Origin of the sequence: Streptomyces mirabilis (assembly GCF_039503195.1) — a bacterium.
In the GTDB taxonomy this organism is placed as follows: domain Bacteria; phylum Actinomycetota; class Actinomycetes; order Streptomycetales; family Streptomycetaceae; genus Streptomyces; species Streptomyces mirabilis_D.
This window is the reverse complement of sequence record NZ_JBCJKP010000001.1, coordinates 3538881-3595526: the sequence shown is the minus strand read 5'-3', so window position 1 is coordinate 3595526 and position 56646 is coordinate 3538881. Positions and strand designations below refer to the sequence as shown.

Annotated in this window: 49 protein-coding genes and 3 pseudogenes (1 of these 52 cut by a window edge); 22 read left to right on the top strand and 30 right to left on the bottom strand. The window is 70.7% G+C overall.

The window, feature by feature from the left end:
- Window positions 1-986, bottom strand: the 5' portion of a protein-coding gene (locus AAFF41_RS16945; RefSeq protein WP_343326303.1) for a MerR family transcriptional regulator. The gene continues 91 nt to the left of window position 1, outside the view; the window shows 986 of its 1077 coding nt (coding positions 1-986); the start codon lies at window positions 984-986; the stop codon falls past the left edge of the window.
- A gap of 152 nt (window positions 987-1138) precedes the next feature.
- On the opposite strand from AAFF41_RS16945, the gene AAFF41_RS16940 reads away from it, so the two are divergent.
- Window positions 1139-2053, top strand: coding sequence for an ATP-grasp domain-containing protein (locus tag AAFF41_RS16940; protein WP_343324159.1), 915 nt, complete (start codon window positions 1139-1141; stop codon window positions 2051-2053).
- Here AAFF41_RS16940 and AAFF41_RS16935 read toward each other — a convergent pair.
- The 10 genes from AAFF41_RS16935 to pgfA all read right to left on the bottom strand — a co-directional run bounded on the left by AAFF41_RS16935 (window position 2034) and on the right by pgfA (window position 14543).
- Window positions 2034-2639, bottom strand: a complete 606-nt coding sequence (locus AAFF41_RS16935) for a hypothetical protein (RefSeq protein ID WP_343324158.1) — start codon at window positions 2637-2639, stop codon at window positions 2034-2036. The two genes, AAFF41_RS16940 and AAFF41_RS16935, sit on opposite strands and share 20 nt — an antisense overlap.
- Entirely contained in the window at window positions 2608-3480 is an 873-nt protein-coding gene (locus AAFF41_RS16930) for an FkbM family methyltransferase (RefSeq protein ID WP_343324157.1), read from the bottom strand. The genes AAFF41_RS16935 and AAFF41_RS16930 overlap by 32 nt, the downstream gene beginning before the upstream one ends.
- Window positions 3477-3728, bottom strand: a complete 252-nt coding sequence (locus AAFF41_RS16925; RefSeq protein ID WP_319743992.1) for a Trm112 family protein — start codon at window positions 3726-3728, stop codon at window positions 3477-3479. Before AAFF41_RS16925 ends, AAFF41_RS16930 begins: the two co-directional genes overlap by 4 nt.
- Window positions 3725-4630, bottom strand: a complete 906-nt coding sequence (locus AAFF41_RS16920) for a hypothetical protein (protein ID WP_319744521.1) — start codon at window positions 4628-4630, stop codon at window positions 3725-3727. Before AAFF41_RS16920 ends, AAFF41_RS16925 begins: the two co-directional genes overlap by 4 nt.
- 15 nt (window positions 4631-4645) lie before the next feature.
- Window positions 4646-5416: a class I SAM-dependent methyltransferase gene (locus AAFF41_RS16915; RefSeq protein ID WP_319743990.1), complete on the bottom strand. Its 771-nt coding sequence runs from the start codon at window positions 5414-5416 to the stop codon at window positions 4646-4648.
- Complete coding sequence (locus AAFF41_RS16910) at window positions 5413-6819, bottom strand: condensation protein (RefSeq protein WP_343324156.1); 1407 nt, start codon at window positions 6817-6819, stop codon at window positions 5413-5415. The genes AAFF41_RS16915 and AAFF41_RS16910 overlap by 4 nt, the downstream gene beginning before the upstream one ends.
- Window positions 6816-11357, bottom strand: a complete 4542-nt coding sequence (locus AAFF41_RS16905; protein WP_343326302.1) for an alpha-(1->3)-arabinofuranosyltransferase domain-containing protein — start codon at window positions 11355-11357, stop codon at window positions 6816-6818. Before AAFF41_RS16905 ends, AAFF41_RS16910 begins: the two co-directional genes overlap by 4 nt.
- On the bottom strand, window positions 11354-12133 hold the full coding sequence (locus AAFF41_RS16900; protein ID WP_319743986.1) for a class I SAM-dependent methyltransferase: 780 nt from the start codon (window positions 12131-12133) through the stop codon (window positions 11354-11356). Before AAFF41_RS16900 ends, AAFF41_RS16905 begins: the two co-directional genes overlap by 4 nt.
- Before the next feature lie 5 nt (window positions 12134-12138).
- A complete protein-coding gene (locus tag AAFF41_RS16895) occupies window positions 12139-13290 on the bottom strand; it encodes a glycosyltransferase family 4 protein (protein WP_343324155.1) in 1152 nt (383 codons plus the stop codon).
- A 275-nt stretch (window positions 13291-13565) separates the two neighbouring features.
- On the bottom strand, window positions 13566-14543 hold the full coding sequence (gene pgfA / locus AAFF41_RS16890) for a cell envelope lipid trafficking protein PgfA (RefSeq protein ID WP_319743984.1): 978 nt from the start codon (window positions 14541-14543) through the stop codon (window positions 13566-13568).
- Window positions 14544-14835: 292 nt separating this feature from the next.
- On the opposite strand from pgfA, the gene AAFF41_RS16885 reads away from it, so the two are divergent.
- The 9 genes from AAFF41_RS16885 (at window position 14836) to arfA (ending at window position 24092) form a co-directional block, all read left to right on the top strand.
- Window positions 14836-14988: a hypothetical protein gene (locus AAFF41_RS16885; protein WP_167552120.1), complete on the top strand. Its 153-nt coding sequence runs from the start codon at window positions 14836-14838 to the stop codon at window positions 14986-14988.
- Between the two features lie 35 nt (window positions 14989-15023).
- Window positions 15024-16268: a PucR-like N-terminal domain-containing protein gene (locus tag AAFF41_RS16880; RefSeq protein ID WP_075026883.1), complete on the top strand. Its 1245-nt coding sequence runs from the start codon at window positions 15024-15026 to the stop codon at window positions 16266-16268.
- Between the two features lie 161 nt (window positions 16269-16429).
- Window positions 16430-17206, top strand: coding sequence for an IclR family transcriptional regulator (locus AAFF41_RS16875; protein WP_343324154.1), 777 nt, complete (start codon window positions 16430-16432; stop codon window positions 17204-17206).
- Window positions 17203-18078: an SMP-30/gluconolactonase/LRE family protein gene (locus AAFF41_RS16870; RefSeq protein ID WP_319743980.1), complete on the top strand. Its 876-nt coding sequence runs from the start codon at window positions 17203-17205 to the stop codon at window positions 18076-18078. The genes AAFF41_RS16875 and AAFF41_RS16870 overlap by 4 nt, the downstream gene beginning before the upstream one ends.
- Before the next feature lie 191 nt (window positions 18079-18269).
- Window positions 18270-19658 (top strand): extracellular solute-binding protein, encoded by a 1389-nt coding sequence (locus AAFF41_RS16865; RefSeq protein WP_319743978.1) that lies wholly within the window; start codon window positions 18270-18272, stop codon window positions 19656-19658.
- Window positions 19655-20605, top strand: a complete 951-nt coding sequence (locus tag AAFF41_RS16860) for a carbohydrate ABC transporter permease (RefSeq protein WP_319743976.1) — start codon at window positions 19655-19657, stop codon at window positions 20603-20605. Before AAFF41_RS16865 ends, AAFF41_RS16860 begins: the two co-directional genes overlap by 4 nt.
- Window positions 20602-21459, top strand: coding sequence for a carbohydrate ABC transporter permease (locus tag AAFF41_RS16855; protein WP_054233582.1), 858 nt, complete (start codon window positions 20602-20604; stop codon window positions 21457-21459). Before AAFF41_RS16860 ends, AAFF41_RS16855 begins: the two co-directional genes overlap by 4 nt.
- 39 nt (window positions 21460-21498) lie before the next feature.
- Window positions 21499-22467: an arabinan endo-1,5-alpha-L-arabinosidase gene (locus tag AAFF41_RS16850; protein WP_319743974.1), complete on the top strand. Its 969-nt coding sequence runs from the start codon at window positions 21499-21501 to the stop codon at window positions 22465-22467.
- Window positions 22468-22586: 119 nt separating this feature from the next.
- A complete protein-coding gene (gene arfA / locus AAFF41_RS16845) occupies window positions 22587-24092 on the top strand; it encodes an arabinosylfuranosidase ArfA (RefSeq protein WP_343324153.1) in 1506 nt (501 codons plus the stop codon).
- Here the strand turns inward: arfA and AAFF41_RS16840 are convergent.
- On the bottom strand, window positions 24085-27075 hold the full coding sequence (locus AAFF41_RS16840) for a beta-galactosidase (RefSeq protein ID WP_319743970.1): 2991 nt from the start codon (window positions 27073-27075) through the stop codon (window positions 24085-24087). The genes arfA and AAFF41_RS16840 overlap by 8 nt on opposite strands.
- 170 nt (window positions 27076-27245) lie before the next feature.
- On the bottom strand, window positions 27246-27653 hold the full coding sequence (locus AAFF41_RS16835) for a DUF4232 domain-containing protein (RefSeq protein WP_319743968.1): 408 nt from the start codon (window positions 27651-27653) through the stop codon (window positions 27246-27248).
- Between AAFF41_RS16835 and AAFF41_RS16830 the strand changes: the two genes are divergently transcribed.
- Entirely contained in the window at window positions 27652-27873 is a 222-nt protein-coding gene (locus AAFF41_RS16830; protein WP_319743966.1) for a hypothetical protein, read from the top strand. The two genes, AAFF41_RS16835 and AAFF41_RS16830, sit on opposite strands and share 2 nt — an antisense overlap.
- A gap of 287 nt (window positions 27874-28160) precedes the next feature.
- On the opposite strand, the gene AAFF41_RS16825 is transcribed toward AAFF41_RS16830, so the two are convergent.
- Entirely contained in the window at window positions 28161-29228 is a 1068-nt protein-coding gene (locus AAFF41_RS16825) for an alpha-hydroxy acid oxidase (protein ID WP_217565766.1), read from the bottom strand.
- A 109-nt stretch (window positions 29229-29337) separates the two neighbouring features.
- On the opposite strand from AAFF41_RS16825, the gene AAFF41_RS16820 reads away from it, so the two are divergent.
- Together AAFF41_RS16820 and AAFF41_RS16815 are read left to right on the top strand one after the other, a co-directional pair.
- Window positions 29338-29850: a DinB family protein gene (locus AAFF41_RS16820; RefSeq protein WP_190168715.1), complete on the top strand. Its 513-nt coding sequence runs from the start codon at window positions 29338-29340 to the stop codon at window positions 29848-29850.
- A gap of 4 nt (window positions 29851-29854) precedes the next feature.
- The gene (locus AAFF41_RS16815; protein ID WP_319743965.1) at window positions 29855-30247 is read left to right on the top strand and encodes a VOC family protein; all 393 of its coding nucleotides are present in this window, start codon (window positions 29855-29857) and stop codon (window positions 30245-30247) included.
- Between the two features lie 42 nt (window positions 30248-30289).
- Here AAFF41_RS16815 and AAFF41_RS16810 read toward each other — a convergent pair whose 3' ends face one another.
- The gene (locus AAFF41_RS16810; protein WP_319743963.1) at window positions 30290-30706 is read right to left on the bottom strand and encodes a nuclear transport factor 2 family protein; all 417 of its coding nucleotides are present in this window, start codon (window positions 30704-30706) and stop codon (window positions 30290-30292) included.
- A 43-nt stretch (window positions 30707-30749) separates the two neighbouring features.
- Between AAFF41_RS16810 and AAFF41_RS16805 the strand changes: the two are divergent.
- Window positions 30750-30971: pseudogene (locus tag AAFF41_RS16805) on the top strand (alpha/beta hydrolase); the annotation flags it as partial.
- A gap of 29 nt (window positions 30972-31000) precedes the next feature.
- A complete protein-coding gene (locus AAFF41_RS16800; protein WP_343324152.1) occupies window positions 31001-31774 on the top strand; it encodes an RNA polymerase sigma factor in 774 nt (257 codons plus the stop codon).
- 30 nt (window positions 31775-31804) lie between these two features.
- On the opposite strand, the gene AAFF41_RS16795 is transcribed toward AAFF41_RS16800, so the two are convergent.
- From AAFF41_RS16795 to AAFF41_RS16785, 3 genes and pseudogenes are all read right to left on the bottom strand, one after another.
- Entirely contained in the window at window positions 31805-32545 is a 741-nt protein-coding gene (locus AAFF41_RS16795) for a DUF2637 domain-containing protein (RefSeq protein WP_319743958.1), read from the bottom strand.
- 27 nt (window positions 32546-32572) lie between these two features.
- Complete coding sequence (locus AAFF41_RS16790) at window positions 32573-32728, bottom strand: hypothetical protein (RefSeq protein WP_159055304.1); 156 nt, start codon at window positions 32726-32728, stop codon at window positions 32573-32575.
- 109 nt (window positions 32729-32837) lie between these two features.
- Window positions 32838-33212, bottom strand: a pseudogene (locus tag AAFF41_RS16785) (Scr1 family TA system antitoxin-like transcriptional regulator); the annotation flags it as partial.
- A 214-nt stretch (window positions 33213-33426) separates the two neighbouring features.
- Between AAFF41_RS16785 and AAFF41_RS16780 the strand changes: the two are divergent.
- Window positions 33427-33804, top strand: a pseudogene (locus tag AAFF41_RS16780) (ATP-binding protein); the annotation flags it as partial.
- On the opposite strand, the gene AAFF41_RS16775 reads toward AAFF41_RS16780, so the two are convergent.
- On the bottom strand, window positions 33713-34981 hold the full coding sequence (locus tag AAFF41_RS16775; RefSeq protein WP_319743953.1) for an ABC transporter substrate-binding protein: 1269 nt from the start codon (window positions 34979-34981) through the stop codon (window positions 33713-33715). The pseudogene AAFF41_RS16780 and the gene AAFF41_RS16775 sit on opposite strands and share 92 nt — an antisense overlap.
- A gap of 149 nt (window positions 34982-35130) precedes the next feature.
- On the opposite strand from AAFF41_RS16775, the gene AAFF41_RS16770 reads away from it, so the two are divergent.
- A complete protein-coding gene (locus AAFF41_RS16770; RefSeq protein ID WP_319743951.1) occupies window positions 35131-36036 on the top strand; it encodes an NmrA family NAD(P)-binding protein in 906 nt (301 codons plus the stop codon).
- 44 nt (window positions 36037-36080) lie between these two features.
- Here the strand turns inward: AAFF41_RS16770 and AAFF41_RS16765 are convergent, their stop codons facing one another.
- The 8 genes from AAFF41_RS16765 to AAFF41_RS16730 form a co-directional block, all read right to left on the bottom strand.
- Window positions 36081-37922, bottom strand: a complete 1842-nt coding sequence (locus AAFF41_RS16765; protein WP_343324150.1) for a pyridoxal phosphate-dependent aminotransferase — start codon at window positions 37920-37922, stop codon at window positions 36081-36083.
- A 180-nt stretch (window positions 37923-38102) separates the two neighbouring features.
- Entirely contained in the window at window positions 38103-39251 is a 1149-nt protein-coding gene (locus tag AAFF41_RS16760) for an aldose epimerase family protein (protein ID WP_097284557.1), read from the bottom strand.
- Between the two features lie 209 nt (window positions 39252-39460).
- A complete protein-coding gene (gene mmsB, locus AAFF41_RS16755; protein ID WP_343324149.1) occupies window positions 39461-40705 on the bottom strand; it encodes a multiple monosaccharide ABC transporter permease in 1245 nt (414 codons plus the stop codon).
- Window positions 40702-42252 (bottom strand): multiple monosaccharide ABC transporter ATP-binding protein, encoded by a 1551-nt coding sequence (mmsA, locus tag AAFF41_RS16750; protein ID WP_319744517.1) that lies wholly within the window; start codon window positions 42250-42252, stop codon window positions 40702-40704. The genes mmsB and mmsA overlap by 4 nt, the downstream gene beginning before the upstream one ends.
- A 32-nt stretch (window positions 42253-42284) precedes the next feature.
- Window positions 42285-43397 carry a multiple monosaccharide ABC transporter substrate-binding protein gene (gene chvE, locus AAFF41_RS16745; protein ID WP_351515909.1) on the bottom strand — a complete coding sequence of 371 codons (1113 nt, stop codon included), beginning with the start codon at window positions 43395-43397 and terminating at the stop codon, window positions 42285-42287.
- Between the two features lie 141 nt (window positions 43398-43538).
- On the bottom strand, window positions 43539-44507 hold the full coding sequence (locus AAFF41_RS16740; protein ID WP_054233605.1) for a hypothetical protein: 969 nt from the start codon (window positions 44505-44507) through the stop codon (window positions 43539-43541).
- Between the two features lie 216 nt (window positions 44508-44723).
- Window positions 44724-45728 carry a zinc-dependent alcohol dehydrogenase gene (locus AAFF41_RS16735; RefSeq protein WP_343324148.1) on the bottom strand — a complete coding sequence of 335 codons (1005 nt, stop codon included), beginning with the start codon at window positions 45726-45728 and terminating at the stop codon, window positions 44724-44726.
- On the bottom strand, window positions 45725-46882 hold the full coding sequence (locus AAFF41_RS16730) for a mandelate racemase/muconate lactonizing enzyme family protein (protein WP_054233607.1): 1158 nt from the start codon (window positions 46880-46882) through the stop codon (window positions 45725-45727). Before AAFF41_RS16730 ends, AAFF41_RS16735 begins: the two co-directional genes overlap by 4 nt.
- Before the next feature lie 266 nt (window positions 46883-47148).
- Between AAFF41_RS16730 and AAFF41_RS51590 the strand changes: the two genes are divergently transcribed.
- Complete coding sequence (locus AAFF41_RS51590) at window positions 47149-47970, top strand: SCO2400 family protein (protein ID WP_425526131.1); 822 nt, start codon at window positions 47149-47151, stop codon at window positions 47968-47970.
- Between the two features lie 72 nt (window positions 47971-48042).
- On the opposite strand, the gene AAFF41_RS16715 is transcribed toward AAFF41_RS51590, so the two are convergent.
- On the bottom strand, window positions 48043-48477 hold the full coding sequence (locus tag AAFF41_RS16715; protein WP_343324147.1) for a MarR family winged helix-turn-helix transcriptional regulator: 435 nt from the start codon (window positions 48475-48477) through the stop codon (window positions 48043-48045).
- Between the two features lie 124 nt (window positions 48478-48601).
- On the opposite strand from AAFF41_RS16715, the gene AAFF41_RS16710 reads away from it, so the two are divergent.
- Window positions 48602-49621 (top strand): NADP-dependent oxidoreductase, encoded by a 1020-nt coding sequence (locus AAFF41_RS16710; RefSeq protein ID WP_319743937.1) that lies wholly within the window; start codon window positions 48602-48604, stop codon window positions 49619-49621.
- A gap of 113 nt (window positions 49622-49734) precedes the next feature.
- Entirely contained in the window at window positions 49735-50154 is a 420-nt protein-coding gene (locus AAFF41_RS16705) for an organic hydroperoxide resistance protein (protein ID WP_319743934.1), read from the top strand.
- A gap of 85 nt (window positions 50155-50239) precedes the next feature.
- Here the strand turns inward: AAFF41_RS16705 and AAFF41_RS16700 are convergent, their stop codons facing one another.
- Window positions 50240-52813: a M14 family zinc carboxypeptidase gene (locus tag AAFF41_RS16700; protein WP_319743932.1), complete on the bottom strand. Its 2574-nt coding sequence runs from the start codon at window positions 52811-52813 to the stop codon at window positions 50240-50242.
- Between the two features lie 269 nt (window positions 52814-53082).
- Between AAFF41_RS16700 and AAFF41_RS16695 the strand changes: the two genes are divergently transcribed.
- Together AAFF41_RS16695 and AAFF41_RS16690 are read left to right on the top strand one after the other, a co-directional pair.
- Window positions 53083-53955 (top strand): hypothetical protein, encoded by an 873-nt coding sequence (locus AAFF41_RS16695; RefSeq protein WP_343324146.1) that lies wholly within the window; start codon window positions 53083-53085, stop codon window positions 53953-53955.
- Window positions 53956-54421: 466 nt separating this feature from the next.
- Window positions 54422-55237: an EI24 domain-containing protein gene (locus tag AAFF41_RS16690; RefSeq protein ID WP_319743928.1), complete on the top strand. Its 816-nt coding sequence runs from the start codon at window positions 54422-54424 to the stop codon at window positions 55235-55237.
- 39 nt (window positions 55238-55276) lie between these two features.
- On the opposite strand, the gene AAFF41_RS16685 is transcribed toward AAFF41_RS16690, so the two are convergent.
- The gene (locus AAFF41_RS16685; protein WP_343324145.1) at window positions 55277-56530 is read right to left on the bottom strand and encodes a pyroglutamyl-peptidase I; all 1254 of its coding nucleotides are present in this window, start codon (window positions 56528-56530) and stop codon (window positions 55277-55279) included.
- Window positions 56531-56646 lie beyond the last annotated feature (116 nt).

The window sequence follows — 56646 nt, the reverse complement described above, 5'->3', positions numbered from 1 at the left end:
ACGAGGGACCGTACCGCCGCGTCGGGAGCCGGGGCCGAGCCCAGTAGCCGCCGGAGCTCCTCGTCCGCGACGACGGTGGAGAGCCCGTCCGAGCAGAGCAGGTAGCGATCGCCGGGCAGGGCGTCGCACAACCGCAGATCGGGTACGACGGAGTCGGCGCCGCCGGTGAGTGCCTGCAGGAGCAGGGCACGTTGGGGATGGGCGACGGCCTCCTCCGGCGTGAGCCGGCCCTCGTCGATCATCGACTGGACCATGGTGTGGTCGTGCGTGATCCGGAACAGCTCGCCGTCGCGCAGCAGATAGGCGCGGGAGTCGCCGATGTGGACCAGTCCGAGCTGGGATCCTGTCCACACCATGGCGGTGAGGGTGGTGCCGTCGTCCTTGCCCGGTGCGGCGTCCTGGACGGCCCGCGCGGCCCCCCGCACCGCGTCCTCCAGCAGGTTGAGGACGCTCCCGCCCGGAAGGGGTTCGCCGTCCAGGGACTTCAGCGCCTCCACGGCCGCCGTACTGGCGGGCGCGCCGTTCGTGCCGAAGCCGTCGGCCACGGCGAGGACGCGGGCGCCCGCGTGGGCCGTGTCCTGGTTGGCGGGGCGGACCAGACCGGTGTCGGAGAGCGCGGAGTAGCGGAGTTCGAGCATGGCGGTGTCCTTCCTCGGTGTGTACGAGAGGTGGTTCACGAGGAACGCCACGAGTTCGCGTCGACCGGCGGTCTGGGCCTCGACCCGTGCCCAGTAGGAGCGGATCTCCTGGGCGGCGGACGCGTCGTCCAGTGCGCACACCCGCCGGATCCGGGCCAGCGGCATCCCGATCCGGCGCAGCCACGCCACCAGCCGTGCCTGCTCCAGTTGCGCGACGGCGTAGTACCGGTACCCGGTCTCCGGGTCGACCCGGGCGGGCCGCAGCAGCTCCAGTTCGTCGTAGAGCCGCAGCGCCTTCGGCGACAGCCGGCACGCGTTTGCGAACGCCCCGATCGTCAGCATCTCCATGGGCCCACCCGTGGTCGTGTCGTGCCCCGTCATCCGTACCTCGTTCCTCGTTCCGCCACCGATGCTGCGGCTTCACCGAAGGTGAAGGTCAAATGGGTTGCCGGAGTTGCCTCAGCGGTTGTTAGCCTCCCCGGGGATCAGCCGTTACGAGGATGGAGTCCGTCGTGGCCCGCACCGCCGCCCGCGCACGTATCGCGCTCGCCACCTACCGGCCCGAGGAGCGCGCGGAGAGCCTGGACCGGGATCTGCCCGTGCTGAGGGCGGCTCTGGAGGGCGCCGGGGCGGAGGCCGTCGTCGCGTACTGGGACGATCCGGACATCGACTGGGCGGCCTTCGACCTCGTGGTGATCCGCTCCACCTGGGACTACAGCTGGCGGGTGGCGGAGTTCGTGGCGTGGGCCGAGCGCTGCGGGAAGCAGACGCGGCTCGCGAACCCGGCGGCGGTGGTGCGGTGGAACACCGACAAGCGGTACATCGGCGATCTCGCGGAGGCGGGGGTGCCCACCGTGCCGACCCGGTACCTCGCGCCGGGTGCGCCCGCGGAGTTCCCCGACGACCGCGAGTACGTCGTGAAGCCCACCTCCGGAGCGGGTGCGCGGCTCGCCGCCCGGTACCGGCCCGAGGAGCGGGAGACGGCCCTGCGACAGCTGGAGCGGATGCACGGCAAGGGGCTGACCGCCATGGTCCAGCCCTATCTGACCAGCATCGACACCGCGGGTGAACGCGCCCTCCAGTACTACGGCGGGCGCCTCCTGCACGCCAGCCGCAAGGGCGCCGTCCTCGCGCCCGGCACGGCCTACGACGCGGACAAGGTCGCGCACCCCCGCCTGGAGCCCTGGCAGCCGACCTCGGCCGAACTCGCCGTCGCGGAGCGCGCGTTGGCGGCCGTGCCGCGCAGGACGGACGGTTCGGAGCTGCTCTACGCCCGTGTCGACCTCGTCGACGGCGACGACGGGAACCCGTGTGTCATGGAGCTGGAGCTCGTCGAGCCGAACCTGTTTCTGTGGCTGCACCCCGAGTCGGTGCCCGTGGTCGCGGAGGCCGTCGTCAAGGCCGCTCTCCGCTGACGGCGACGCGCTGCAGCAACCCCCACGTGAACTCCGCCGCGCACTCCCGCGGCACTCCGGACGCGTCCGGGGCCGTGAACGCCAGGCCCCAGCGGGTCGGGGCCGTGCCCTCCAGGGGGCGGGCGGGGGCGAAGGCGCGGGCGACCTCGTCGACCGTGCAGGACCAGGGGCTGAGGTCGTCGAGGGTCTCCAGCCGGGGATTCGGCGCGCCGGGGGCGCGGACCAGCCACTCGTTCCAGGCGACGCCGTTCGGGGCGACGAGGACCTCGAAGCGGAGGTCGGGCCAGAGGGGGACGGTCCAGAGCAGGGCCTCGCAGGACAGGTCGCCGATCTGTCGAGGGGTGACGGACTCGGGGGCGCCGAGGATCGAGCGGTAGCGAGACGTCGCCGCCCGGGAGCGCGGGGCGTGCAGCATCGCCTGCCAGCGGCGGTTCGCCTCCCGCATGTCGGCGATGGAGACGCCCAGCTCGTGGCGGGCGTCCTCGACGAGGTCGGGGTTGTGGTCGGCCATGCGGCGCAGCAGGACCAGTTGGAAGTCGAGCGGGGTGAAGGGGCTAGCGGGTCGCTTGGCGGGCATGGGGTCCATGGTCGCGCATCGGGAGGGGGCCCGGTCGGCGGCCGTCCGGGAGGAACAGGACCGAGTTGACGTAACGGGGGCCGCGCGGGGGCAGGACGCGGCGCAGCAGGCCCCGGGCGGCCACGTGGGAGGTGCGTGCCTGGTGGGCCTCCAGGGGGAAGGACGTCAGGGGCAACCAGGTGGTCGCGGGCAGGACCCAGCCCGTGTAGCCGCGCTCGGCGAGATGGTCGACCACCGGGGCGATCGGCTGGATTCGGGACTCCAGTTCGATGAAGAGGGCCGGGCGGTCGCGGGTCAGGAGGGCCTTCGCGCCCCGCAGGACCGCGAGTTCGTTGCCGTCCACGTCGATCTTGACGAAGTCGACGTCGTGGAGGCCCAGGCTGTCGAGGGTCACGCAGGGAACCTCCAGCGCGCGGGCGTGTACGTCCCGGCGGACCAGGGACGACACGCCGCGGTCGCCCGCGTCGTCCGGCGGGAACCAGAGCCGCGCGGTGCCCGGACGGTCGGAGGCGGCGGCGCGGACCACGCGGACGTTGGAGGGGGCGGTCGCGGAGAGGAGTGCGGCCAGGTGGGGGACCGGTTCGACGGTCACCACGCGGTGGGCCAGGCCTGAAAGACGGTGGGTCCAGGGGCCGTACCAGCCGCCCACGTCCACCGCCGTGCCGCAGTCCGGCGGGCAGAGGTCCGCGAGGCGGCCCAGTTCGGGTTCGAAGCGCGGGTAGACCAGCCGGGCGGTCGCCGCGACGAGGCGGGTGGGGAGGTGGGGAGCGAGCCGGGCGGCCCAGGTCCTCCTCGTCCTCGTCGCTCTCGTAGTCCTTGTCGTCCTCCTAGTCCTCGTCGTCCTCGTCACGGGACCATCCGCTTGAGGAGTTCCTCGTGCTCGTCCTCCGTGACCTGCTCCCCGGAGGACGGCAGCAACTGCGGGATGCCGTCCACGATCGGGTAGCGGCGGCGCAGGCGCGGGTTGTACAACGCCTCCCCGGCGCTCGGCTCCGCCCCGGAGTCCGGCGCCTCGTCGTCGCCCAGGGGCAGCAGGTGCAGCGGGCCCTTGTCCAGCGGGCAGGCCAGGATCTTCAACAGCGGGTCGTCGGGGTTCATGGTGGCGTCAGCTCCTTGGCCACGATGGGGGGTTGGGGTGCCGCGTCGTGCTTGGGCATGACCAGCAGCACGGACACCGCGAGGGCGGTGCCCGCCAGGCGCAGCGTCAGCCGCACCGGGTCGTGCGGCAGTGCCTCGCCGAACGCGAGCGTGCCGAGCACCGCCGTGAACAGGCTGGTCACCGTCGTGCAGACCGGCACGATCAGCGAGGCCCGGCAGCGCTGCAGCGCCGCCTGGGACATGACCAGGCCGAACGCGCCGGTGAAGAGCAGGAGATAGGGGTACGGGGAGCGGAGCACGTGGATCACCGCCCCCGCCAGGTCACTGGTCGTCAGATAGCTCGACACGCCCTTGATGGCCAGCGAGCTCACCCCGTACAGCAGGCCCACCGCCACGCCGTACTCGACGCCCGCCGTCGGCATCCGGTGCCGGTGTCGCGCGCGGCGCTCGGCGGCCCCGTACAGCCACAGGCCCGCCGCCAGCGAGGGCAGACAGACGGTCAGGATCAGCGGCGCGGGCGCACCGCGGCTGACCCGGTCCGCGCCCTCGCGCAGGGAGAGGACCACCATCAGCAGGGCAAGCAGGATCGCGCCGAGCGCGTACCGCTCGCGGCCCGACGTCTCCTCGCCGAGCAGCCGGGCGGAGAGCAGCACCAGCAGCACGAGCCCGGAGACGAAGATGCCCTGGGCGGCGGCGATCGGCAGGGTGCGGTAGACGGCGAGCTGGGCGCCGAAACCGGAGGCCAGCGCCAGGGAACCGCCGATCCACAGCGGGCTGCCGAGCACCAGCCGCAGCAGCCGGGCGGGGCGGCGGACGTCGACCTCGGGCAGTGCGGCGAGCGCGCGCTTCTCCAGGACGAATCCGGTGCTGTACAGGACGTTCGCCAGCAGGGCCGCGGCCACTCCCCACCACATGGGCTACGTCCTTCGGGCGTGCAGGAGCAGGATGGAGGAGAGGGCAGGCGCCGCGCAGGCCAGCCGGTCCAGGGGGCGCAGCGGACGCGGTACGCCGTGGAAGGGCGCCCCGCTCAGCCGTACGACCTCGAAGCCCGCCGCGGTCACGAACTCCCGCAGCGCGCGGGCCGTGTAGAGCCGCAGATGGCCCACGACCTCCCGCCCCGGGCGGCCGTGGATGGCGCGCAGGCTCACCTCCGAGAAGACGGGCTGGACACCGGCGAGCAGCAGGGCGCGGTTGTACCAGGCGGCGAGGTTCGGGGTGGAGAGCATCAGGTGGCCGCCGGGACGCAGGACCCTGCGGATCTCGTCCAGGGCACCGTCCGGGTCCACGAGGTGCTCGATCACCTCGCTGAACAGGACGGCGTCGGCCGCGGCGTCGGCGAACGGCAGCCCGCCGTCGGTGAGTTCGCCGCGGATCGCGTACGGCAGCCGGGCGTGGGCGCGTCTGAGGGCGTCCTGCGACCAGTCGACGCCGACAAGACGGTGTCCGGCGAGCAGGGGTGCCGCGGTCGCGGCGGCGGTGCCGTCGCCGCAGCCGATGTCCAGCACGGTCCGCGCGCCGGCCGTGGCGGGGCCGAGCGCGGCGGCCAGTAACCGGGCCTGGCGCAGGCTGCGGGGGGTGCCGGAGGCGACGGGGACGCTCGGATCCTCGTAGAAGTCGCGAAGTCCCCGACGGGCGGGGGACGTTGCCGTCACCGAGGCAGTGGTCGGGGTCGAGGTCGTGGGCGTCATCGGCTGCCGTCCTCCTCCGTCGCGTGCAGATAGTGCTCGAAGAGGTCGCGGAGGTGGGCGCCGTCGCCGTGGCTGAGCAGGGTGCGCGACCAGCGCAGGGCGACGTGGAGGCGGCTCGCGGTGGAGGCCGTGGTGACGGTCAGGCCGCGGGGTGTCCGGGCGGGCGCCGAGAACCACACCGCGTGCGCGCGGCCCGCCTCCGCGCCGAAGTCCAGCGCGTACGGGATGCGGCCGATGTTGCTCAGCAGTGTGGTCGACGTCCAGGGGCCCGCCGCGCAGCGCAGGCCCCGGGTGAGGGCGGCACGCCAGGCGACCGGGACCACGGGGGCGGTCAGGAGGGCCGCTCCGTGGCCGAGTTGGGGCCGGGGCAGCGACTTGAGCGCGCGGGTGCGTTCCGCCGTGCGGCGCAGCAGCTCGTCCATCCGCCCGGCATCCAACTCATCGACGGTGAAGGGTACTTCGACGAGTCGTGTCCCGTTGCCGATGGGCATGTCCGTGCCGCGGGGGCGGTCGTCGACCGGCATCGTGATGCGCAGGGGGCGCGGGCGGGCGCCGTGTTCCCTGTTCCAGTGCGTGATCATCAGGGCGGTGGCCGCCATGAGCTGGTCGTTCACGGTGTACGGGGAGCCCTTGGGGCGGTGCGGGACGCCGAGTTCGGTGACGAGGAGGCCGTTTCCGGGCGAGGGCTCCGGGGTGCCGCGGGCCACGCGGGCGGGCGGGGTCCAGGTGGACGGGGTGTCGACCTGGACGGTCTTCGCCGCCGCCTCGGGCGGTCGTACGGGGGGTGCGGTGGGGGAGTTGTCCTTGCCGCCGTACAGCTCCGCGGCGGTGGCGAGGACGCGGAGGCAGGCGGGGCCGTCGAGGGCGGTGTGGTTGACGGTGAGGAAGAGGACGGTGCCCTTGGGGCGGGGGCCGGTGTGGGCACGTGGCGCGGCGCTTCGACGGGGCGCCGTGCCCACCGCGTCCGTCGCCTCGCTGCCGACCGGCGGCCCCGCGCCGTCGACCACCTCCAGGCGGATGGGCGGCGAGGCGGTCAGCGGCGGGGCGGTCAGCAGGGCGCGGGTCCGTGCGTGCTGGAGGGCGCCTGGGCCCGGTGGCGGGAAGGAGACGACCTCCACGTCCGGATCGGGGGTGAGTTCCCACTCGTAGCGGCGGCGGTACCAGGGGCCCGCGGCCTCGCGCATCAGGATGCGGGGGTGACGGTGCAGGGCCTCGGTGAACGCCGTGGTGAGGCGGGCGGGGTCCAGCCGGCCGGGGAGGTGGACCTCGATGTGGACGGTCTCGGGTTCCTCCTCCTGGAGACAGTGCCGGGAGACCTCGTCCACGACGGGGAACGGCACGCGGGCGGGGGGCCGGGACGGTCCGTCGGTACCGTCCCGTGCCGGGTGCTCCAGCGCGGTCATCGGGGTTCGCCCCTTCCCGTGTCGTCGTCCGCCGGGTTCCCCGCCTTGCGGAAGGCGATCCGTGCGGTGGGCGGATCGGCCTCGCTCGCATCCGCCTCGCTCGCATCCGCCTCGCTCGCATCCGCCTCGCCCGCACGCGTGTCACCCGCGCCCGCCTCGTGCGGGGCGGAACCCGGGCCGCGTGCGGAGATGGTCGGGCTGGAGGCACGGTCGGGCCCGGGGGCCGGTGTGAGGGGCTCGGCTCCGGTCGGCTCGGACGACCCGGGTTCGCCGTCCGGTGCCTCCCCGACCGTTGTGGCTCCCGTAGCCGGTGCCGCCCCGGCGCCGCCGTTCTTGCCGCGGCGGCGTCGGGGGAGTGGTGCCGTCGGGGCCTGGGAACCGGGGACCGGGACCGGGCCGGACGCCCGGGGTGCCGGCCGGGTCCCGGGCTCCTGGACGCTCACCAGGCCCGCGAACAACCCGATCAACGCCAGCGACTGCGCCGCGGGCCCGAACGCGCCCTCGCCCGCGCCCGGTGGCGACCCGGCGCCCGTGGCGGCGGCGATCCCCGCCCCGGCGAGCGCGAGGAACGCGATCGGCACGAGGAGCGCGTGCCGTTTCCGGGCGAGCAGCGCCAGCGCGGGGACCAGCAGCGCGAACGGTCCCGCGATGACCACGCCCACCAGGGTGAGCGCCACCGTGCCGAGCCAGAGCCCGGCGTCCGGCGCCGTCGGCTGCGGCGCGTCGGGGTTGGCCTCGCGGCGGCGCCACAGCACGAGGCCCGCGAGAGCCGCCACGCCGACCCCGCCGCCGATCAGCCCGGCCTCGTACGTCGTCGAGGGCTCGTACGACACCTTGACCGTGCCGCCCGCGCCGGCCGGGATCCGCCAGCCCTGCTGCCAGCCGTCGAGCCGTACGGGCGTCAGTTTCCTGCCGCCCAGCGTGGCCTGCCAGCCGTCGTTGTAGTTCTCGTACGTCGTGAGGTACGAGGCGGCGCCGGAGCCGACCTTCACCTCGCGGCGGTCGCCCAGCCAGTCCACGATCCGCAGGGAGCGTCCGGCACCCGCGACGGCCTCGACGGTCCCGCGGGTGAGGGTGACGTCCGTGACCGCGAGGGGCCCTGCGTCACCCGCCTCGACCCGGTGCGAGCCGGATCCGAGGTCCAACGCGGGGCTAGAGGAACCCTCTTGGCACAGCGTCAGCTGGATCGGCCGCCGTTCGGTGAGATCCCCCACGGTGCCCTTCGCGCTCGTCGCGTACAGCTTCCCGTCGACCGCGAGCGTCGGCCCCTTCCCGCAGGCGAGCGAGAACTCCTGTGTCTCCACGGCCTGCGTGGTGCGGTACTCGGCGAGGGCCGGGAGGTACACCTCCGTCAGCCCGACCGGCAGTTGCAGATCGGCGCCCGCGACCGGGTTGTGGAGGGTCAGCGGCGCGGTCTCGGTGACGGTGATGTCGAGGTGGTTCGTGGTGATCGGGTCGAAGCGGGCCCAGCCGTTCTCGTCGACGTCGGCCACGGTGTCCCCGTCCGGGGAGCGGATCTCGATCTTCGTCGGGCGGGTGGAGAGGCCTCCGGCCGCGGCCAGGACCATGGACGAGACGGGCTTCTTGTCGGGCCAGCTCAGATGGATCGTCGGCCTGTCCCCGGCGATCCACGCCGTGGTCAGGTTGCCGTCCGTGAGATTGCGCGCGTCGAGGCCGGGGCCGAGGTCCGTCGTGGAGTCGGCCGTCGCGACGATGCGGTTCGGCTGGTGGGGCGAGACGTCGTACAGCAGCTTGTCGAGTGCGTCGCCGGTGATCGCGACGGCGCTCGCCCGCACCTCGTACGATCCCGCCGTCGAGGTGGAGAAGGTGCGGTGCAGGCCCGCCTCCGTGCCCGTGGGGGCGAGACCGGTGGGGTCGGTGGTGCGGTGCAGGGAGACGATCTCGGCGGCGGCGTCCGAGCCGGCGGCGTCGGTCGGCAGCTTCAGGAGGCGGGTGACCTGGACGTTCGGGAGGGCGATCTCGGAGAAGCCCGCGCCGGTCAGGCCGGCGCGCTGCGCGGTGGAGCCGACGATCGTCAGCTTCATCCAACTCGTGGATCCGACGGGCGCCTTGACGGACTGGGTCATGCCGTCGGGTTCGAGATAACTGGTGGCCGAGCCCTTCTCCGTCTCCACCCGGACCCGGGTCGCCGCGGACCGCATGCCGTCCTGCGGCAGCGGGGTGACCTTGAAGGACTTCGGCATGTCCAGGGACCCCTCGAAGCGGATCCGCAGCCACTGCCCGTTCGCGGAACCGGACGCGCCCTCCGTCCACGCGGTGTCGGGGTTGCCGTCGAAGGCGTTCACGGGGTCGTACTGGGGGAGGTGGAAGAGCCAGTTGCCGGTGGAGGAGGCGGTCACCGAGCGGGCGCCGCGCAGCTCGGCCACCGTCTGGTGCTGGATGCCCTTGGTCGGCAGGATCTGGTGCGGCTTCTTGCCGGCGTCCTGGGCGCTGTCACTGTCGTTGCGCTGGTCGGGCGTGTACGTGTACGAGGTGTTGGAGTTGACCAGGCCGAAGCGGGTGTCGGCGCGCCGCAGCCCGTCGCCGAGCACCTGGACCGCCGCGGTGCCGAGGCCGGGATGGTTGTCGCCGGTCAGGACGGCGGGACGGCCGCGCATCGAGGGGTCGGCGGCCAGCGGCAGCAGCGCTTCGGGGCCGCCGGAGACGACGGCGGTGTCCGCGATGGCGCTCAGCCCCGCCTGCCCGGGGCGCGTTGCGCCGTTGCTCGCCGGTTCGTAGATCTCGACGGCGCGCTCGCGCGGGTAGAGGCCCTCGACCTGGAGCGGGGCGTGGTGGGCGATCCGGCCGCCGGTCACGACCGGCCCGAAGCCGGTGACCCGCTGGTAGCCCGACTGTTCCAGGGTCCGCTTCACGGTCTGGGTCGGGACGTAACCGACCTGGTCCGGGTCGAGGTCGTTGCGGACGACGACGTAGTACACCCCGGCGCGGCTCAGGTAGTCCCCGAGGCCGGGGACGTCGCTGCCGGTCATGAGCGCCTCCTCGACGGCGTCCATGGCACGCCGGTTGCCGGGGGTGCCGAAGGGGACGTAGTCCCGCTCGGCCCAGCGGGAGTCGGCGAGCACGTCGAGGGGTTCGTCGATGGGGGAGCCCCAGGTGTAGAGGCCGTGCGCGGTGGCGGGGACGACGAGGGCACGGGAGTCGGGGGAGTACTTCTTCAGCCAGTCGGCGGTGGTCTGCCAGTACTTGGGGAGCTGCTGGAAGGAACCCGGGTTGAGGATCGACCCGTTGAGGTACGGCCAGGCGAGGCCGGGCAGGATCAGCACGGCCGCGACGAGGGGAGCGTAGCGGCGACCGCGTACGGGACGGGCTCCGCGTGGCTCGGCGGCGACCCCGACGAGATGCGCGAGGCCGAACACCAGCGCCAGGGCGAGGCCCGTCTGGAACTTGTAGATGTTGCGGAAGGGGACCAGCCAGCCGTTCAGCCAGTCCTGGACGACGCCGTGGAAGGGCGCGCCGAACGCGCCGCCGTACCCCGCGAGGGTGAGGAGCGCGACCGACAGCACGGTCAGGACCAGCCAGCGGCGCTCGGGCATGTCACGTCTGGCGAGCCCGGCGAGCCCCAGCCCCGCCGCGAGCGCCGAGCAGACGATCACGATCACCGAGGCGGCGACGGTCCAGCCGGCCGGCAGCCAGGCCTCGCCGAAGTGGAGGTACGCGACCCAGTTCCCGGCGCCGCGCAGGGACTCCGTGGCCGACATGGTGGCGGTCGTGGTCCCCGAGGTCTCCACGTACGGGAGGAAGTTCTCGCCGTAGACGCCGAGCATCAGCAGCGGGATCACCCACCAGGCCGTCGCCAGGATCACGCCCGGTACCCACCAGGTGATCAGTCTGCGCTGTCGGGGTCCACGTGGACGGGACAGCAGATACAGCCCTACGGGGAGCAGCGAGGCGAGGGTCGCCGCCGCGTTCACACCGCCCATGAAGGGGACGACGAGCGCCGAGCGGAGGGCGGCGACGCGGGCGCTGTAGCGCTCGTCGGTGAGGGGGAGCAGGACCCAGGGGAGGAGGGCGCCGGGGAGCGCGGCGGCGGACGTCGAGCCGACGACGATCGTGAAGACCGGCCAGAGCGCGTACGCGACGGCGGCGAGCAGCCGGGAGGAACCGTTCCCGATCCGCAGCCGTTCGGCCAGCCGCAGGGCGCCCCAGAAGGCGACGGACACGACGATCGACAGCCACAGCCGTTCCGCCAGCCACACCGGGAGGTGGATCAGCTTGCACAGGCCGTAGAACGGCAGCATCGGCCAGACGTAACCCACGTACTGGTCCTGGATGCCGCCGAAGCCGCCCCGGTCGTGCCACAACTGACCCAGGTCGGACAGGAACTGCCACGGGTCCAGGGCGACACCGAGCTTGGTGTCGAACGTCATGCGTCCGGGGTGCACGGCCAGGAACAGCACGAACACCACGGCCCAGAACCCCAGCAGCCAGCGCCTGGACCGTGGCCCGTGCGGGGGGCCGGACGTGGTCGAGACGGGGCGGACGGCCGCCGGGGGAGGAGCCTGGACCGTGGTCGTCATGGTGGACACCGCCGGAGGATGAGGAGGAGGTTCCAGGTGGCGAACTCCCGCAGCCCCGGCGCCCTGGTGACGGCGGAGGCGAGGATGGGCCAGTAGCGGGAACGCGCCGAGACGACCGTGACGTCGTCGCGGGCGCGCACCTGCCGCAGGGTGGGGCCGATGTGCACGGCGAACAGGTTCTCGCCGAGGGTGTGCTTGGCGGGCTTTCCGGTACGGCGGTGATAGCGGGCCCGCGCCCGCTCCGCGCCGAGGTAGTGCCAGGGCGCCCACTCGTGACCGCCCCAGGGGGAGAGCCAGTTGGTGAACGAGACGTAGATCAGCCCGTCGGGCCGGGTGACACGCACCAGTTCGCTCAGGAACGTCTGCGGATCGGCCACGTGCTCGAGGACGTTGGAGGAGAAGGTGACGTCGGCGACCCCGTCCGCGAGCGGCAGCAGATACCCGTCCGCGACGACCGCCGAGCCGTCGGGCTTCGCCCCCAACTCCCTCAGGTCCGGCTCGAAGAGATACGCGTGCGCCCCACGCCGCCGGAACTCCGCGGTGAAGTACCCGCCGCCGCCCCCGACGTCCACGACGGTACGTCCCTCGACGCCGCCGTACGCCTCGACCTGATCGGCGGCGTCACGGGCCAGCAACGAGTAGCAGCCCTCGGGATCGTCCTGCTCCCGCATGAAGGCCCGAAACAGCGCGACCGAACGCCGGAAGGAGGGGTCCTTCCAGACGGGAGGTGCGCTCTTGGTGCGGGCTCGGCGGGGTATTTCGGGGTCGCCGTCCATGGGCGTCACCTCCGCCAGGTGGTGGCCGCCTCCGTGGCCACCGCCCTGAACTGGCGCACCGTGTTGGTCCAGCGGTACTGGGCCGCGCGGTCGCGGGCGGACTTGCCCATGAGGGTGCGGCGGTGGGTGGACAGGGCAAGGGTGCACCAGGCCGCCGCGAAGGAGGACTCACCGCGCGCCAGCACACCCGTCTCGCCGTCGACCACGGAGTCGCGCAGCCCGGGCACGTCGAAGGCGATCGCCGGGGTCTCGCGCGCCGCCGCCTCCGTGACCACCAGCCCCCAGCCCTCCACGGCGGAGGGATGCAGCAGCAGCCACGCGGCGCACAGCAGTCGGTGCTTCTCGGCCTCCGAGACACGTCCGGCGAACTCCACACCGACGCCTGCAAGTTGGTGGAGTCTCTCCCGCTCGGGACCGTCGCCGACGATCACCAGCCGGCCGCCGGTGACCGGGCGGACCCGTTCCCACAGCCGCAGCAGCAGATCGATCCGCTTGTACTCGACCAGCCGTCCCATCGCCACGAACAGCGGCTCCGGCGAGCGCTCGGCGCGTGGGCCCGGCTCCTCGACCCCGTTGTGCACGACCCGGATGCGCTCCCGCTGCACCCCGATCGCGCGCAGCGCGTGGGCCGTCGACGGCGAGACGGCGACCAGCAGATTGCCGCGCTGCGCGCCCGCCAGTGCCCAGTGTTCGAGTCTTCGGCCGATCCGGGCGGCGGGCGCCAGCGGGCCGCCGAACCGCATCCGCCACAGGTCCGTGTGGACGTGGTTGACCAGGCACAGGGTGGGGCCGTGGTGCCAGAGCGGTGCCAGGTACGGCATGCCGTTGCAGACCTCGACCAGCAGGTCGCAGCCGCCGACCTGACGGTGGAAGGCGGAGCGGGCGCGCAGGAAGTGGCCCAGGTCGCCGCCCGCCGAGACGACCCGGTAGTCGTGGTAGGCGGCGGGCCCGCCGCACACCAGGGTGACCTGGTGGCCGAGCGAGGTCAGTCCCTCGGCGAGCCGGTCGACGAGGATCTCGGATCCGCCCGCGGACCGGTTTCCCAGGTCCCGGTGGGCGAGGAAGACGATGCGGCGCGGCTGTGGGGGAAGCGCCGGGAGGGACTGCGCGTCGCGCGGGACCGCGGCGCGCAGCGGGGAGGGCACGTGCTGGGGCATGGGTGCTCCAACTCGTCTCAGGGTGCGGAACTCAGCGTGGGGGGTGGGGCGTAGGGAGGGTCGGTCGCTTCGAGGGTGAAGCCGTCGATCCGGGAGGGTGAATTCGCCGATCTGATGGAGGGTGAATCTGCCGATCTGTGGGGGATGTGGGTGCCGGCTGTATCGGGAGTGTGGGCGGGCTGTGCTCGGGTGGGGGTGGATAGTTTTCGCCCGGCGCTGGGAAGCTGCTACTCACCGGGGTGACAAATTCCGGGCTTTGTGGAGCTGACGGCCCATCACATCATGAGTGGTGAAGGGGAGTTATCGGGCGAACCCGGATCCCGTCGCCCTCGTACCACCAAAACGCCCCCCGCGGCGGCGAGGACGAACCCGAGCACACCGGCACCTGTCGGCAACGTCTGCCCCAGCAGGAGCAGTTGACCGCTCTCCTTCTTCGCCTGCTTCACCTGGTCCTTCTGGGTGGCCGTGGTGAAGGCCAGCTTGTCGGCGTCCAGGAGCAGCGTCGAGTCGTACGTGGACCCCGGGGCGCGCAGCGTCCTGCGCGGACCGACCTGGGCGTAGAGCACCCGGCCGGTGCGCTGGTCGACGACCAGCTCGATGCCGTGGTTGGAGTACCACTCCTCGGCCAGCACCTGGGGGCGGCCGGGCTGGTCGACGATGCTGCCGGGCACCAGCCGGGTGCCGATCTTCGTCGGGGGGACCGTGCCGGTGAAGCGGTAACCCGTGTAGCCCTGGATCTTCTTGGTGCCCCGGTAGGCCAGCGTGATGGGTGCGCCCAGGGAGTTGTCCCACCAGCGGTACGCGTGTTTCTGCACGTCGAAGGGGAACTTGAGGTAGGCGTCGCCCTCGAAGCGCGGGTTCTCCTGGCAGCAGTGGACCGGCTGGTTGGTCTTCCGGTCGGTGACCCAGCGGTTCGGGAAGAACTCCAGCGCGTCGTACGGGTCGGCCGCGGGCAGCGACTTGTCCGTGTCGACCGTCGTCGTCACGTCCCAGACGGCGCGCCCGCTGTGCTCACTGTCGGCGACATCGCCTCTGACCTGCTGGGTGATGGTGATCCGCTTGTCGAACAGGGTCTGGATCTGGGCGGTGTCGAAATAGGCGCCCGTGCCGGTGTAGACGGCGGTCGTGTCGATGTCGACGGGGTTCACGGCGGCTCGCGGTTCCACGTACCACGCGAGCATCGGGGCCAGTACGAGCAGAAACGTGCCGAGGCCGAGCAGGACCAGTGCGAAGGGCGAGGGTTTCCGGCGCATCCGGGCACTCCAGGGGCGTGAGGAGGCTCGACGCACGAGTGATCACGGCTCACGGCTGATCACGGCCGGTCACGAGTGATGCGGGTGATACGGGGGGAACGCGGTGATACGGGTGCGTCGACACCAGGAGGGAAAGTGCACGTGCGGTATGGGCCGGGAACCGTACGGGCACCCTTGACGGGGTGTCAATGCATTGTCGAGACTGAGGACGTGCCGGACGGGACCGGCGAAACGGGCTGCGCGGATCACGGAACGGGTGGGGACGACCTCCGACAGAGAGGCTCACCCTGCGATGTCCAGACTGTTGGCCGCCGTACTCACCGTCGCTGCCGCCGCCGCGCTCGCCGTGGGTGCCGCACTCGGCATCGTCGCGCTGCTCGACGCGACCCCCGATCAGCCGAACACCCCCCTGATCACGTACGAACATGCCGACCAGGAGCACTGACCGTGCCGCGGAGCGCGCCGGAGGCGGCCCGGAAGGTGCAGGCCGGCCACGGGACCGTCGCCATACGCTCGGCCTGGCATGACGTCCCCCGTGCCCAGGTGCGGCAGTTCGCGGCGATCGCCCTCGCCGAGGCGCCGGATCTCGCCGAGGAGATCCTCCGGGAGATCCGCCACGAGTACCCGAACCTGCCCCTCGTCCTCGACGACTCCGGTGAGCCGATGGCCCTCGTAGGCATCCGCCGGGCCATCGAGGTCTTCGTGCAGCACCTGGAGACGGCGGAGGGCAGACCCCGCGTCCACCCCGAGGTCTTCCAGGAGTTCGGCCGCGGCGAGGGACTGCACGGCCGCAGCCTCGACTCACTGCAGGCGATCTACCGGCTGGGCGTCCGCCTCGCCTGGCGCCGGTTCGCGGAGATCGGGCAGCGGGTCGAGATCCCGCCACCGGCGATGTACGAGCTCGTCGACGCGGGATACGAGTACCTGGACGGTCTGGTGGACCAGTCCGTACGGGGTTACGCCGAGGCCGCGGCCCGGCAGGCGGGGGAGCGCCTCCGCCTCCAGCGCCGTCTGATGGAGCTGCTGCTCGCCGAGCACCACCACCGGGGCGACCCGGCCGAGGCGCTCGTCGAGCGGGCCGCGCGGATCGGCTGGCCGCTGCCGGACAAGGTCGCCGTCGGGGTGCTGCTGCGGCCGGCGCGGGAGGCCGTGGCGCCCGCCGTCGGGCAGGGGGTGCTGCTCGACATGGAGTACGAGCAGCCGCGGATGGTGGTTCCCGAGCCGGACGCCGCCGGGCGGCCGGAGCTGCTGCACCGGGCGCTGACCGGGTGGTCCGGGGCGATCGGACCGCCGGTGCCGCTGGCCGACGCGGCGAAGTCGCTGCGCTGGGCGGATGCGGCGGTACGACTGATGGAGCGGCGGCTGCTGCCCGCCGGGGAGGTGCTGCATTGCACCGAGCACACCGAGGCCCTGGTGCTCCTCCAGCCCGAGGAGCTGATCGACGACCTCGCCCTGCGCTGCCTGGCGCCGCTCGCGCACTGCGGGCCGACGCACGGGCGGCGTCTCGCGGAGACCTTGCTGGCATGGCTGGAGACGCGCGGCGGCGCGCCGGAGGTGGCCGCGCGGCTCGGTGTCCACCCCCAGACCGTGCGCTACCGCCTCCGCCAGATCAGGGAGCTGTGGGGTGACGAGATCGACGATCCGGACCGGCGGTTCGAGCTGGAGCTGGTCCTCCGCGCGCAGCGTCTCCGCGGTGAACTGGGTGATCCCCACCCCCGCCGCTGACCTCCCGTCGCGCGCGGCCGGCTCTGCCCGCACGCCGGTGCACTGTCACCCCCTGCACCTCACAGATACCCACCCATTGCCCGTGCAAGAGCACTATGAGTAGCCTGTGTTCGTCATGCCGATCGGCTGTTGAAATTTCGAACATAGGGAGGGGGCCGGTTGTGGGACGCCTCGTACCTGCCGTGACCCGAGCTCTCGACATACTCGAGCTCTTCCTCGACGGGGACGGGACGCTCTCCGCCCCCGACATCGTGCGCAAGCTCCGGCTTCCCCGGACGACGGTGCACGAGCTGGTCACCACGCTCGCCGCCCGCTCGTACATCGTGCAGGTTCCCGGCCAGCCGGGACGCTACCGCCTCGGGGTGCGCCCGTACCAGCTCGGGAGCAGGTACGCCGAGCAGCTGGACCTCGCCGCCGAGGGCCAGCAGGTCGCCCGGTCCGTCGCCGAGACCTGCGACGAGACCGTCCACGTGGCGATCCTGGAGGGCACGGACGTCATCTACATCGCGAAGGTCGACTCCACGCACGCCGTGCGCATGGTGTCCGCGGCGGGCCGGCGGCTGCCCGCCCACTGCACCTCCGTCGGCAAGATGCTGCTCGCCTCGCTCCCCGACGTCGAGCTGACCTCGCGTATCCCGGACAACGCGGACCTGGTCGCGATGACGCCGAACAGCATCACCGAGCCGGGCGCCCTGCGCGAGGCCCTCGCCGAGATCCGCCGCCGCGGCGTCGCCGTGGAGAGCCGTGAGTCGAACCCGGACGTCAGCTGTGTCGCCGCCCCGGTGCGCGACCGTACGGGCCAGGTCGTCGCCGCCCTCTCCATCTCCGTACCGATGATCCGCTGGAGCGACGAGCGCCGCCTGGAGCTGGAGCAGCTCGCCGCGAAGGGCGCCGTCGAGCTGTCCGAGCGGCTCGGCCACCGGAGCGTGGGGGGATGACCGGGGCGAGCGGCACCACGGGCGGCACGGCCTTCGACGTCGCGATCCGCGCCGAGGCGGCCCTCGGTGAGGGCCCGACCTGGGATCCGGACGCGCAGCGGCTCATCTGGGTGGACATCCTCGGTTCCCGGGTCCACACGTACGACCCCGTCTCCGGGCGCCGCACGGTCATGGTCACCGAGCAGCACGTGGGCGCCGCCAAGCCCCGCGCGGGCGGCGGCCTCGTCGTCAATCTCCGGGACGGCGTGGCGACGTACGGCGGCGCCGAGGGTTTCCGGTGGCTGCACCGCGACCCCGTCCCCGGCCGCCGCGCGAACGACGCCGCGGTCGCCCCGGACGGCTCGCTGCTCTTCGGCACCATGCGGTACGACGAGGCCCCGGGCGGTGGCACCCTGTCCCGGATCACCGCGGACGGCACGGTCACCCCGCTCCTCGACGACGTCGCCGTCAGCAACGGAACGGGCTGGAGCTCGGACGGCCGGCTGATGTACTACGTCGACTCCCCGACCCGCCGCGTCGACGTCTTCGATGTGGGTGACGGTCGACTCCCCCTCAACAGGCGTCCGTTGGCCGTGATCGAAGAGGGCGCGGGCTGGCCCGACGGGCTCACCGTCGACGCCGAGGGTTGCGTCTGGGTGGCCCTCTGGGACGGCGGAGCGGTCCGCCGCTACACACCGGACGGCGAGCTGGACCGGGTCGTGGAACTCCCCGTCCCGCGCCCCACCGCCTGCGCCTTCGGCGGCGCGGACCTGACCGACCTGTACATCACCACGGCGTGTACGGGCCTGGAGGCGCCGCATCCGCTCTCCGGCTCGGTGCTGGTCGTCCCCGGCGCGGGGAAGGGCCTGCCGCAGCCGCCGTTCGCCGGCTGACGGTTTTCCCCTCGCAGGTCCCCGTCTTTCTCCTCGTAGGTCCCCGTCCGGTTGTCTCGACCACCGGACGGGGACCTTCGATTTTTGTGCAAACCATTGACGAGAAAGCGCTTCCTATCTACGGTCCCGTTCGAAGTTACGAGCGATCAACGAAATTTCGAACAGTGAATCTCGAACAGTGAGGGCAGGGCATGGGACGACCTGACCTGAACGACGGGTATCCGAACCGTGGAAACCTGAACCGCAGGAACGTTTTGGCGGCGCTCGGCGGCCTGACCGTCGCCGGCAGCCTCGGCTTCGCCGCGCTCGGCACCGGCGCGGACGCGCTCGCCTCCAGCGCGCGCACCCGGGTCCGTTACTGGAACCTCTTTCAGGGCGGCGACGGCACCAACCAGGTCGCGATGGTGGACGCCTTCCGCAAGGAACATCCGGACATCGCGGTCAAGGACTCCACCCTGACCTGGGGCGGCCCCTACTACACCAAGCTCGCCATGGCCGCGGCCGGCAACCGCGCACCGGACCTCGCCGTCATGCACCAGGGCCGCGTCCCCGGGTTCGCGCCCGGCCGCCTTCTGGACCCCTGGGACATCGACCTTCTGGCCAAGTACGGCGTGCGGGAGACCGACTTCAACCCCGTGCTGTGGAAGCGCGGCGTCGTCGGCGGCAAGCTCTACGCGCTGCCCCTGGACATCCACGTCCAGCTCTGCTTCTACCGCAAGGACGTCTGCAAGAAGGCCGGGCTCCTCGACGCCGACGGCCGGCTGCCGGCCGCCGGCTCCACCGACGAGTGGTTCGGCATCCTCAAGGCGGCCAAGAAGCAGCTGAAGAACGGGCAGCAGACCCTCGGCCTGCACGCCAGCGACCAGAACTTCGCCTGGTGGTTCTTCGTCGCCTTCTACCAGCAGCTCGGCGGTGGCTACTTCAACGACGACCAGACCGACGTCACCTTCGACACCGACAAGGCCACCGAGGTCCTGGAGTTCTTCCGCAAGCACGTGACCGACGGCTACGTCACCGTCGGCGAGGCCGACGGCGAGGCCTTCCTCGCCGGGTCACCGTTCACCTGGGAGGGCAACTGGTCGGTGCCGTACTTCAACGGCGAGAAGCTCGACTTCGGCGCCCAGCCGCTGCCCCCGGTGTTCGGGAAACCGGCCACCCACGCCGAGTCGCACTCCTTCATCCTGCCCCACCAGTCCGGCCGCGGCGGCGCCGCCGACGAGGGCGCCTACCGGCTCGCCGCCTACATGGTCACCCACGCCACCACCTGGGCCATCGGCGGCCACGTCCCCGCCTATCTGCCCACCTTCAAGGACCCCGCGTACCTCAAGCTCAGCCCGCAGAACGAGTACTCCAGGCCCGCCATGGAGCACCCGGCCACCGAACCGCACATCTGGTTCGCCGGCTCCACCGGCGTCCTCGCGCAGCGCGTCGGCCCCATCGTCGCCTCCTCCAACCTCGGCTCCGCGAAGCCGGCCGCGGCCGCCCGCCGTATGAAGTCCACCCTGGGGCAACTGCTCGCCATGAAGAACCCCATGGACGGCAGGACGGCCGCCCAGGAGCTGAAGGGAGCAGGCGCATGAGCAGCGCCACGAGCACGGTCGCCGCCGCCACCCTGCGCCCCCGCGCGACCACCGCCGCCGACTCCGCCCGCGTCCGCTGGGGCCGTCGCTTCCAGCACGGCGGCTGGTTCGTCGCCCCGTTCTTCGTCCTGTACGGGCTCTTCGTGCTGCTGCCGGTCGTCCGCGGCCTCTACCTCAGTCTCACCGACGCCAACATCTCCGGCGACCACACCAATTTCGTCGGCCTCGACAACTACCGCGAGGCCTTCAAGGACGACCTGGTGTGGAACTCGCTGTGGCACAGCGTCCAGTTCACCCTGTACGTCGTTCCGTGCATCGTCGTCGTGGCCCTGCTGATGGCGCTGATCGCCCACCACACCGTGCACTTCAAGTGGCTGTGGCGGCTGTGCTTCTTCGCGCCGTTCCTGCTGCCCTCGGCCGTCATCGGCAACCTGTGGTGGTGGCTGTTCCAGCCCACCAACGGCATGGTCAACCACGTCCTCGGCCTCACCACCCCCTGGCTCACCCAGAAGTCCACGGCCCTGCTCGCCGTCGTCGTCGCGACCCTGTGGTGGACGGTCGGGTTCTCCTTCCTGCTCTTCCTCGCCGCTCTCCAGAACATCCCCCAACACCTCTACGAGGCAGCGGAGTTGGACGGGGCCAACGCCTTCCAACGCATGCTCCACATCACCGTGCCGAACCTGCGCAACATCACCGGCCTCGTCATCGCGCTGCAGATCCTGGCCTCGCTCCAGGTCTTCGACCAGGCGGTGGTCATGTACCAGTTCGGCCCGGGGCCGGAGGAATCGACCCGCACCTTCGTCCAGTACACCCTCGAACAGGGCTTCACCAGCTACCGCGTGGGCTACGCCTCCGCGATCTCCTTCGTCCTGTTCCTCATCATCGCGGCCGTCGCCCTCGGGCGGATGTGGCTGCTCCGCAGCCGAGAGGAGGGCATCTCCCGATGACCACGCCGTCTCCCACCCTCCGTAAACCCCGCAGCACCTGGACGCCCGCGCAGATCGCCCTGACGGTCGTCGCCCTCGCCCTGTCGGTGATCTGGATGGCGCCGCTGGCGTGGGCCCTGTCCACGTCGCTCAAGACCCCGGCGGAATCGGTGGCCTCGCCGCACTGGATCCCCAAGGACTTCACCCTCGACTCCTGGCGGAAGGTCTTCGAGGCCGGCAACATCCCCAACTGGTTCGTCAACTCGCTGGTCGTGTCGGTCTGCGTCACCTTCATCGTGCTGCTGGTCGCCTCCCTCGCCGGATACGGCTTCGCCCGCACCGAGTTCCGCGGCAAGTCCGTCCTGATGGCCGTGACGATGGCGGGCCTGATGTTCTCCCCGGCGATCCTCGGCGTCCCGCTCTTCACCACCGTGCAGTCGCTCGGCATGGTCGACACCTACTGGGGCATGATCCTGCCGCAGTGCGCCCCCGCCGCGATGGTCTACATCCTCTACAAGTTCTTCCAGTCGCTGCCCCGCGAGCTGGAGGAGGCGGCGTTCATCGACGGCGCGGGCCGCTGGCGGATCTTCTTCACCCTCGTCCTGCCGCTCTCGAAGCCCTCGCTGTCGGCCGTCGGGATCTTCACCTTCATCGCCTCGTGGAACAACTTCCTGTGGCCCTACATGGTGACCAACAACCCCGACCTGATGACCATGCCGAACGGCATCGCCACCGTGCAGAACGCCTTCGGCATCGTCTGGCCGCAGCTCATGGCGGGCGGCCTGATCGCGGGACTTCCGCTGATCGTCGTGTTCGTCTTCTTCCAGAGCCAGATCGTGCGGGGCGTGGCCCACACGGGTCTGGCCGGCCAGTAACGGGCATGACAGGCACAACAGCCATGAGGAGAGAGTGAGTTGAAGCGCCTCGGACTCGCCGCGCTGCTCGCCGCGGCCACCATCGCCCTGCTCCCGTCCACCGCGTCGGCCGACGTCACCTACCCCGACCCCCTCCCGCTCACCGGCCGGCAGATCATCCACGACCCCACGGTCACCCACCTCAGGAACGGCCGCTACGTCGCCTACTCCACCGGCGGAGTCATCGGCGCGCGACTCTCCACCGACCTCCACCACTGGGACGACGCGGGCAACGCCTTCACCACGCCGCCGAGTTGGTGGTACGACTACAACTCCACCGCCGACCCCTGGGCCCCCGACCTCTCCTACCGGGACGGCCGGTACTGGCTCTACTACGCCGTCTCCTCCTGGGGCACCAACCACTCGGCGATCGGCGTGGCCACGTCGAAGACGGGCATGCCCGGCACCTGGACCGACCACGGTCCGGCCTTCACCTCCCGGACCACCGACGCCTGGAACGCCATCGACCCGGCGGTGATCCGGGCCGACGGCAAGCTGTGGATGGCGTTCGGCTCGTACTGGACGGGCATCCGCATGGTCGAACTGGACCCCGGCACCGGCAAGGCGATCGCCGACACACCCGTGGAGCACCTGGCCACCCGCCCGGACGCCCCGTACGCGGTCGAGGGCCCGTACATCGTCGAACACGGCCGCTACTACTACCTCTTCGCCTCCTACGACGCCTGCTGCGCGGGCGTGAACTCCACCTACAAGATCCGGGTGGGCAGGTCGACGTCGGTGACCGGCCCCTACGCGGACGGCACGGGCAAGCCGATGCTGGAGGGCGGCGGCGACCTCCTCCTGGCCGGACACGGCAGGTACATCGGCACCGGTGGTGAGTCGGTCTTCCACGACCGAGGCCAGGACTGGCTGGCGTACCACTACTACGACGCCGATGACTCGGGCACGCCCAAGCTGGGGCTGAACAGGCTCAGCTGGACGAAAGACGGCTGGCCAAGCGTCCTTTAGGGGCGCGGGGCTGCATCCATGTGCGGCTCCGCCGCGTGGGCGCGACCAGCCACAGCAAACCCGCACTCGCCCACGCAACACAAGCCACCCCCCACCAATGGCGCACTCGAAAGGAAATCATGCGTACCGCCCGCTTCGCCCTGGACCCCGCCTTCACCATCGGTGAGGTCAACCCCCGCCTCTTCGGCTCCTTCGTCGAACACCTCGGCCGCTGCGTCTACACCGGCATCTACGAACCCGAGCACCCCTCCGCGGACGCCGAAGGCCTCCGCACCGACGTACTGGAACTGGTCCGCGAACTGGGCGTCACCACCATCCGCTACCCCGGCGGCAACTTCGTCTCCGCCTACAACTGGGAGGACGGCGTGGGCCCCGCGGAGGAACGGCCCCGCCGCCTCGACCTAGCCTGGCGCTCCACCGAGACCAACCGCTTCGGCCTGTCCGAGTACATCGCCTTCCTGAGGAAGATCGGCCCCCAGGCCGAGCCGATGATGGCGATCAACCTCGGCACGCGCGGGGTCGCCGAGGCCCTGGAGCTCCAGGAGTACGCCAACCACCCGGGTGGGACGGCCCGTTCGGACCTGCGGGTGGCGCACGGCGACAAGGAGCCCTTCGGCATCGGCCTGTGGTGTCTGGGCAACGAGATGGACGGGCCCTGGCAGACCGGCCACAAGACGGCGGAGGAGTACGGCCGTCTCGCCGCCGAGACCGCCCGCGCGATGCGCCAGATCGAGCCGGACCTCGAACTCGTCGCGTGCGGATCGTCGGGGCAGAGCATGGAGACGTTCGCCGCGTGGGAGGCGACGGTGCTGGCGGAGACGTACGACCTCGTCGACTACATCTCCCTGCACGCCTACTACGAGGAGACCGACGGCGACCGCGACTCCTTCCTCGCCTCCGCCGTCGACACCGAGTCCTTCATCGAGAACGTGGTGGCGACCTGCGACCACGTGGGCGCCCGGCTGAAGTCGAAGAAGAAGATCAACCTCTCCTTCGACGAGTGGAACGTCTGGTACCAGAGCCGGCCGAACCCGCATCCGGTCGAGGACTGGCAGGAGGCCCCGCGCATCCTGGAGGACGTCTACAGCGTCACGGACGCGGTCGTCTTCGGCTCCCTGCTGATCGCGCTGCTGCGGCACGCGGACCGGGTGACCGTCGCCTGTCTCGCCCAGCTCGTCAACGTCATCGCGCCGATCATGACCGAGCCGGGCGGCGCGGCCTGGCGGCAGACGACGTTCTTCCCGTTCGCGCAGGCGGCGAAGTACGGGCGCGGGGAGGTCCTCGACGTCCGCGCGGTGTCGCCGACGTACGAGACGAAGAAGTACGGGGAGGTCGACCTGCTGCACGCCACCGCCGTGCGTGCCGAGGACGGCTCGGTCACCGTCTTCGCGGTCAACCGCAGCCAGACCGAGCCGCTGCCGCTCGAAGTCGCCCTGAACCGGCTGGGGTCGACGACGGTCGTCGAGCACAGCGCGGTCGCCGACGCGGACCCCGACGCCCGCAACACCCTTCAGGACCAGGAACGGGTCACCCCGCACCCCGTCGAGGGCACCACCCTCCAGGACGACGGCACCCTGACCGCCGTCCTGGAGCCGCTGTCCTGGAACGTGATCCGGCTCAGCTAGCGCGCGCGTGTGCGCGGCCGGGGGAGTCCACCGGTGTCACCGGTACCCCTCCGGCCGCGCTGCCCATCAGCGTCAGCTTCACCTCGCCGGGACCGGCCGGGGTGGTGCCGTCGGACAGGACGGCGAGGGCCAGGGTGTTGGCGCCCCGGGTGCGCAGGACGCCGTTGGGCAGGACGAAGGTGTGCTGGGGGCCGACATCGTTGATGTACTGGCCCATGTTCCAGCCGTTCAGGAAGATCTGGACGCGGTAGGCGCGGGCCGGGTCGTCGGTGAGGGTGAGCCCGATCGAGGCGTCCACGCCCGGGTCGATCGCGAGCCGGAACCCGGTGCGGTACCAGGCGACTCCCTGCCCGCGCGTCGCCCGCGGGAAGTCCACGGCCTTCCAGCCGCCGTCGGCGAACCCCGGCAGATGCCAGCCCTGCCGTTCCCCGTACAGCCCGCCATGGTTGAGCGGTCCCCGCACCGGGTCGGGCGCCGCCTCGCCCTGGATCCGCCAGGTGACGGTCGGGCTCGCCCCCGTGAACGTCACCGCCGTGAGGCCCCGTGCGGCCTTGTGCGTGTCCTTCGCCGCGCCGTCCATGTCGTGCTGCATCCGGCGTACGAGGACGGAGAGGACGTGCGGTCCGCTCGCGTACCGCACGGGGAAGGTGGCCGTGGCGGACCAAGTGCCCTTCCGCACAGTCGACTTGTCCGGCACCGGCATCCGGTGAGCGCCGAGCGGTTTCCCGTCCAGCCACGCCATCAGCAGCCCCTGTGTGCCCGTGACGTACGAGAGGGACAGCGAGCCGGCGGCGCCTGCGTCCGTGAAGCGCCCCCGGTACCAGACGTCTCCGTAGTGGAAGCCGTAGTCGTCGGCGAAGAGGACGGGCTGCCCGGCCGGTACGGGGGTGGTGCTGTACGAGGAGGTCCTGTCCGCGACCTTCCAGGCGGAGTCGTCGAACCCGGCGTCCGACTCGGGGTTCTCGGTGTGGAATCGCCAATTGTCCAGCGCGGGCAGGTGGACCGCCGCGACCCCCGGCAGCCGCTGCTCGGCCCGCAGACTCCCGGAGGTGGTCGTCCGGGCCTTCAACCTGTCCTGGTTCCACACCACTTCACTCATCCCGCGCGGCCCCCACACCTCGAGGTCGGCCGCCTCGACGGTGTCCCCGGTGAGATGGACGGTCGTGTCGCGCAGGGCGGCGGTGCGCAGGAGCGCCGGGCCGTACGCGAGCACGGGCCCCGACGGGGTCTCGTGGCGCCACAGTCGTACGGACGTCTCGTCGTCGGCGAGCAACAGGAGGAAGGGGGCGTCCGTGCCGCCGCCCTCCACCAACACCCGGGTCAGACCGTCGAGTTCGGCGCCGACGCGCAGTGCGCCGGACGTGTACGCGAGGTCGGCCTTCCCCTCCAGCACGGTGACCGTGGGCTTGCTCGCGCACTCGACGGCCGTCTGTGTCGCCTCCCCCCTGCGCCCCGTGAACACGGCGACGTCCTGCCGTCCGGCGGTGAGCCACAGCATCGGCTGGGCGCTGGAGTACCTCAACGTCCGCCGCCCGAGCGGGAGACCGGTGGCGAGCAGCCGGGCGTCGAGGCCGGGGACCGGTACCGGTAGCGGAACGTTCACTCCGGCGAGGGGGACAGTGGCGAGCACGTCGTCGGCCCGGTCGTTGCGCAGGATGTGGAAGTGGGCCTTCGTGTCCGGGTTGACCAGGTGGTACGCCGTGATCCCGGCGGCCTCCCCCGACGCGCCGCCCTTCGCGCCGACCTGGATGTCGGCCGCCCGGTCCAGCTTGGCGAGGTCGGGCACGGAGTGCAGGAGCTGCCCGAGCTGGTGCATGGGGACCAGCTTGGGGGTGGGTCTGCGGGCCTCGTCGAGGGCGGCGCCGTAGTCGTACGAGGTGTAGACGACCGGCGCGGGCAGCCAGCCCCAGGAGGTCCCCCCGAACGTCATGTAGACGTTGTGGACCTTGATGCCGTTGGCGAGGTTGGTGAGGTAGAAACGCCGCTCGTACGCCGCGTCACGGGTCCGCGCCGACTCCGCGTACCCCTTCCCGTCGAACTCCACCCCGCCCCACGGATCGAACCAGCCGCCCCCGAACTCGGCCAGCAGCCCCGGGGTCTCGGGACTCGCCGTCGAGCCGCCCTTCGTACCGCCGATGCCGTAGTAGCCCCAGTCGGGCGGCGGTGCGAAGGGCGAGGGGTAGCCGTCGAAGCCGTACAGATAGCGGCCGCTCTCGCCGCCCGTGTCGAACGTTCCCGGAGCCCAGTAGCCGTTGCGCCCCTTGTCGTTGTGGAAGAGCGGCACGTCGATGCCGTCGGCGCGGACCTTGGCGTAGAGGTGGGCCATGTAGTCGCGCCCGCGGGGGCTGGTGACGTTGTTCGCGTACTCGTTCTCCAGCTGGTAGAGGACGATCGTGCCGCCGCCGTGGGTGTAGAGGTGCCGGACCGCGATCCGGTTCACGGCGGTCAGCCACTCGTCGACGTACGACAGATAGGTCGGGTCGGAGGTGCGGGCGGTACCCCGGGTGGCGGTCAGCCAGCCGGGGAAGCCGCCCGCGTCGACCTCGGCGTTGATGTACGGGCCGGGCCGCAGGATCACGTACAGGCCGGTCTCGGCGGCCGTGCGCAGGAACAGGTCGAGGTCGCGGACGCCGGTGAAGTCGTACCGTCCGGGCGCGGGGGAGTGGTAGTTCCAGGAGACGTAGACGCTGATGGTGTTGTAGCCGTGGGCCCGCAGCTTCTCCAGGACGTCCCGCCAGAGGGAGGGGCTCGGCAGCCGGAAGGGGTGGACCTCGCCGGACCACAGGACGACCCGGCTGCCGTCGACCAGCATCGAGTACTTGTCGAAACCCACGGTGTGGCGAGTGCCGTCGGCGCCGGGCGGCTCCGGTGCCGGGCCGGTGGGGGTGCTCGCGCGGGCGAAGGCGCCGTCGCTCCCGCTGAGCGTCAGTCCGAGCGCGGTGGTGCCGGCGAGTGCGCTGAAGGTACGTCTGCTCAACACCATGCGGGGCCTTTCGGGGACAGCGGTGGGCGTCCCCTCCCCTGCTCGAGCGAACCCGAGAACTTGGGGGAGGGTGCGGCCATTGTCCACAGCGGTGCGTCTTCCCACGGCCGCATGAGGGGCTCGGCGCGCGTGGATTACGCGGTACGGCCGGTACGGGCGGGGCGGGTGGGTCAGGAGGGCTTGGCCGCCGAGAGGGCGGTGACTGTCACCTTGTCGTCGCACTCGGCGATGACACCGTCCGTCAGCGCGACCTGGTGCGCCCCGGCACCCGGGACGCCCACCACCAGCGTCGGGTAGCTGGCGGGTGTGGCTCCGGACTTGCAGTAGCCGTCGGCCTCACCCTGGACCTGCACGAACGTCAGCTTCGTCCACGCCTTCCCGCCCGCCGTGACCTTCACCCTGGACGCGCCCCCGGTCGTGGTCACCGTGAGCGGACGGTTCTTCTCGGGGGAACCGTTGCCCGCCCCCGCCACGGTCGGATACCCCTGGACGGTGCACGCCTTGCCGGACACGTTGGTGATCTCGACGATCGCCGCGCCGGTCCCGGTACCGTCCGGCCGCACCGTGGCCTGGTACATGGACACCTTGAGATCCGGCAGGCCGCAGGCCTTCGCACCGGTGGACGGCGTCGCGGTGTGCGCCGGAGAGCCGGACGTGGCGGATGCGGCGGGGGTGGAGGGTGCGGAGGGTGTGGAGGGGGAAGCGGAGGTGGAGGTGGAGGTGGAGTTGGACGCCGCCGGCTTGACCGGAGCGCCCGACGGCGAAGAGCCCGCCCCCGCCGGGCTCCCGCCCGGCTGACACGCGGTCATGAGCAGGGTGGCCGCCGACGCGGTCACCATGGCCGTCGCGACTCTGCGGATACCGATGCCGTACATGAAGTCCCCCGAAGTGGTTCAGGCGCCGGTCTCTCACCGACACTCGTCGCTTCAGAGCGCGTCATCGGCTTCCGGGGTTCACCTGCCGGGCTGTCTGTGACATGACGGTGACACAGCAGATCGCACTGTGCATTTCGGGACACCTCGATCGCCGACGGCCCGCATGTTCGATCAAGGCCCGCATCTTTGATCAATGGTCCGCATGTTCGGTCAATCGAGTGGCGGTCGGGGAGCCGCCCACAGGAGGTCGCGGGTCAGTTCGAGCACGCTCGGTGTGCCGGTCAGGCTCATGGCCTCGACGAGTTCGTCGGTGAGGTCGTCGATCAGGCGGGTCACACCGGCGGCGCCGCGGACGGTCAGCGCCCACAGGACGGGCCGGCCGATGAACACGGCCCGGGCACCGAGGGCGAGGGCGGCGAGGATGTGGGTGCCGCGGCGCAGTCCGCCGTCGGCGTAGACCTCGGCACCGGTGCCCGCTACCGCGTCGACGACCTCCGGCAGGGCCCAGGCGGTGGGCACCAGCCCGTCCAGTTGCCGTCCACCGTGGTTCGAGACGATGAGGCCGGACGCTCCCGCGGCCACCAGTTCCCGGGCGTCGTCGCCGCGCAGCACGCCCTTGACGACGATGGGGAGGCCGCGGGCCCGTTCACGCAGCCAGCCGATGACGTCGAGGGTCAGATCGGGTGCGCGCTCGGCCGCCTCGGGCGAGGGAATCCCGGTGACGTTGCCGTACAGGTCCTCCGGTCCGATGAAGTCGTCGACCTGCGTGCCACGTTTGCCCCGCGACCCGTTGACCGGCGGCGTGTCGGCGGTCAGTACGACCGCCCGCGCCCCGGCGGCGAGGGCCCGCTCCAGCGTCTCGATGGTCAGCACGGGGTCCCGGGCCACGTACACCTGCACCCACCACGGTGCCCCGCTCGGTACCAGGTCCGCGAACGGCACCGCGGTGTTCGAGGTCACCGCCAGCAGCGAACCCGCCGCCGCGACGCCCCGCGCGGTGGCGGCCTCCCCGTCCGGGTGGGCCTTGCGCTGCAGGGTGCTGGGCGCGACGAGTACGGGGGTACGAACGGGCGTGCCGAGTACGGTCGTAGACGCGTCGCACGTCGAGACGTCCCGCAACAGCCGTGCCCGGAAACGGAACTGGTCCCAGGCCGAGGTCGCCTCCGCGACGCTCATGCCGCGACCGGCGCCGCGCCGGAAGTACGCGTAGACGTCCTCCGGCAGCACCTCGGCGGCCCGCTCCTGAAGACCGTCCATCCAGCGACCGATGTCTGTCACCTGACATCCCTTCGTCGTACGGTACGACGAAGCAAGGGTGCCCCAGGCACCCGCCTCGGCGGTCTAATTCGCTCGACACCGAGGGGCGGGACGGCGATGCTGCACCCCTATGACGCGAACCGATACGCCCACCGCCTGGGACGAACGCACCCAACTGACCACCTTCCTCGACTACGCCCGAGCCACCGCCCGCGCCAAGTGCGAGGGAGTCTCGCCGGAGGGCGCGCGGCAGGCCCCGCTCCCCGGATCCCCGCTGATGACGCTGTGTGGGCTGATCAGCCACCTGCGCTGGGTCGAGCACTACTGGTTCCACGTAATGTTCCTCGGTGAGGAGGACGACGGGCCGATCGCGGCCGCGACGGAGGAGGATCCCGATCCGGAGATGCGGATCGCCGTCGACGTGCCGTTGCCCCAACTCCTCGACGAGTACGAGGAGCAGAGCGCCCGGTACCGTCTTCTGGTCGCCGAGCACGACCTGGACACCAGGGCCAAGCGTCCCTTCCGCGACGGCCGATACATGGACCTCCGCTGGATCGTGCTCCATCTGATCGAGGAGACCGCTCGGCACAACGGCCACCTGGACATCGTCCGGGAACTGGTCGACGGCGAGAAGGGAGCCTGAAGCCATGGGCGAGTCGGCGGGGCTGCACCCGACCATCCGCACCCTCACCTTCGACTGCAGCGGCGATCCGTACGAGCTCGGCCTGTTCTGGAGCGAGTTGCTCGGCCGTCCGCTGGACGACGACGACAAGCCGGGTGACCCGGAGGCGGTGCTGCGTGACCCGTCCGGTGGTCCGATGCTGCTTTTCGTGCGCGTCCCCGAGGGCAAGTCGGCCAAGAACCGCATCCACTTCGACCTCCAGCCGCAGGGCCGCACCCGCGCCCAGGAGGTCGCCCGCGCCCTCTCCCTCGGCGCCCGCCAGATCGCCGACCACACCCGCCCGGACGGCGGCGGCTGGGTCACCCTCACCGACCCGGAGGGCAACGAATTCTGCGTGGAGCGCGGCGAGTTGGGCTGAGCGCGCGCCGGTGCTACGCGCGCGTCACCCCGTTCGACAGCGCTAGGCGCGCGTCACCCCGTTCAATGGCACCCGACGTGCCTCCACCCTCCGCCGCGTGATGCGCCACGCCCCGTCACGTCGCACCACGACGTCCTCGTACGACACCGATCCGCACCGGCCGTCCGCCATGACCCCCAGTCCTTTGGACCGCACCCGCGCGCGGCCGTCTCCGAGGTCGTCGGTGATGACGATGTTGGTGACGTGATGGGCGACGGGGTTCGCGGCGCCGAGGACGAGGGCCGCTTCCCGGATCGCCGCGATCCCGACCAACTCGCCCTGTCCGAAGGCGGACACGTCGTAGACGACGTCCTCGGTGAACAGTTCCGTCAGTTCGTCGAGGCGTCCGTCGTCGAAGAGATGGCCGTGCAGGGAAACCAACTCGGTGATGGCCAGGCGGTCTTCGGTGGCGAGTGTCATGGCGGGGCCTTCCATGTGCGTACGTCGCGTGTGGCATGAGACCGGACACTCCTACGGCGGCGCGGTGATCTCCCAGGCGGGCAACCACGAGAACGTGTGCACACTCGTGTACGTCGCGGCGTTCGCACCTGACAAGGGCGAGTCCGTGAACACCCTCATCGCCGACCCGCCGCCCGGAGTTCCCGTCCCGCCGATCCTGCCCCCGAACGACGGGTTCCTCTTCCTCGACCGGGAGAAGTTCGCCGTGTCCTTCGCCGGTGACCTGAGCTGCTGCTGGCTCGCCATCAGGCGGCGATGCGCGCGGTGGCGATGAGCCTGCTCGGCTACGGCCCCGACGCGGAGGACGTGGTGCAGGACGCCGCACTGACCGCGCTGCGACGCATCGGGGACGTACGGGATCCCGCGGCCGTGGGAGCCTGGCTGCGGGCGGTCGTGCGCAACGCCGCCCGCATGCGGCCGCGTGTCGCCCGGGAGACGCCCGGACTGGAGCACGCGATGCGGGACTGGATCTGGGACGCGGTGGAGGAGCTGCCCGAGCAGTTGCGGCTGGTGCTGATGCTGCGGCACTTCAGCGGCATCACCTCGTACCAGGAGATCGCCGCCGCCTGTGAGATACCGGTGGGCACGGTGCGCAGCCGGCTCAACCAGGCCAGGGCGAAGCCGGCCCAGGTGCTGTTGTCGACCGCCGCCCAGGCGCACGACGACGCTTCCGTTCTCACCGAGGGCAGCAGGCAGGAGGCCCTGGAGACCCTGCACGGTGTCGCGCGTGGCAACCTGCCCCGGGAGACAGCCGAGCTGTGGCCGGCCGAGACCGAGCTGGTCGGTGCGCTCGGCCGAACAGGGGAACGCACCCACCCCTTCCCGGCCATGCGGCAGAACCAGGAATCCGGGGTGCGCCAGCACCTGCGCCATGTGGTGGCCGGCCGGGACATCACCATCTGGGAGATGGACGTCATCAATCCCGTCGGCGCCGTCAGCCCCTGCCCGCCGACCCTCGCCTGGCTCATGTTCCGGCGGGACAGAGGAGTTCAACGACTACGGGTGGTCTTCCCCGAACCTCCGCGGTGAGCGTTGTTCCGGCGGGGACGGCCGTGACGATCAAGGTCTTGGCTGCTTGGGCCGCCTCAGGGTCTGGCAGGCGTGCCGAGGTCCGTGGTGGGGCGAGATCTGGCCGACGAGTTCCCGGAAGCAGATCAGGGCGGTGATGGGTGGGATTCCGACGACGACCATCGCCAGCAGGGAGCGCGGGGACTGGCCGACGCAGAGGGCGACCGCCGTGGCGGAGGCGATCAGCATCACGGACCAGGACCGTCTGGCGCTCCGGTGCTGAACGGATGCCCGAAGAATGGACAGACCCGCCACGAGCCACGGTCCGTACACCATCAGCGGCCACCATCGCGCCAACTTTGCCGAAACGACCAGAAGTGAAATGCCACGCAGTTGGTTGTATGAATAAGAGACGGACCATCCCAGCATCATCACTGCGGATACAATGATCATTACGACCAGGAAAACAACCGTGATGATCCTGTGTTTAGCTGCAATGGCGTGGAATCCCGGCCGGGGCCTGCGCCGGTTGACCGGGCGGCGCGGCAGGGCGTGGCTGTGCGGCGGGGCCGGAGCGGCGGGCGTCACGCTCGACGTCGTGTACAGCATCTGCGCCAGCTCTTCGTCCGGATCCCACGCGTCCGGTTCGATCGCGGGCTCGGGGACGTGCCAGAAGTGTTGCGTCCCGAGCGGATCGGCGCCGGTGAACGGGGGGTTCAGCGGATCGTAGGCGGTGGCTCGCGGATCGAGCTGAATGTCGCGGAGGGTGGGATCGTCCTGAGTCCAGTCCATCTGTCTGCGGCTCCTTTGCGCCCTGGCTCAGCGGGATCCATCTGCGGTGTGTCCGTCCCACGTGGCCCGCAGGTATTCGCTCTCCATGCGGGTCATGGCCTTGAGGAACTCCTCGAGCAGGTCCGCGCAGTGCTCCAGGCGTGCCCTCCCGTCGGCGGTATCGAGCCAGTCGTTTGCGTGCATATCTTTTGTCGTCACGGCTGAATAACGAGCACCATAGGGCGTAAGGCATTCGGTCATTCAGGGGAATGTGCGTCCATAGATCCACAGATCAATTGAGATGATCGTGGTGTTATCGAGGCGAGGGCCCCGCCGGCTTCCGGCGGGGCCCGTTGTGGGGATCCGTGGGGCGGACGTCAGCGCGTTGCCGCTCGCCTCGCGCCACCCACTGCGCCTCAACCTGCTCGTCGTCCGTCGGGGGCAGCTGGTTCCTGAACAACGTCCGCGCATACGCCTCCGTCTGCAACAACCCCGGAATCAACCGGCACTCATAGGTATGGAGAGTGTTCGCGGTCGTCTCCCACCTCGCCCACTGCCGAAACCACGCCGCCAACCCCGGTTGCCTCGCCGGATGCCCCGCCGCCTTCCGTAACGCCCCGGTGTCGCCCAGCACCTCCTCCGCCCGCTCGACGAACGTCGGATCCGGCATCCTCCGCCCCTTCTCCACCCGTCCCCACCGCACCATCGACCCCCATGGGTCACCTCCCGCAGCCCACGGTCGCGACCAGTGACCGGTGCGCTCCAGTCCGTCACCGCCCACGCTCCCGCAGCGTACGCGGCGCCGACCTGGTGAAGTGGCCGTGATCACCGCCAGATTGGGCCCATGACCGCACCACCCACCCCCCCAACACCCGGTTACCGTACGTGTGTTCACGCAGCGAGCCGAGCCGGCCGCCAACGCCGTCACGCACGGGCGTGTACCCGGCAGGGACTTCGAGCTGCGGCTGTCGCTCGTCACGGGCAGCGTCCGGGTCGAGGCCATCGACACGCGCAGTGGGCCGCGTCCGCCGGGACCCGGTGCCGTACCGGCCGCCCGTCCTCTCGACGAAGGCGGGCGGGGCCTCGTACTCGGCGAGGCACTCGCCAACCGGTGGGAGGTGCTGGACCGGGAGCCGCCCGGCAAGACCGTCCGCGCCGAGGTCGACCTGCCGGGGTGGCTGTCCCTGGTCAGGAGGTCGAGCGGGTCGCCTTCCCGATCGACGACAGCACCGCTTCCGGATCCCCGCCCGGAGCCACCGACCTGCCGATCTCTGTCCTGATCGACGCCACCACCTGGGACCAGTTGGTCTCGGAGAGGGGGTAGAGCTCCATGTTGTCCAGGGCGTCCAGGCCGTTCCAGAGCTTGCTGTACTGCTTGTCCTCGCGCATGGCGGCGCTCGCCGCGGTGGTGACAGGCAGGAGCTGGTACTCGGCGGCCTGCTGGGTGACGTACTTGTCACCGTAGAGGAAGTCGAGGAACTCGCCCGTCGCCTCGCGATGGCCGGCCGAGCGGAAGGCGATCGTCCAGTCGGCCGTGCCCATGGTCGGCACGGTCCGGCCGGTACGGCTCGGGAGCGCGACGGTGCCGTAGGGGACGCTCAGGGTCGAGTCCTCGATCTGGCGCATCAGCGAGAGCGGGGCGTTGACCATGGCCGCCTTGCCGTCCATGAAGGCCTGGAGGGCGGCGCCGCGGTTGAGCTTGCCGGGGAGGGTCGGGCCCGTGAGACCTTCGGCGACGAGGGAGGAGCGCAGCCACTTCAGTGTGGAGACGTTCTCCTTCGAGGTGAGGGCGTAGCTGCCGCTGTTGTCGGTGTAGCCGCCGCCCCCGGCCAGCAGCCAGGTCAGGGTCTCCGCCTCCGCCTCCTCCGGGCCGAGGGGCAGCGCGATCGGGTACGTCACGCCCATGGCCTTCAACACGCGGGCGTCCGCGAGGAGTTGCTGCCAGGTGGTGGGGGGCTTCAGGCCCGCCCGGGAGAAGAGGTCCTTGTTGTAGTAGAGGAGGCGGGTGCTCGCCGTGAACGGCAGGCCGTACTGGACGCGGCGCACCTGCCCGGCCTCCGCGAGGCTCGGTACGAAGCTGCCCTGGGCGGAGATCGACAGCAGCTCGTCCGCGCGGTAGAGCATGCCCTTGGCCGCGTACTCGGCGTAGCTGTCGGTCTGCACGACGTCCGGCGCCCTGCCCTGCTGGACGAGTGCGGCGACCTTCGCGTCGACCTCGTCGGCCGGGTAGACCTTCGTCTCCACCCGGATGTCGGGATGGGCGGCCTGGAAGGCGAGGCCGACGCGGTCCCAGAAGCCGATGGAGTTCTTGTGGACGCTGTCGCCGTAGTTCGTGGCGACGACGGTGAGGGTCGTGGTCTTCGCCCCCGACCCGGAGTCCGTGCCGCAGCCGCTCACGCCCACCGTGAGGCCCAGCGCGGCCGTCATCGTCATCATGATCCGGGCTCTGCGACGCACGGCACCCACCCCTCCTGGACGAAGAGCGTTGATCGTAGGCCGGGAGGGGCGGTGGCCACAGGGCCGCCGCCATTGCGTTTTGGTTCCGGTGGTGTGACGGGGCAGGTGATCTCATGGGCGCCGTCAACGACTCACAAGGAGATCGACCGTTGGTTGCCAGCAATCTTGTTCTCATCTCCAACGCCGGTGACGTGGGCCGCACGGTCCTCGACCAACTGCGCGCGTGGGACGTGCCCGCGCGGGTGATGGTCCGCCGCGACGACGCGCGTGCGGCCGAGCTGCGTGTGCTCGGCGCGGAGGTCGTCGTCGGAGACCTGACCCGGCCCGAGACCGTCGCCGCCGCGCTGGAGGGTGTCGGGCGGATGTACTTCGCGATGCCCGTGTCGCCGGACCAGCTGCTCGCGGCGACCGTGGTGGCCAGCGTGGCGCGCGAGCAGGGGGAGCTGGACGGCCTGGTCGACATGTCCCAGATGACGGTGTCGCAGATGACCGCCACCAGCACCGGGGAGTCGCACCAGCAGCGGCTGCACTGGCTGTCGGAGCAGGTGCTGGACTGGTCGGGTCTGCCGGTGGTCCACATCCGGCCGACGGCGTTCCTGGACAATCCGCTGTTCACCACACTGGCGGCGCGATCGATCCGGGACAACGGCACGATCGCGCTGCCGTTCGGCACCGGACGCACCTCGCCGGTCGCCGTGGACGACGTCGCCCGCGTCGTCGCCACCGTGCTCCGCGATCCGGCCCCGCACGTCGGGCACGTCTACGAGCTGACCGGGCCACGCACGGTCGACATGACCGAGATGGCCGAGGAGTTCTCACGGGCGCTGGGGCGTCCGGTGTCCTATGTCGACGTGCCGCTCGGCCAGTGGCGGACCGAGGTGCTCGCCGAGGCGGGCCTGCCGCTGCACACCGAACAGCACATCGCCACCATGGCCCGACTGCACCGGGAAAACCGCTACGACCGCGCGTCCGACGACGTCGAACGCGTCACGGGCGTGCCTGCCCGGACGATCGAGGCGTTCGTGGCCGCGCGCAGGGACTTCTACCTGGGCTGAACCCCGCGCACGCCGCGTCTCCGCCGTGATCGGCTGGGCAGGTCCTAGCCGACCTGGTTGTACATCGCGCCCGCCGCCGGCCAGCCCGTGGGCTGGGGCGCGGGTGCCGGTTCCGGCTCGGTGCGGCCCCGTACCTGGGCGGCGGTCAGGCCCCGGTTGCGCAGGCCCGGCATGCCGGTCTGGCCCAGCCCGGCGGCCGGGGCGGGGGCCATGGCGGGCATCGCAGGTGCCTGCGGCGGCGGCTGCATCGACCGTGCCTGCGCCTGGGCCGCCGGTGACGGGGCCTGGGCGACGGCGGGGATCGGCGCCTGCTGTCGTTGCGCTTGAGCCTGTGCGGCCTGGGCCATCTGCGCCATCTGAGCGACCGCGGACATCGGCGGCGCCTGCGGCATCATCTGGGCGGCCGGTTGCATCTGCGGGGCGGGCTGCATCGGGGCCACCCCGGGCATCTGCGCGACGTTGGGCATCTGGGCGACCGCGGGCATGGGCTGCCGCTGCGGCGGGGCAGGCGCGGGCATGCGTGCCGCGGGCTGCTGCTGCGGCATCATCGCGGCGGCCGGAGCAGGGGCGGGGACCAGGCCCGGCATCCCGGTGGGGGCCTGCGCCGGCGCCGGGCCCGGCCAGGTCTGGGCGGGCGGCAGGCTCGGCATCGCGGCGGCCTGCGCGGCCAGTGGCATGCCGACCCCGTTCGTCTCGCTGATCAGACGGTCCACCGCCGCCGTACCCGAGCTGTAGCTGGTCCCTGTGCCCAGCTCGGGTACGGCGGCTCCCCTCCTGGACCCGTAGAGCACCTGTTCCATGCCGGACACCAGGCGACGCACGTCCGTCTCGGGGCGCACTACGAGTCTCAGGAAGCGACTGGACGAGCCGATCTTGTTGCCGCACTCACGGACCAGGATCCGGTGCTCGCTCAGCAGTCGGTCGCGCACGACGGTGCCCTCGGCGCCCACGGGAAGCCGTACGAAGAGGAAGTTGCCCTGGGAGGGATAGACGGTCAGACCGGGGAGCGCCGAGAGCTGGCGGGCCATGTCGAGGCGGTCGCGGCGCACCAGGTGCAGGCTCTCCATGTACTCGGCGCCGTGCTCCTTGAGCATGAACACCACGGTCTCCGCGAAGGAGTTGAGGTTCCACTTGGGCAGCATGGAGCGGATCTTGCCCGCGAGCGCGGGGTTGGCCACGAGATAGCCGAAGCGGATGCCGTGCAGGCCGAAGTTCTTGCCGAGGCTGCGCAGGACGATGACGTTGGGCCGTAGGACGGCCTCTTCCACGACGCTCGGGTCGTTCTCGGCGTCGGCGAACTCCAGGAACGACTCGTCGATGACGATCAGGTCCAGGTCCTGGAGCTGGTCCATGAAGTTGACGACCGCACGGCGGCTGAGGAAGCCGCCGTCGGGGTTGTTCGGGTTGCAGATGACGGCGACACGGGTGCCGCGGGCGCGGATGAACTCGATGTACTGGGCCGGGTCCAGAGCGAAGCCGTTGGACTCCATGAGCGGGAACATGTCGACCCGCTTGCCGGTCTCCATGGGCTGGTCGGTCCAGCGGCCGAAGGTGGGGACGGGGATGGCGAGGGACTCGCGCACGAGCAGGTGGTCGATCCAGGTGATCAGTTCCGTGGAACCGTTGCCCATCGCGACGCAGCTCGGCGGGAGTTGGAGCAGCGCGCACAGCTCGGCCGTGATCGTGTCGGCGCTGCTCGGGTAGTACGTGATGATCTCGCGCAACCGCCCGGCCAGTTCGTCGAACATACCGGGGGTGGGGAAGTACGGGTTGCACGGGATGCAGAAGTCGATCGGGCCGATTCCATCGCTCTCGCGGGCCAGCGCAGCCATCGAGGGGCTGTGCGCCGCAGTGCCGCGGAACAGCGAGGCGACGTTGTCGGCCATGGAACCTCCGGTCTCTGGGTGGCCCGTGCGGGGGAGCACGGGCCGCCCTTTCATACGGAGGCGGAGGAGGCGCCGTTCAACTCGTGGGGATCGAGTAAGGGTTGACTTTTCCAGGCAACCGAAAGGGCCCCGGTGGCGTCACCAGCGGGGCCCCGATGTCACACGGATGTCAGCCGGACGTCACGCGCTGAACGAGTGGACCGTCGTCGTGCGGTACGTCTGCCCAGGTCGCAGCACCGTCGAGGGGAACGACGGGTGGTTCGGCGAGTCCGGGAAGTGCTGGGTCTCCAGGCACATGCCGTCGCCCTGCCGGTAGGTGTGCCCGGAGGGGCCGACCAGGGTGCCGTCCAGGAAGTTGCCCGAGTAGAACTGCACGCCCGGCTGGTCCGTCGCGATCTTCAGGGTGCGGCCGGACTTCGGGTCGCGCAGGGTCGCGATGTGCTCGGGCTTGGCGGTGACGCCCTTGTCGAGGACCCAGTTGTGGTCGAAGCCCTTGGCGGTGACCAGCTGCGGGTGGCCGACACGGATGTCCCGGCCGATCGGCTTGGCCTTGCGGAAGTCGAAGGGGGTGCCCGCGACCTTGGCCAGCTCACCGGTGGGGATCAGCCCCGAGTCGGTGGGCGTGTAGCGGCCCGCGGCCAGGTGCAGCTCGTGGTCGTAGATGCCGCCGCTGCCCTCACCGGCGAGGTTGTAGTACGTGTGGTTGGTGAGGTTGACGACGGTGGCCTTGTCGGTGGTGGCCCGGTAGTCGATGCGCCAGTCGCCGTGCCGGGTGAGGGTGTACGTCACCTGCACCTTCAGCGTGCCCGGGTAGCCCATCTCGCCGTCGACGCTGGTGTAGTGCAGGTGCAGGCCGACGTCGGAGCCCGAGGTGAAGCCCTCGATGTCCCACACCTTGGTGTTGAAACCCTTGGCGCCGCCGTGCAGGCTGTTCACGCCGTCGTTGACGGAGAGCTGGTAGGCCTTGCCGTCCAGGGTGAACCGGCCCTTGGCGATGCGGTTGCCGTAGCGGCCGATCGTCGCCCCGAAGAACGTCGTCCCGGCGACGTACGAGGCGAGGTTGTCGTAGCCGAGGGAGACGTTGGCGTAGCGGCCGTGCCGGTCGGGGATCTCCAGGGACTGGACGATGCCGCCGTAGGAGATGACCTTCAGGCGCGTGCCGCCGTTCTCCAGCGACCAGCGGTAGACCTTGGTGCCGTCGGCGAGCTTGCCGAAGAGCTCCTTCACCGGCTTCCTGCCTCCTGTGCTGGCGTGGGCGGTGCCGACCGTGCCGGCGGCGAGTCCCGCGGCCGCGGCCGCGGCGATGACCGTACGTCTGCTCGTTTCCATTGCGGCTCCTGGTAAAGGGGGGAATCGCTTCCCCGGCCTGTGCGGTGCGTAGTTGTGCGGCATCTTTCTGTTGTTCCTTCGGGGACAGGTTCGGGCTGGAAGCCCGCCGCCTTCGGACTGGTGGGCTGAGTCACGTGCGGCTCCTGCAGTGAAGGAAGCCGAGTCCTGCAAGGAGACGGGGCCCCGCCTGTCGGCGGGGCCCCTGTCGTTTACGAACCGACCTTGCGCTTGTTCCACACGTCGAACCCGACCGCGGCCAGCAGTACCAGACCCTTGATGACCTGCTGCCAGTCGGAGCCGATGCCGACGAGGTTCATACCGTTGTTCAGCACGCCCAGGACGAGACCACCGATGATCGCGCCGAGGACCGTGCCCACGCCACCGCTCATCGACGCACCGCCGATGAACGAGGCCGCGATCGCCTCCAGTTCGAAGTTCAGACCGGCCTTGGGCGAGGCCGCGTTGAAGCGGGCGGCGAAGACCAGACCCGCCAGGGCCGCGAGCATGCCCATGTTCAGGAAGACCAGGAAGGTGACCTTCTTGTCCTTCACACCCGACAGCTTGGCCGCCGGGAGGTTGCCGCCGATCGCGTAGATGTGCCGGCCGATGACCGCGTTGCGCATCAGGTAGCCGAAGCCGGCGACCAGGACGCCGAGGATCAGCAGGACCACCGGGGCGCCCTTGTAGCTGGCGAGCAGCATGGTGACGGTGGCGACGGCGGCGATCAGCGCGACGAGCTTGAGGAGGAAGAGGTTGCGCGGGAGTACGTCGAGGGAGAACTCCGTCTGCCGCTTGCGGTCGCGGGTCTCCTTGACCACCACGAACGCGATCAGCCCGATGCCCAGGAGCAGGGTCAGGTTGTGGTAGTTCGTGTGGGGGCCGACCTCGGGCAGGAAGCTGTTGGCGACCTTCTGCAGACCCTCGGGGAACGGGCCGATCGTCTGGCCCTTGAGGAAGATCTCGGTCAGACCGCGGAAGGTCAGCATGCCCGCCAGGGTCACGATGAACGACGGTATGCCGAGATACGCGATGAGGAACCCTTGCGCGGCGCCCGCGGCGGCGCCCATGGCCAGACACAGCACCAGGGCGATGGGCCAGGAGATGTTGTGGTTGACCATCAGCACGGCTCCCACCGCGCCCACGAACGCCGTCAACGAGCCGACCGACAGGTCGATGTGGCCCGCGATGATGACGAGCATCATGCCGATCGCGAGGATCAGGATGTAGCTGTTCTGCAGCACCAGGTTGGAGACGTTGCGCGGCAGCAGCAGGTCGCCGTTGGTCCACACGGCGAACAGCACCACGATCAGACCGAGGGCGAACAGCATGCCGTACTGCCGCATGTTGCGGCGCATGCCGTCCAGCATCAGCTGAAGCAGGCTCTCGCCCGTGGCCGAGCCGCTCTTGCCGGGCGGCGCCGGGGCCGGCGTCTTGGCGGTCACATCCGTGCTCATCGGGTTACCTCTTTGTCCTTCGTCATCTGGCGCATCAGCGTTTCCTGCGAGGCCTCCGCCCGCGAGAACTCACCCGTCAGCCGTCCTGCGGCCATCGTGTAGATGCGGTCGCACATTCCGAGCAGCTCCGGGAGCTCGGAGGAGATGAAGACGACCGCCTTGCCCTCGGCCGCCAGCTTGTCGATGACCGTGTAGATCTCGAACTTTGCCCCCACGTCGATCCCGCGGGTCGGCTCGTCGAGGATCAGCACCTCGGGGCCCGCGAAGATCCACTTGCTGAGGACGACCTTCTGCTGGTTGCCGCCCGACAGCTTGCCCACCGGCTCGAAGACGGTCGGCGCCTTGATGTTCATGGACTTGCGGTAGCCCTCGGAGACCTGCCGCTCCTCGTGCTCGTCGACGATCCCGCGCTTCGACACCTTGCCCAGGGCACTGAGCGTGATGTTGCGGTTGATGGTGTCGATGAGGTTGAGGCCGTAGTGCTTGCGGTCCTCGGTGACGTACGCGATGCCGTGTCCGACCGCTTCGGAGACGGTCTTGGTACGGATCTCCTTGCCGTCCCGGAGTACCGTGCCGCCCGCGTAGCGGCCGTAGGTGCGTCCGAAGACGTTCATCGCCAGTTCGGTGCGGCCGGCGCCCATGAGTCCCGCGATGCCGACGATCTCGCCGCGCCGTACGGAGATCGACACGTCGTCGACGACCTTGCGCTGCTGGTCGATCGGGTGGAACACGGTCCAGTCGCGGACCTCCAGGGCGGGCGCGGTGCCCTCCTCCGGGTGGTGCGGCGTCCGCTCCGGGAAGCGGTGCTCGAGGTCGCGGCCGACCATGCCGCTGATGATCCGGTCCTCGGTGGTCTCCGGGGCCTTCACGTCGAGGGTCTCGATGGTCCGGCCGTCACGCAGGATCGTCACCGAGTCCGCTACCCGCGCGATCTCGTTCAGCTTGTGGGAAATGATGATCGAGGTGATGCCCTGGTTCTTCAACTCCAGGATGAGATCCAGCAGTTTGCCGCTGTCCTCGTCGTTCAGGGCGGCCGTCGGCTCATCCAGGATGAGCAGCTTCACCTGCTTCGACAGCGCCTTCGCGATCTCCACGAGCTGCTGCTTGCCCACGCCGATGTCGGCGACGCGGGTCTGCGGGTTCTCGTCGAGCCCGACCCGCCGCAGCAGCTCGGAGGCGTGCCGCAGCGTCTCGGTCCAGCTGATGAGCCCGCGGGTGGCGTGCTCGTTGCCGAGGAAGATGTTCTCCGCGATGGAGAGGTAGGGCACCAGCGCCAGTTCCTGGTGGATGATCACGATGCCGCGGTGCTCACTGGCCCTGATGTCCTTGAAGGAGCAGACCTCCCCCTCGAAGAGGATGTCCCCCTCGTAACTCCCGTGCGGGTGAACGCCGGAGAGGACCTTCATCAAGGTCGACTTGCCGGCGCCGTTCTCCCCGCAGATGGCATGGACCTCGCCCTGCTGGACGGTCAGAGTGACGTCCGACAGCGCCTTGACGCCGGGAAAGGTCTTGACGATCGAGCGCATTTCCAGGACGGGTCCCGCCATGGTCGTGCCTTCCAATCACTAGAGGGTGGCGGTTACTTGAGGTCGCTGTCCTTGTAGTAGCCGGTGCCGACCAGTTCCTTCTCGTAGTTGGTCTTGTCGACGCTGACCGGCTGGAGCAGGTAGGCGGGGACGACCTTGGTGCCGTTGTCGTACGTCTTGGTGTCGTTCAGCTCGGGCTTCTTGCCCTTGAGGGCCGCGTCGACCATGCCCGAGGCCACCGTCGCCAGCTTGCGGGTGTCCTTGTAGACGGTCTGCGTCTGCTCGCCCGCGATGATCGACTTCACGGAGGCCAGCTCGGCGTCCTGGCCGGTGACGACCGGCAGCGGCTTGCTCTTGGAGCCGTAGTCGTCCGACTTCAGCGAGGAGAGGATGCCGATGGAGATGCCGTCGTAGGGCGAGAGCACCGCGTCGACCCGGGCGCTCTTGTACGACGAGGTCAGGATGTCGTCCATGCGCCTCTGGGCGGTGCCGCCGTCCCAGCGCAGGGTGGTGACCTGGTTCAGCGCGGTCTGGCCGGACTTGACGTTGAGCTGCTTCTTGTCGATGTACGGCTGCAGGACCTTCATCGCGCCGCCGAAGAAGTACTTCGTGTTGTTGTCGTCGTTCGAGCCGGCGAAGAGCTCGATGTTGAACGGGCCCTTCTTGGAGCCGTCCGCGAGACCGAGCTTCTGCAGGATGTAGTTGCCCTGGAGCTCGCCGACCTTCTCGTTGTCGAACGACGCGTAGTAGTCGACGTTCTTGGTGCCGAGGATCAGTCGGTCGTAGGAGATCACCGGGATCTTCGCGTCGGCGGCCTGCTGGAGCACGTTGTTCATCGACTTGTTGTCGATGGCCGCGATGATCAGGGCCTTCACACCCTGCGTGATCATGTTCTCGATCTGCGAGACCTGGGTGTCGGGGTCGTCCTCGCCGAAGGCCAGCTTGGTCTTGTAGCCCTTCGACTGAAGGTCCTTGACCACGTTGTTTCCGTCGCCGATCCAGCGCTCGGAGGACTTGGTCGGCATCGAGATGCCGATCGTGGCGCCCTTGGTGCTCCCCGAGGAGTCCTTGCTGCCGCCGTCGCTGTTCTGGCCGCAGGCGGTCAGGGTGAGGGCGAGGGAGGCCGCGCCGGCGATGGCGGTGAGAGCGGCTCTGCGGTTACGCATGATCATCATCCTTGATGTCTTGGACCGGCTCGGTCTCGCGTTACGGGGATGCTCCGAGAGCGTTGCGAGGGAAGACCGAGTAGAGGTGTGTGGGATTGTGCGCGGCTGTGTCGGCTTGTGTGAAGGGGGTTTGTGCGAACGTTATGAGGTGGTGTTGAAGCGCGTGAGAGTTCCGGGCAGCCGGGAGCCGAGCGGCGCCATGTCGCCGTCCGCTCCGTGCCGCGCGAGCAGGTCCAGGGCGAGCCTGCCGCGACGCACCCGTTCCTTGGCGGTGTTCAGGGTCAGGTCCCTCAAGTGGTGCCCGTACGGGTAGATTCCGGGGGCTTTGGACAGGCCGAACTTGAGGTACAGCGGTGCGCCGCGCCGGATCAGCTCGGCGACCTCGTACATCCGCACATAGCCTCCGAGGTCGTCGGGAGCCTCGATGTACATGTCCATCGGGGCGGCCGAAACTCGCCGTATCTCGGTGAGATGATCGAGCGTCAGATCGCTCGGCACGTTGATGGAGTCCGCGCCGAGGTTCTCGTACACCGCGTACGAGGCCGGGTTGACCGGACCCACCAGTGCCGAGAGCTTGAGGGTGGTGTCGGCCGGGATGATCCCCGCCGCACGAGCCCGGTGCAGGGTCCACAAGACGCCCTCGTCGGCGACGAGGAGGCACTTGACGCCCAACTCCGTTGCGCGGAGGGCATCTTCGACGCAGCCGGCCACCGCGTCGTGGCCACGGGCCCGCAGACCGCCGCCGCGCGAGTCCGAGCGCACTGAACCGCCGATGTCCCAGGTGCCGCGCGGCCCGGTGAACAGGCAGAGCTCGATGTCTCGTTCACCGGTGGCCTCGACCATCTCGGTGATCTCGGCGTCGGTCAGCATCCAGACACCGCTGCCCTGGCTGATCCGGTGGATCGGTACGTCGAGCCGCGAGGACTCCTTGAGGACCACGGCCAGGGCCTCGGGCCCCTCCACGGAGGGAACCTCGGTGCGCCAACGGCCGCCCCCCGGGAAGGTGTGCGGCGAGGCGTCGGCGGGGGAGAGGGCGGGCGCGCCCAGGCCGAGCGCGGCGAGCGCCTGCTCACCGGGTCGACGGGCTGCCGTAGGGGCGGCGTCGGTCACTGGCTGTCCTTCGTGTTCGAGGGTGGCGCGTACAGATGTGGTGCGGGTGCAGATGTGGTGCGTGTGCAGAGAGGTGGTGCGTGTCCCGGCGCACGGTGCGTGCGCCGGTATGTTCGATATTTCGAACGAGGTTCGCGGCCTTGGGTGTGCGGGGCCTTGGTGGTACGCCGGTACGGAGCCGTCAGGTAACTCCGTACCGGCGTACGGCTCGGGGGACTACGGCTTCAGCAGGACCTTTCCGACCTTGGGATCGCCGGACCCCACCAACTCGATGGCCTGCGGGAACTCGGCGAGCGGCAACTCGTGCGTGACCAGCGGCAACGGGCTGAGCAGCCCGGCCCCGAAGACCCGCACGGTGTGCGCCCAGGCCGCCGGCGGCGCACCGAACACGGTGTGCACCTCCAGCTGACGCACGACGAGATCGGTGGGGTCGAGCCCCTCGGCGCCCGGCGCCGGGATCCCCGTGAGGACCAGACGTCCGCCGCGCCTCAGCAGGGAGGCGGCGGTGTGCGCGGCGGACGCGGACCCGGCGGTCTCGATGACGACGTCGAAGTCGTCGGGGAGTTCCTGGTCCCTCGTACGGAAGTCGGTGGCGCCGAAGTCCCTGGACAGTGCCGCCCGGTCCGGCCGGGTCCCGACGACGAGCAGCTCCGCCGGAGAGTTCGCCTTCAGGAACTGGATCGCGAACATCCCGAGCGTGCCGGTCCCGACCACCGCGACCCGCTCACCGGGCAGGGCGTTCGCCTTCAGCGCGGCGGCCGCGATGCAGGCGGCGGGCTCCAGGAGGGCCGCCGCCGTCAGGTCGGCGTCGTCCGGCAGCACGTGCAGCAGCCGCGCCGGGAGGGTCAGCGTGGTCGCCATCGCGCCCGGCCGGGTGAACCCGGTCTCCTCGTACCCCGCCGTGCACAACGTCGTCTCGCCCGCGTGGCAGCGGTCGCAGACCTGGCAGTTGCGGAACCCCTCGCCGACGACCTTGCGTCCGACGATCGACTCCGGGACCCCGGCCCCGACCGCCTCGACGGTCCCCGACCACTCGTGGCCGGGCGTGAGCGGATATCGGACGTACCCGTCGGGACGGTTGCCCTGGTAGACCTCGCGGTCGCTGCCGCAAATACCCACGGCGTGCACCCGCACCAGGGCCTCACCGGCGCCCGGCCGCACCGGCTCGTGCTCGATCAGCCGGTGCTCGCCCGGCGCCTCGACGACGACCGCGGTGCTCACTGCGACCCCTTGGGCTTGCGCTGCTCCCAGCCGTCGGCCCACAGGTCGAAACGGGCCTGCTGCTGCGGGAACTCGGCCGCCGCGTCGACGTCCAGCTCGACGCCGAGACCGGGCTCGTGGGACAGCTCGAAGTAGCCGTCGACGACCTGCGGGGCGCCCTTCACGACCTTCTTGATCTCCGCGTCCGCGAAGTCGTTGAAGTGTTCGAGGATCTTGAAGTTGGGGGAGGTGAAGCCGACTTGGAGGGAGGCGGCGGTGAGGACGGGGCCACCGACGTTGTGGGGCGCGACGAGGACGTAGTGCGCCTCGGCGGTGGCGGCCAGCTTCCGCGTCTCCCAGATGCCGCCGATGTGACCGACGTCGGGCTGGATGATGTCCACGGCCTGGCTCTCGAAGAGCTCGCGGAACTCGATGCGGTCGTGGATGCGCTCACCGGTCGCGACCGGGATGTCCACCTTGGCGGCGACCTTCTCCAGGGCCTTCAGGTTCTCCGGCGGGACCGGCTCCTCCAGCCACGCGGGCTTGAAGGGCGCGAGCTCGCGGGCGAGCCGGACGGCGGTGGAGGGGGAGAAACGGCCGTGCATCTCCAGCATCAACTCGGCCTCGGGGCCGATCGCGTCGCGCACGGCCTCGATCAGCGAGACGGAGTAGAGCGTCGCCTCGTGGTCGAGCTCGAAGTGCCCGGTCCCGAAGGGGTCGATCTTCAACGCCTTGTACCCGCGCGCCACGACCTCCTGGGCGGCCTTGTGATAGGCCTCCGGAGTTCGCTCGGTCGTGTACCACCCATTGGCGTAGGCCTTGACCCTGTCGGTGACCTTGCCACCGAGCAGCTGCCACACGGGGACGCCGAGCGCCTTGCCCTTGATGTCCCAGCAGGCCATCTCGATGACCGCGATGCCGGACATCACGATCTCGCCGGCGCGCCCGTAGTCGCCGTACTTCATCCGTCGGACGAGGTCCTCGACAGCGAACGGGTCGGAGCCGAGAATGTGATTGGCCTCCGCCTCCCGCAGATAGCCGATCAGTGCGTCGGTGTGGCCCAGCATGCGGGTCTCGCCGACTCCGGTCAGGCCCTCGTCGGTGTGCACCTGGACGTAGGTCAGGTTGCGCCAGGGCGTCCCGACCACGTGTGTGCTGATTCCCGTGATGCGCACGGCAGTTGCCCCCTGTGCTCTTGCGGCTCTTGTTCGAAATTTCGTCACACGTTCGAAATGCTGGCGTGACAGTAAGGACGTGGCCCCGGAGGTGTCAATGGGTCGAACGGAACGATCGGCGGCGGATTTTGCCGGTATGCCTCGGCTCGTCGCGCGCGCGATGGTGCGAACGGGGTGCGGGGCGCGCCGGAACAGGTGGTTCCCCACATAACTTTCACAGCTGTGACTATGAACGTTACCTGTGAGGAACTTAGTCTTCCGGCGTCATGGACTACTGCGACCCGTGCCGACGGCACCTCAACGGCGCCCTTGCCTGCCCGGGGTGCGGCACCTCAGCCGAACAGCTCCGCGCGCATGCGGACCAGACCGACATGCGTGCCGGAACGGGCGCGGGGGCGGTCGATGCCGGTGTCGACTCGTTGTACGAGGGCGACAACGACGACGATGAAGATCCCGATGACGATGACGATGACGATGACGACGAGGACGGCGAGGGGGAGCGGTCCGGACGGGCCGCTGCCCGGCGGCGGAACCGTGGGCGCGGACGGGGCCGGGGCCGGGACTCGGAGGGGCCCGGCGGTGCGAGCCGGCGGGACCGGAAGGCCGCGGCGCATCGTCGGCGGCGGCGTCGGGTGCTGCTCATCGCCGCGGGGTTCGTGCTGGCGGCGGGTGGGCTGAGCCTCGCCGAGCTCGGCATGGACGGGCCGGGGCTGCTGCCGAAACCGGCCGCGGCCGGGGGTGAGCCGGCGGACGGGTCGGCGTCCTCGGATGCCGGCACGGCGCGGCCGATCACCGATGCGGGGGGTTCGTCCGGGGGTACGTCCACCGCGACGGCCTCTCCTGACGCATCGGCGTCTCCCTCCGCTTCCAAGTCCGCCAAGGGTGACAAGTCCAAGGACGACAAGAAGGACACACAGGAGCAGTCGGCGACGACGGGGACCGGTGTGGTGCCGTCCGCGACGTCCGGCCCCGTGTCCTCGACTCCACCGAAGTCGTCCCCCAAGCCGACGGCCGCGCCGACCTCGGCCGCGCCGTCGCCGTCGCCTTCACCTTCGCGGTGCAACCGTTTCCTGTGGTGGTGCACGTAGGGGTTCCGTGGTCTTCTCGGCTGCGGGTGCGTGGGAACTGCGCGACCGGCCCGCAGCGGCCGCGCCCGAAAACTACGGCGTGAGCATTCTCCGCAGGAGGTCCCGGAGGGACAGGCGCTCCTCGGTGGAGAGGGCCGCCAGGGGCTCACGGGCGAAGTTGAGGGCGTCGCGGAGGGAGCGCGCCACACGCCTGCCCTCCTCCGTCGCCGCGGCCAGCTTCACGCGGCGGTCGGACGGGTCGGGGCGCCGCTCGACCAGGCCCCGCGCCTCCAGCCGGTCCACGATCCCGGTCACGTTCGACGGCTCGCACTTCAGCTTCTGGGCGAGCCGCCGCATCGGCAGCGGCTCCAGGGAGAGCAGGCTCAGAAGTCGCGCCTGCGCCCCGGTCAGCGCATGCTCGGCGGCAGCGTCCTCGTACTCCTCGTGATAGCGGGCCACGACCGTGCCGATGAGGTCCACGACCTCGAGGGTCAGCGGGTCGATACGGGTTGTTCTTTGCGTGGCCATGGGCTCCAGGCTACCCCGTTACTTGACATCATGAAATATGGAGGAGCATGGTTGTTTCAGGTACTGAAGTATTAGAGCCGTAGTCGCACGTACCCGCGCACGCACGTAGGAAAGGCACCCCCTCATGACCGAGACCCAGCTCCCCGCCGTCAACCGCGAATGGCACCTGGTCAGCCGCCCGGTCGGCTGGCCGAAGCCCGAGGACTTCGCCCTGGTCGAGGCCGAGGTCCCGCAGCCGGGGGAGGGTCAGATCCTCGTACGGAACGCGTACGTGTCCGTGGACCCGTACATGCGCGGCCGCATGAGCGCCGCCAAGTCCTACGTCGCCCCCTTCGAGCTGGGCAAGGTCATGCAGGGCGGCGCGGTCGGTGAGGTCATCGCCTCCAACGCCGAGGGCGTCGAGGTCGGCGACCACGTCCTGCACTTCTTCGGCTGGCGCGAATTCGCCGTCGTGGACGCCAAGCAGGCCGTCAAGGTGGACCCGCAGGCCGCGCCGCTGTCGACGTACCTCGGTGCCCTCGGCATGACCGGTCTCACCGCCTACGCGGGCCTCCTGCGCACCGCCTCCTTCAAGGAGGGCGACTCCGTCTTCGTCTCCGGCGCCGCCGGCGCGGTCGGCAGCCAGGTCGGGCAGATCGCCAAGCTCAAGGGCGCCTCGCGCGTCATCGGCTCCGCCGGCTCCGACGAGAAGGTCAAGCTGCTCGTCGAGGAGTACGGCTTCGACGCCGCCTTCAACTACAAGAACGGCCCGGTCGGCGAGCAGCTGCGCGCCGCCGCCCCGGACGGCGTCGACGTCTACTTCGACAACGTGGGCGGCGACCACCTGGAGGCGGCCATCGGCTCCCTCAACCGGGGCGGCCGCATCGCCGTCTGCGGCATGATCTCCGTCTACAACAGCACCGAGCCCGTCCCCGGCCCGAAGAACCTCGCCCGCCTCATCCAGACCCGCGGCCGCATCGAGGGCTTCCTGGTCGGCGACCACTACGACCTCCAGGCGCAGTTCGTGCAGGAGGTCGGCGCCTGGATCCGCTCCGGCGAGCTCAAGTACCGCGAGACGGTCGTCGAGGGCATCGAGAACAACCTGGAGGCGTTCTTCGGAGTCCTGCGCGGCGACAACGTCGGCAAGATGATCGTCAAGCTCTGACCCTCCGGTTCTCCGGAGAGGCTGTCGCTGGACTTTCGACATACGGTAACTTCTTTCCGAAACCGTCGTGATCGTGGGCGCGAGTCGCGGCGGGCCAAGGAGGAACGCACCGTATGTCCATCCAGCACTCCGATGTCCTCTACACCGCCGTCGCCACCGCCGAGAACGGTCGCGACGGCCGGGTCGCCACCGACGACGGCAGGCTCGACGTCGTCGTGAACCCGCCCGAGGAGATGGGCGGCAGCGGCGCCGGGACCAACCCGGAACAGCTCTTCGCCGCCGGGTACAGCGCCTGCTTCCAGGGCGCCCTCGGCGTCGTCGCCCGCCAGGAGAACGCAGACGTCTCCGGCTCGACCGTCACCGCGAAGGTCGGCATCGGCAAGAACGAGGACGGGTTCGGGATCATCGTGGAGATCTCCGCGACGATCCCGAACGTCGACGGGGCCACCGCACGGGACCTCCTCGAAAAGGCCCACCAGGTCTGCCCCTACTCGAAGGCGACCCGCGGCAACATCACCGTGACGCTCGTCTGACAGCGCTCGTTGTACACGGCGGAGGCCGCACCCTAGGACGTGGGGTGCGGCCTTCGCCCTGTTGTGGGGGACGGACGGCAGTGTCCTACGAGACGGTCAGCAGCGCCCTTCCCACCTGCGGGAACTCACCCTTCGGATGATCGCGGAAGAGCGGCTCCGTACCGAAGAGCACCGCATGCGGACCGCTGACGACAGCGGCCTGGCCGCCGGCGGCCTCAGGCCCTCCCGTCCCGTCGGCCAGCGGGCGCCAGTGCCCGGAGACGAGCGGATCGCCCGGCGCGTACGCCTGCTCGACACGCACGCCGGGGCCGAGATCGGTGAACCAGACGGGCGCGTAGACGAAGCCGTGGTCGGGCGCGTTCGCGGTGAGCGGTCCGCCCGAATTCACCACCCGCACCACGCCGTTGGCGTCACCGTTGCCCTCCACCGGCCGCACCGCCAGCAGCCCGGCCGCCGAGTTGAGCGCGGCTCCGACGGCTCCGCGGCCGACGAGACCGTGGGTGTGGAGGAAGGTGTCCAGCGCCGTCCGCGCGCCCGCGTTCAAACCGGCGTGGTCGAGTCCCGACGACACGAACAGCACGTCCACCGCGGACCAGTCGAAGCCCGCGTTCAGGACGGCCGTCGACACCGGCACCACGTCGAAGTTCATCTCCCGCAGCGCGAAGAGCTCACCCGGCGTGACGGCCGCGGCGACGCGGACACGGTGCAGGGGTGTTACCGGGCTGCCTTCGGTCGTCCTGGTCTGTCCGGTCGCGTCGAAGGCCACGTCGTACGTACGGGCGAGAGCGGCGGCCCGCGCCCGCGCCGATCCCGGCACGACGACACTGCCGTCCGCGAGCCGCCGTACCGAAACCCCGCTGTCGAGAAGGGAGTTGAGGGCGGCGATCTCCTGCGGGGTGTCGAGACGCAGACGCAGGTCGCCACGCGGGGCGACGTACCCGACCCGCGCGGCGGCTTCGACCCGACGGGTGGCCACGGCCGACAGCCCCCCGCTCCGTACGGGCACGACCGTCGCGCCCCACAACCGTCCCAGGCTCCAGCCCGAGATGTCGTACATCACCGACACCTTGTCACTGATGTTCCGCCCGTCGGCCAGCATCACATTGGCCAGACCGCGTTTGGGCTGGTGCAGGTCGACGACGTACGAGCCCTTCGCGTACGACCGTCCGGCCAGCCGGAAGTCGCGGGTCGCGCGGGTGACACGGACGTCGTTGGCGAGGAGATGGTCGACGAGGCGGGCGGCGGCCGTCGCCGAACGCTGGGCGCCGCCCGCCGGGATCACGTAGGCACGCGGGAAGTCCGTCGTGTAGACGTCCTCGGGACCGATGCCGGGCACCCCCGGCACCGTTTCCGCCGAGACCGGCACCTGGGCCGCGCCCGTCGCGCCGCGCCGGAAGACCTCGATCTGGTCGGCGATGATCGAGGCGCGGTGGGTCCGGGCGTAGGCGAGGGTCGCGCGCATGGCCGCGCCGGCCACGTCCACGTTGATGGCCGACCTGCGCCGGAGTTCGGCCACGGGCAGGGTGTCGTACTCCGAGTTGTTCACCGCCAGCGGGATCTCCACGGTGTGCGCGGCGACCGCGCCGTGGAACGCCTGGTACTGGGGCGTGAAGATCGGCGGCCAGTCGTCCCAGCCCTCCTGCTGGTCACGGAAGGGGATCTGGACGGGCTCGACACCGTCCTTCGCGGGGGTGTAACCGAGGCCGTTGACGGCGGCCTCCATGCCGAGGGCGTTGGCGTAGGTGTTCTTGAGGAAGAGGTCGTACTCGTAGTTCTCGCCGTGCGGCGGGGTCGTCGGCTCGATCAGGGTGCCGTTGACGTACCCGTGCAGGTCGAGCATCACGGCCGGCTGCTTGTCGATGGCGATCTGGCGGATCGCGCGCGCCTCGGGCTGTGAGGCGGTGATGAAGTCCCGGTTCAGGTCGAAGCCGTTGGCGTTGGCGCGGGTGCCCGCGATCCGGCCGTCCGGGTTCGCCGTGATGTTGAAGTAGAGACGGCTGTGGGCGAGGAGGTCGGTCGTCTGCGCGTCCTTCGCGCTCGCGAGCCGCTCGATGAGCTGGAGGGCGGCGTCGGTGCCCTCCCACTCGTTGCCGTGGATGTTGTTGTCGAAGAAGACCGGCGTCTTGTACGAAGCCTTGACGGCCGGGTCCTTCGCCGCCGCCTGCGGCGCGTTCTCGATCAGCTCGCGCATCCGCTCCTGGTCGAGGGATTCGCGGGCGGACTCCGGGGCGGTGACGGTGACCAGGTAGAGCCGGTGACCGCCGGCCGAGCGGCCCGCGACCTCCACGCTGACACGGTCGCCGAGCCGTTGGAGGGCGTTCAGCTTCGGGGCGATGGCGTGGTACGGGGTGAGGCCCAGCTTGATGGACTTGTCCGCCGGGTTCTCCGGGTCGGGGGAGAGGACCTGCTCACGCGGATAGCCACGGCGGGGGGCGGCGAGGCCGGAGTCGGACAGGTCGGTGACGAGGCTGGTGAGGGCGTTGCGGGCGGCGTTCGCCGGGGCTCCGGCGGCACCCGTGGGCTGGTCCGTCCCTTCACGACCCGCCCCTTCACGGACGGGGGGTTCGCGGTCCGCGGTGGCGCTGGGCGGGGCGAGGAGAAGCGATCCGGTCGCGGCGGTGAGGACAGTGGCGATCAGGACGGGTCGCGGTAAGCGCACGCGTCGTACCTCCGGTGGGGGCCTGAGATCGGTACGGGTCGGTAGGGCACGGTTCGGTAGGGCGTACAGGTCGGTAGGGCGAGGTGTACCTGTTCGACTCTTCCTCAACAAGAGGGCCTGGGGGCCACGGTGGCCGCCCCGGACGCCATGGATGCCACGGATGGTGCATCGCCGACGGGCCGAAGGGGGCATGCTGAGGCCATAAGACGCCGTAGGGGGCCAGCGGACGGGTCCATGGGGCGAGGTGCCGTGCGTGGCGAGGAGGGCTCATGTCCCCGATTCCGTCGCTCCCCAGCATCCCCAGCAGGGATGACGTGCTGCGTATGGCGCGCAGCACGACCGACATCACCGGCCAACTCCTCGACACGGCCGGGAACATCACCAGAATCGCCCTCAACACCTTCGACCCCCGGGACGGGTCGGGGGCGGAGGCGCTGCGTGTGCTCCGGGAGACCACGGCGGAGCTGGCGCAGGCGAGTGCGTCTCCGCAGGCGCAGGAGGCGTTCTACCGGATCGTGGACACGCTGACGCGGCTCGGAACGACCGGGGCGCCGCTCGCGGTGCATCCCGTGAGCCGGCCCGCGCAGGCGTTGCTGGCCGCGCTGGGGGACAGTCTGCTGCCGATCCTCGACGCGGTGGAGCCCGCGGTGCAGGAGGCGGCGGACGCGTTGGGGGACTTGCTGGAGGCGGGGTCGCCGTTGCTGCCCGCGGTGGCCGGGGCGGGGGCGGGGGCGTTGCTCGCCTTGACGCCGGTGATACGGGCGGTGGCGGACGTGTTGCGCGACTCCTCGCCCGAACTCCGGCGTATCGCCGATGCGTTGACTTCGACGCTGGCTCCGTTGCTGCCGCTGCAGGTGGCACTGGCCGAGCGGGCGGCCGCGGCGGGGGTGGGGGTGGTGCGGGCCGCGCTGCCGCCGCTCGCCGACCTCACGGAGGCGGCGGCGGCCACGACGGACGCGGTCCGGCCGGTGCTGATCGCCGGCGAGGAGTTCCTCGTCTCCGGCCTCGAACACCTACAGCCCCTGCTCCTGGCGTCGGCGTCACGGACGGGGCGGGTGGCTCGGGCGGTGGCGGTACGGGTCTCCGCGGCGGTGTCGCCTACGGCGGAACAGGGGCTTGTGGTGGCGGTGACGCCGACCTAGCCGAGTCGCCGCCTCCCGCCTTCGACCGCGGACCGGTGAGGCCGGGGGTTGCGCCCCCACATCCCCCGCCCGCCCGGATCCATTCGGCCGGGGACGGTGGGGGCTGGTCGCGCAGTTCCCCGCGCCCCTAAGAGCCTCGGGGCGTCCGGCGTTCGCAAGCGAAGGCCAAACACCGCACCCCGCCCACCCCGTCCCGCGCCATTCAGCCTGTCCGGCGATCGGGGACAGGGCCGAAGGCCGATGCCCCCCGGTCCACCCGCCCACCCCGGCCCGCATCAGTCAGCCCGTCCGGCGTGTGAGGACGAGGCCGTTCAGGCCGCTGCGGGGGTCCAGGGGGCGCAGCGCCCCTGGCGGGGTGGAAGGGGCGGAGCCCCTGGGGATGATGAGGGTGCCCCCTGCTCGAGCGAAGCCGAGAGCTTGGGGGAGGGTAGGGGCGGCGGGGGCGAGCCCCGGTAAAGTTTGGGTCATGCGTGATGTCGGGGCGGGGTTCGGTTATCTCATACAGGGCCAGCGATGGGTGGCACGGCACGGAAAGCAGTACGGGTTCGGACTGCTTCCCGGCCTGATCACCCTCGTGCTGTACGCGGCAGCGCTCGTCACCCTCGCTCTGTACGGCGAGGACTTCGTCACCTGGTCCACCCCTTTCGCCGACGACTGGTCCAGCCCCTGGCTGGGCCTCTTCCGCGGCTTCCTCACCGCCGTACTCTTCGCCCTCGCCCTCCTCCTCGCCGTCCTGACCTTCACCGCCGTCACCCTCCTCGTCGGCCAGCCCTTCTACGAGTCCCTCTCGGAGAAGGTCGACAGGGACGTCTCCCCGGAGGGCACGGCCCCGGAGTCCGGCCTCCCGCTCTGGCACGAGCTGTGGATCTCCGCGCGAGACAGCCTCCGCATCCTCGTGCGGGCCGCCGTCTGGGGCGTCCTCCTCTTCGCCCTCGGCTTCCTCCCGTTCATCGGCCAGACCGTCGTCCCCGTGATCGGCTTCTTCGTCACCGGCTTCTTCCTCACGGAGGAACTGACCGCGGTCGCCCTCCAGCGCCGAGGCGTCGACCTCCGCGACCGCCTCACCCTGCTCCGCTCCCGCAAGACGCTGGTCTGGGGCTTCGGCACCCCGCTGGGCCTCGCCTTCCTGGTCCCGTTCGTCGCCGTCTTCCTGATGCCGGGCGCGGTCGCGGGCGCCACACTGATGGCCCGCGACCTGCTGGACGAGGAAACGGACGACCCGGACGACGACCACGGCGGTCACGACAACCACGACGACCACGAACAACGCGCCGCCGCGTGACCGAGACCCTCGCCGTGGCCGTCGTCACGGTCCTCGCCCCTATCGCCCCGTCCCGCTGACGGCCACCGTCACGATCGCCCGCACCTGGGCGATGATGTCCAGCCGGTTCTGAACGAACTCGGGGTCCGTGACCGTCCCCGTCGCCGGGTCCGTGTTGCCCGTGCCGAACTGCAGTACGGGCGTGTGGACATGCCCGCCGGGCAGGCTGTCGTGCAGACCGAGGCGGTCGCGCAGCAGCGTCGCGCGGTAGGCGATCTCGTTGGAGAGATAGTCCCCGCCGCCCCCGGCACGCGCCGTCGAACCCGGGGTCGGCCCGTCGGTACGTACGACCGGATCGGTGCCGCCCGCCGGGATCTCGGTCACCGAGGTGTGGTCGTACACGGGGAAGCGGCCCGTGGGCGCGGCCACGATCCGCGCGTACGGGAGCGTCGTCGACGTCCACTGCGGCTGCGAGGCCGGGTCGGTGACGGGGATCGTCTCGGTGCGGGAGACGTTCTCGTTGTCCGGGAAGCCGCCCCGCCAGGCCCCGTTGGTCCGCTCCACGTCGAAACGCCCGACGCGGCCCTGGCTCACCGTGGTGAACAGATCCACCCGCGGGAGCTGGCGGCGCAGCGTCCGTTCCACCGTGCCCTGGGCGAAGTCCTGCCAGCGGACCGGGAACACGGCGGTCTCGATGCGCGCCGGGCCGTCCGCGGTCCGGATCGTCGTGCCGTCCAGGGCGAGGGCGGTGGCTCCGGACGGGTTGGAGATCCGGACGTCACGGTCCAGTGTGAACGGGTCGAACCCGGTGAGCAGAATCCGCTTCACGCCCTTGGCGTGCGGATAGCGGATGGTGTTCTCGCCGCGCGAGTTCTCCTCCAACTGGGCCAGCAGCCTGGCGCGTTGTGTGTCCGTGAGACCGAACTCCGGCTCCCACTGCCGCACTTCGCGCGTCATGCCCAGCCGCGCCCAGTACAGCGGCCGGTCGTCGTCCCGGCTCAGGTCGCCGCCCGCCGGGCCCCGCCCCTGCGCCCGGTCGACGGCCCGCTGCCACAGCCGCGCCCCCTGCCGTACGACGACACGCTCGGCCTGTCCGAACGAGCCCGCCCGCTCCAGCGCCCGCGCGAACCCGGGGGCCACCGTGTCGAATCCGGAGCGCCGCAGGATCTCCTGGGGAGCGGCCTGGTCGAGGCGCTGCTCCTCGACGGTGACGGGGGCCGCCGCTGCCGCCGACGCGCTGGGCGCCGCGGCCAGGCCGCCCACCAGGGCCAGTCCGAGTACGCCTGCTCCGAGCCGAACGCATATGTGAGTCAAGGGAGTTCATGCCTTCCGTCGCCGTGATGGGGATACCCCCCCCGGTCGAGCGAAGCCGAGAGCTTGGGGGAGCTGCCGGACGGCCGCAGTATCGCGTGACGGAGGGGACGTACGCC

Excerpts from the sequence above, each read along its gene's own strand:
- AAFF41_RS16940 (WP_343324159.1), top strand. The coding sequence starts at position 1,139 with ATGGAGTCCGTCGTGGCCCGCACCGCCGCCCGCGCACGTATCGCGCTC.
- AAFF41_RS16860 (WP_319743976.1), top strand. The coding sequence starts at position 19,655 with ATGAGCAGCGCCACGAGCACGGTCGCCGCCGCCACCCTGCGCCCCCGC.
- AAFF41_RS16830 (WP_319743966.1), top strand. The coding sequence starts at position 27,652 with ATGGACACCTTGAGATCCGGCAGGCCGCAGGCCTTCGCACCGGTGGAC.
- AAFF41_RS16820 (WP_190168715.1), top strand. The coding sequence starts at position 29,338 with ATGACGCGAACCGATACGCCCACCGCCTGGGACGAACGCACCCAACTG.
- AAFF41_RS16800 (WP_343324152.1), top strand. The coding sequence starts at position 31,001 with ATGCGCGCGGTGGCGATGAGCCTGCTCGGCTACGGCCCCGACGCGGAG.
- arfA (WP_343324153.1), top strand. The coding sequence starts at position 22,587 with ATGCGTACCGCCCGCTTCGCCCTGGACCCCGCCTTCACCATCGGTGAG.
- AAFF41_RS16910 (WP_343324156.1), bottom strand. The coding sequence starts at position 6,819 with ATGACCGCGCTGGAGCACCCGGCACGGGACGGTACCGACGGACCGTCC.
- AAFF41_RS16900 (WP_319743986.1), bottom strand. The coding sequence starts at position 12,133 with ATGGACGGCGACCCCGAAATACCCCGCCGAGCCCGCACCAAGAGCGCA.
- AAFF41_RS16865 (WP_319743978.1), top strand. The coding sequence starts at position 18,270 with ATGGGACGACCTGACCTGAACGACGGGTATCCGAACCGTGGAAACCTG.
- AAFF41_RS16840 (WP_319743970.1), bottom strand. The coding sequence starts at position 27,075 with ATGGTGTTGAGCAGACGTACCTTCAGCGCACTCGCCGGCACCACCGCG.
- AAFF41_RS16915 (WP_319743990.1), bottom strand. The coding sequence starts at position 5,416 with ATGACGCCCACGACCTCGACCCCGACCACTGCCTCGGTGACGGCAACG.
- pgfA (WP_319743984.1), bottom strand. The coding sequence starts at position 14,543 with ATGCGCCGGAAACCCTCGCCCTTCGCACTGGTCCTGCTCGGCCTCGGC.
- AAFF41_RS16925 (WP_319743992.1), bottom strand. The coding sequence starts at position 3,728 with ATGAACCCCGACGACCCGCTGTTGAAGATCCTGGCCTGCCCGCTGGAC.
- AAFF41_RS16715 (WP_343324147.1), bottom strand. The coding sequence starts at position 48,477 with ATGGCCACGCAAAGAACAACCCGTATCGACCCGCTGACCCTCGAGGTC.
- AAFF41_RS16935 (WP_343324158.1), bottom strand. The coding sequence starts at position 2,639 with ATGGACCCCATGCCCGCCAAGCGACCCGCTAGCCCCTTCACCCCGCTC.
- AAFF41_RS16710 (WP_319743937.1), top strand. The coding sequence starts at position 48,602 with ATGACCGAGACCCAGCTCCCCGCCGTCAACCGCGAATGGCACCTGGTC.
- AAFF41_RS16760 (WP_097284557.1), bottom strand. The coding sequence starts at position 39,251 with ATGGAAACGAGCAGACGTACGGTCATCGCCGCGGCCGCGGCCGCGGGA.
- AAFF41_RS16855 (WP_054233582.1), top strand. The coding sequence starts at position 20,602 with ATGACCACGCCGTCTCCCACCCTCCGTAAACCCCGCAGCACCTGGACG.
- AAFF41_RS16690 (WP_319743928.1), top strand. The coding sequence starts at position 54,422 with ATGCGTGATGTCGGGGCGGGGTTCGGTTATCTCATACAGGGCCAGCGA.
- chvE (WP_351515909.1), bottom strand. The coding sequence starts at position 43,397 with ATGCGTAACCGCAGAGCCGCTCTCACCGCCATCGCCGGCGCGGCCTCC.
- AAFF41_RS16895 (WP_343324155.1), bottom strand. The coding sequence starts at position 13,290 with ATGCCCCAGCACGTGCCCTCCCCGCTGCGCGCCGCGGTCCCGCGCGAC.
- mmsA (WP_319744517.1), bottom strand. The coding sequence starts at position 42,252 with ATGGCGGGACCCGTCCTGGAAATGCGCTCGATCGTCAAGACCTTTCCC.
- AAFF41_RS16815 (WP_319743965.1), top strand. The coding sequence starts at position 29,855 with ATGGGCGAGTCGGCGGGGCTGCACCCGACCATCCGCACCCTCACCTTC.
- AAFF41_RS16795 (WP_319743958.1), bottom strand. The coding sequence starts at position 32,545 with ATGGACTGGACTCAGGACGATCCCACCCTCCGCGACATTCAGCTCGAT.
- AAFF41_RS16870 (WP_319743980.1), top strand. The coding sequence starts at position 17,203 with ATGACCGGGGCGAGCGGCACCACGGGCGGCACGGCCTTCGACGTCGCG.
- AAFF41_RS16705 (WP_319743934.1), top strand. The coding sequence starts at position 49,735 with ATGTCCATCCAGCACTCCGATGTCCTCTACACCGCCGTCGCCACCGCC.
- AAFF41_RS51590 (WP_425526131.1), top strand. The coding sequence starts at position 47,149 with ATGGACTACTGCGACCCGTGCCGACGGCACCTCAACGGCGCCCTTGCC.
- AAFF41_RS16835 (WP_319743968.1), bottom strand. The coding sequence starts at position 27,653 with ATGTACCAGGCCACGGTGCGGCCGGACGGTACCGGGACCGGCGCGGCG.
- AAFF41_RS16765 (WP_343324150.1), bottom strand. The coding sequence starts at position 37,922 with ATGGCCGACAACGTCGCCTCGCTGTTCCGCGGCACTGCGGCGCACAGC.
- AAFF41_RS16905 (WP_343326302.1), bottom strand. The coding sequence starts at position 11,357 with ATGACGACCACGGTCCAGGCTCCTCCCCCGGCGGCCGTCCGCCCCGTC.
- AAFF41_RS16810 (WP_319743963.1), bottom strand. The coding sequence starts at position 30,706 with ATGACACTCGCCACCGAAGACCGCCTGGCCATCACCGAGTTGGTTTCC.
- AAFF41_RS16885 (WP_167552120.1), top strand. The coding sequence starts at position 14,836 with ATGTCCAGACTGTTGGCCGCCGTACTCACCGTCGCTGCCGCCGCCGCG.
- AAFF41_RS16695 (WP_343324146.1), top strand. The coding sequence starts at position 53,083 with ATGTCCCCGATTCCGTCGCTCCCCAGCATCCCCAGCAGGGATGACGTG.
- mmsB (WP_343324149.1), bottom strand. The coding sequence starts at position 40,705 with ATGAGCACGGATGTGACCGCCAAGACGCCGGCCCCGGCGCCGCCCGGC.
- AAFF41_RS16790 (WP_159055304.1), bottom strand. The coding sequence starts at position 32,728 with ATGCACGCAAACGACTGGCTCGATACCGCCGACGGGAGGGCACGCCTG.